This is a genomic window from Streptomyces sp. NPDC059679 (genome assembly GCF_042734105.1).
Classification (GTDB): domain Bacteria; phylum Actinomycetota; class Actinomycetes; order Streptomycetales; family Streptomycetaceae; genus Streptomyces.
The window spans coordinates 1-54,443 of sequence record NZ_JBHWES010000050.1 but is presented as its reverse complement, the minus strand read 5'-3'; the positions used below and the strand labels follow the sequence as shown (position 1 = coordinate 54,443).

The window sequence follows — 54,443 nt, the reverse complement described above, 5'->3', positions numbered from 1 at the left end:
GGGGCGGGAGACCTCACGGGCACGCCCGTCAGATGACGGCAGTGTAGCCCGGGACCGGTCCACGCAGGTAGGCGGTGTTGCCCAGATGGCCGGCTGCGGCCGGGGCGGGGGCGCGCTCGGGGCAGGGGGGCGGTGGTGTGCTGCGCCACCTGGTCCGCTCCCCCGTCCCCGGCGGCCGCCGGACCACGAAGGTCGGCGACGCCCTTCACTGTGCTCGTAGATATATGCATCCGGAAGATACCGGCGGTTACTCCACCCGAACGTGTGACGGAAAATCCCAGGCAAGTCGGGGTGAACTCTGCCGATCAGGCCGCGTGCAACGATGTGCAGCTCTTGACAAAAACGGAATACCCTGTTCCGACTCGGGGCCGGAACGGGGTACGAGTCTTCTGCCGTCTACCGGGTCCGGCTCCTCCCGGATGCCGGGAGTGGCGGTAGGAACGCGTCCAACGCCGCGTCCAGGAAGTCCGAACGGGACGGGAACCTGTAAGCCGCGGTGATGGTGTCGATGACCTCCAGCTCCTGGTACGAGGGCCGGAACGACTGCTGCACGCTGTCCTTCATACGGCCCCGCTCGGCGCGCCGGCCGGGCACCTCTCCGAAGATGCCGTCGGGGTCGTGGTCTTCATCGTCGACCGGCTGCTGTCGGTGGCGAACCTTCTCGAGCAGCTGAGAGAACAGGTCGTTCTTCCGTGCGTGCAGGACCGCCCGCCGCACGACGATGGCGTTCGTCGGCTCCCTGCCCTCCATCTTCTTGGTCAGCTGATAGTGGGCGAAGCGGTCGCGTACCGAGGTGCTGACCATGATGGTGCACTGGGTGGCTCGTTGACCGGCTTCCCCGAGGTTCTTTATTGGGACGGTGGTGACCTGGTGGTCCGCGGCAGGAGCGGGTGCCAAGTCCTGCTCGATGGCTGGGCTGGGAAGCCGTTCGCTGTTGGGTGATGGCTGGGGCACGAGCGCGGTCCGGGCCGGCTCGGGCTGGGGCTCAGGTTCAGGCCGAGGCTCGGGTTCGCCTGGTGCGTCCAGCCGCTGTTCAGTCTCCGGCTTGGCATCCGCCGCGGGCTGCTGCTCGGGGGCGATCTCAGCGGCCGACGCAGCGGCTGGTTCGGGGGTCGGGGGCTCAACCTCGGGTTCCGGGGTGGCCGCGGCGCGCCGTCTGCGCCGGGGCGCGGTGGCGGCGTTCGCCATCGCCGAGAAGGCATCCAGGGAGTCGTCTTCGGGGAGGCCGCCGCGGCGGCCCTCCTGCTCTCCGGTGTTGGCGGTCACTCGTCACCGTCCTCTTCGTTGTCGAGGGCGATCCAGGCTTCCATGACCTCCATGGCGAGGGACTGGTAGTCCCCGGCGAGGGCCTTGATGGACTTCGCGGTCCCGGGGTCGATGTCCTTCATGGACCGCATCTCCTGCGGCACTTTCCCGGCTTTGCGGCAGGCCACAGCGGCCGCTTCAACGTGCCGGATGGCCTGTTCGAAGACGGGGGCGTTGCCCTTCAGGTCCTGCTCTAGGTCCTCCTTGATGTTCTTCTGGACCTTGGTAGCGCTGGTGTTGGTGGCGAAGAGGACGACGCCCAGCAGGCGCAGCATGCCGTTGAGGGCGCGGGCCTGGCCGAAGCGGCGGGCGACGACCCGTAGACCCTTGCGGGAGGAAGGGTCGGACTTGGAGGGGATGACGACCATGTCGCCGGCTACCAGCGCTTGGGCCTGGAGGACTTCGGAGCCGGGGGCGACGTCGAGGATGATGACGTCGTAGTCGTCGCGAAGCCGGTCGATGGCGGCGGCGTACATGCCCATCCAGGCTTGCTGGTCTTCGAGGGCATCCTGGTAAGAGGCGTAGCGACGCTGTACGTACAGCTCTTCGACGACGTCCTCGAGGGCATCTCCACCGGGGATGACGTGCAGGTTGGGGCGTGCCTGTCCGGTCGGGGTGAGGGGCTTGCCATCCAGTATGGCGGTCGCCTGGGATTCACCGCCGTCATCGAGTGCGCTTCCGGTGATGCCGAGGTCTTCGCAGTTGTTGCCCTGTTCGTCCATCTCGATGAGCGCGGTCTTCTTGCCGACCTTGGCCAGGGCCACGGCGAGGGCGGCAGCGAGGCTGGACTTCCCCACACCGCCCTTGCCGTTGATGATGACGATGACCTTGCGGTCGAGGACAGCGTCTTGGATGAGGGCGATCCTGCGCTGGAGGGACTTCTTCACCTCGCTCAGGTCTACGAGATCGATCGGGACGTTGAGTGTTGCCATGATGGCCCCTTCTTGCCGTACGGCAATGGCGTGATGGGGCCTGAGGCTACACATTGATCATTCTGTTGCTTTCGTGACCTGCCGGAGTGGGGCTGATTCGGTGTCTGGTATGGCCGTAGTCCCGGCGGTCGAGACTGCGGTTGCTGTGGCGCTGTCGTGCGTGACGGATAGTGCGCTATATGAGACGCCTCATAGTGTCATTGCTAGCCCTTTACCTAGCATGGGCGGGGGCATTCACGCGGCGGTGACGTCGGGACTCTCGACGGCGTCGCGTTCGCCCTCGGCGTTGCCGTCGTCGTAGATCTCGCCGTGAGCGTAGACCGGCTGCACGAACAAGTTCTCCCACTCAGGCGCAGGGGCGGCCGGGACCTGTCGTACGGTTTCGACGGGGCGATGGAATGGACTGGCCTGCATGCTCTTCTCCTAGGCGGTGCGCTGGAACGTGGTGGGTGTTGCGGAGACGCGGCCATCCTTCTGAGCACGCGCCATTCGGATCGCAGCCTGCCGCACGGCGTCGGGGTCGTTGCCCCTGCTCGCCTCTGCGGCCTCGATGGCGACCACAGCGTCGGTGAAGCGGTCCTCGGGCTCGCGGAGCCACGAGTACTCGCCGGTGCCCCAGTCGCGTTGGAGGCGGGGTTTCTGGCCGGCGGGCGGGGTGTGGTCGATGGCGGCTAGGGTCTGGTGGTAGCCGGGGCACGCGTCGTCACGGGTCTTCACGGGCGCCTCCTCTGCCGGCTTCCGGATCTCGCTTCCGGGGGCGGCGCCCGGGGTGGGCAGTGGGCCGGGCGGCAGGACTTGGATGGTGCGGACGGAGGCGCCTTGCTGCTGGAGGTGGGTGACGAGCTGGGCGCCGATGATGCGGAGGTGGGTGGCGGCCGCAGCTGTAGCGGGGCGCAGGGTGAGCTGCTGAGTGTCGGAGTCGTAGGTGGTGGGGGCGGCCTTGTCGGTGAGGTCGGGGCACCACTGGGGCCATCGGTCGAAGATGTTGCCGCCCGCGACGCTGGTCGTCCATTCGCGGTCTTCGCTGAGTTGGGCGATGACGGAGCCGAGGCCGATGACGTCACGGCCGCTGCCGTAGTGGGTCTGGCTGCGCTTGGCGCGCTTCTTAGGCGGTGTGGTGGGGCGGTTCTTGGCGGCGGCCTTGTAGCGTGCGAGGGCCAGCCGGGCGAGGTCGCGGCCGGACGTTCCGGACTGGCTGCTGCGGATGGTCTCGTCTGCGCTCATACGGCAGCTCCTGCGCGGTCGTGGTCGGCGAGGACCTGGTCGACGAGCCGGTTGGTGTAGAGGCGTCGGGCGTCCCGCTCCCCGATGGAGTCGATGGTCGTCAGGACCATGGCGGGGTCCTTCTCGGCGGCGGCGCGCATGTCGATGACCAGCTCGCGGGAGAAGCCCTCGATGTCGACCGTCTGGGGGGCGGTGGAGTCGATCGTGAACAGCTCCTCAACGGGAGCCTCTTGCTCCTGGCGCTGCTGGAGCACCCGGCGGACCTCGGTCATGGCCTCGGAGTAGATGCGGCGGACAGCCGGGCTGTTGGCCTCCTGGCAGTTGCTCATGTCCCATCCGCCGGCCGGGCCTCGGTCGTGGCGGTCACGCTCGGCGCGCCGGGACTCCCGGATCGTCTCGACCGCGGCGGCGCGCTGGTCCTTGGTCTGCCAGCCGGGCATGCCGGTGACGCCCTTGAGCCGGTAGCCGAGGAGCCCGGACGGTCGGCGGGTGCCGTGCTCGGGTTCGGGGGTGGTGTCGAGCCAGGCGATGACCTCGTGGGCGGTCCATCCGGCGTCGGCGACGTCCTTGACGATCCAGGCGATGCGCTGGGTGGAGGCGCCGGAGAGCCAGCGGACTTGCTGGATGAGTTCGCGGGCGAGCTGGTAGCGGCGGCCGACTCGGTTGAGGGTGCGCCGGGCGCGCTTGGGCTTCTTCGGGGTGGGGGACTTCCTGCTCCCGCTTGCGAGCTTGCTCTCAGAGGGAGAGTGAGTACCAGCCGCAGAAGAAGACCCAGAGGTACCACCCTGCATTGGGGTGCAACGCGACCGCGCCGAAGATGACTTCCTCGAGCGCTTCCGGCGCACCTTCCTGGCGGCCTTCTTCGCGAGGTTCCCGATCGTCTTCCGGTGCTCCTCGGCGATTCCGACCGGCCGCCGTTGCACCCCTTCACCGACCGTCCGGATGCCCAGCGCGGTGTCGAACTCGGCAGGGATGACGCGCTCGAACTCGGAGGCCTGCCGCACGGTGCCGGTGATGCGGGAACCCTTCACGCGGTACACGAGCAGCCCGGCCTCGCGGAGCATGTCGAGGTGGTACTGGACGGTGCGCTCAGACAGGCCCAACTTCCGCGCGAGGTAGGCGACGCCGGGGCGGCACTCCTTCAGCGCGGCCATCTCCTGGGCGATGCGCACGGTGGTCTCTCCCCACTTGGGTCCGTGGGTTCGGCTGGGGGTGTAGAGGCCGGAGCCGCCGACCCAGTGGATGGCCTGCATCCAGCTGTAGGGGTCGGGGGCGATCCGGCCGGCCGTGGTGGAGACCCATTGGTGTGCTGCGTCCACCCGGATGCCACCACGGCCGTGTCCGCCACTGTATTCGAACACGGTTTCGAGTGTGGGGGTTTCGGGGCGCGTGTCGCGGGAGGTGTGGGGGCGCGGGGTGTCGTCGGCGTGGGTGGAAATCTGGGACGAATCGCCCGTGCGGGGATGCGGAAGCTGACAAGAGGCGTGCGCGTCGTGCACTATGTATCCCGTCTCGTAGAGACACGAAGACCCGCGTTCGGGACTTCGATGGGTTCTGGAGGAACCTGATTTCGCTCACCGGGTTGGCGCCCGGAGGGCCTTAGCTCGGCTTTGGCGAGTCGAGCCGTTGGAAGTGGGCCGCGTAGGCCCGGAAGGTGTTGGCGCACCAGCCGGGGAAGCGGCCAGGCGGTCGAGGAATCTCCCGCCCAGACAGGGCTATGTCATCCGATCCCCCTCAGCGGGTGGGGTCTGCGCCCGGCGCTCCACGATCTCGAAGCGAACCGGGCTCGGAAGCTCATACGCCCCTGCATGGCCTGTGTCGAAGTACAGGCAGGACAGCAGGGCGGCCAGACTTTCCTCCAACTGGTCCGGTCGGCAGCCCGGTAGATCGCCCGACACCTCCGTGCGTAGGCGCACCGTTCGTGAGGTGAGGGCGAGCGAGCTTTCAGGCGCGAAGAAGGTATGGACGCTTCCCTGGACCCTTTCAGGGGTGAGGTGCCACGCCTGCTGCCGGACGGGTACGCGTGGCTTGGGGCGTGGACAGGAGATCATCACGGACCACGTGCGGGCGCTCATCGCTCGCCCTCCGTCCAGCCGTAGCCCTCGGCGAGAAGCTGAACGGCTGGGCAGATGTCGCCGTGGTCGAACTGCTTCCACTCGTCCAGGTAGCCGGTCTCGTCCTTGGCCGGGCAGGAGTGCATCCGTCCACCGTGCAGATCCAGGAGCTTCCGGTCGGCGGCACAGCGACGCAGGACCGAGGCGGGGCCAGTACAGTCGCAGACTGCCCCAGGGACTTGGGCGCGCATGAGCATCGTGGCCGTCTCGGCGACGCTGATGGCGTGCACGTGACACTCAAGGTCATGCCAGTTGTCCGCAGCCTGCACGGCCTTGGCGATGGCAGTGTCCAACCAGGCGAGGATGTCCCCGCCCTGGGCGGTCACGTGGTGGTGTGGGTCGGAGTGACAGGGCTCGCGCTCAACGCCAGTGTGATCTTCGCGGCGGAGCTGCGGGTCCAACTGTCATACGGGGGAGCGCCCCGGGTACTCTGGGCCATGTCGGCACCTTCTTCTCGCGATGTGTGGTGTCGAACCGGCCTCGCACCCAGATCACCGCCAAGTAGTCTGGGAATCCTGCGGGGCCGATCCATTTTGCTGTTGTGGGCCGAGACCTTACCTGATGGCGTGTCTGGCCAGGCGTCCAGCCTACCTGTTGACGGCGACATTGCTCCACCTGCTCCCGGGTCGTGTCGGATCGTCAGATTCATCGGCAGATATCCAGGTCATCGCACATGTGTCCACCGGTCGCCTTGTGTCCTACAGAAACGCACAATTAATAACGAGCGATTGCGATCTTCTCTCGTGGTCAACTACGAGGCTCTGGCCAGCGAAAACGGAGTAGACGAGCTCGGCGTTCGGCCGGTGATGGGGATCGGCTGGGCCTTCTTCGGGGTCTCCTTGTGTCGGGTGTTGCGGGTGGGGCGGTTGACCCGGTCCGGGCGCCCCGCGCGCGCCTTGGATGCTTCCGTGCGGCAGATGCGGCAGCGGCAGCCGCCGTGGTTGTAGCGGTACTCGCCGTGCGCCATCTGCTCAATCCGCGCGGCCTTCCCGCGGGCCTTCGCCTCGTCGAGGGCGGCCCGGAACTCGGGGTCGGTCTTGGCGTGTTGGGCGGGCACGTTCCGCGAGACGCCCACCTTCGCGGCGGCCTCGGTCAGCTTGGCGCCCGCGGTGACAGCCTCGAGGTACGCGACCCGGGCGGCGGTGTCGAACGCGATGCCACCGACGGGGCGGCCGCGCCCTCGACGGTGCGCCGGCCCCCCGGCGGCCGGGCCGGCGCTCATGACCGTCCTCCCCGCACCGCTTCCAGCCGGGCCTCTCCGTCCGCCGGATGTGCCACTAACGGTCGCTGCGGCAGTACTCGGCCGATCCGGTCGGCCATGGCCCCGTACCCGGCCTCGGCGAGCTGGTTGCGGGCGGCGGCCAGGCGGTCGGCGTCCCAGCGGCGGGATTCGGCGGCCCGGGTGCCGCACAGGTAGCCCACGGTCAGCGCCAGGTCCCATATCGCCTGCACCTGCTGGGCGTCGACGTCGGGGAACAGCGCGGCGGGCAGCAGCGTGGGGCGGCCGACGACCTCCAGCAGGCCAGCGGTGATGCGCGCGTACAGCACGTCGGCGGAGGTGACGATGCGGTCGTCCAGAGCGTGCGCGATGCGGCTCGGGTCGACGTCGGCCGGCGGGAGGCTGGTGGGCGGGGTGTGGGGTGTGGGGTTCATGCGGCGGGCTCCAGCACAGCGAGGACGGGCAAGGGCAGGAGGAGTTGCTGCGGCGGCGGAATGACGAGCCGCAGCCTCGGGCCGCGGCGGGCCCGGCGTGTCGCGGCCAGGACGCTCGCCGGGACGAGGCTGCGGCGGCGGGTGCGCGGCAGATGCTGATACCCGGGCAGCACGGCCTGGACGGGCATGCCGGGGGCGATCCGCCGCTGCCTGGATCCGTCGCCGTTGGGGGCGGCGGCGACCGGCCACCGCCCGTCCGGGCGGATGAGCACCCGCTCCGGGAGGATGCCGAGGCGCTGCGCTGTGGTGAGCAGCTGCTCGCGGGACGCGGTGTCCTTGTCGAGGCCGAGGAGTCCGCACAGGATCGCCCGGTGCCAGTTGGCGGTCCGTACGTCCATCCCGGACCGGTACGCGACCAGTTCCTCGTCGACTTCCCGGGCCAGTGCCCGGAGTACGGCCTGCTTCTGGGCGGTGCGGGCCACCGACAGCACGGACTCCGACACTTCCGCCGCCGGGATCGTGACGCTGGCCGCCTGGCGGCGCTGAATGAGTGCGCGGTGCCGGTCCAGGGACCGGATGCCGCCCCAGATCCCGGCCTGCTCCGCCAGTCGGCCGTCCGGGGTGACGCTCATCGCGTACGCCTGGCACTCGGCCAGCACCGGGCATGAGGCACAGGCGCCGATCGCGGCCCGCTCCCGGGCCAGCCGGTCCGGCTGCGGCTCCGTCCGCCCGTCGGGCAGGTCCAGCGTGCCCCAAGCGTCCACCGACAGGGCCGGGTCTCCCAGGGACTGGCCGGGGAAGTCGGGCTCGGGAGACAGGGCGCAGCCCCGGTATCGGTACCGGCGGTGTTCCACCAGCTGCTGCCGGGCGTCTTCCGAGTCGATGCCCGGGCCGTCGAGGAGGGCGTGCACCGCCGGGACCATCCCGCCTACGAGCCCGCCGCGCACCGCGTTCGGGCCGGCGCTCTTCCCACCGGTCGACAGCAGAGCTGCGGTCCGGCACTCGGCCCTCACGGGGCACGCGCCGCACACGGCCAGGGCTGCCTGTTGTTGGGCGGCGTCCTCCGGCCGGTCCCATGCGGACACGGGTAGCGCCGGGTCTCCGAGGGACTGGCCCGGGAAGTCCGCGACATCGGCCGGCGTGGGTGCGCAGCCGCGGTATCTGTAGTGCCGGTGGTTGGTCAGTGCGCGGTGGGCCGTGAGGCTATCCATCGGCTTCCCCCTCCTTGTGGTGCGGGTTGTGCTGGTAGTGCCGGGCGAGCGCGTCGTCCAGGACCATGTCCGCGGCCTTCAGGACCGCCTCAGCGGCGAGCCGCCGGTCCATCGCCCGTCGTGCCGCTGTGCTGGTCGCGCGGTGCTCGCGGACCAGGGCGGCCTCGTTGATACGCCGCGCGGCGCGCTCCCAGGTCAGAGCGCGCCGCGTGTGCCACCAGCCGATCGTCGCGGCCAGGGCGATGACGGTGGTGAGCACCGCCGCAATGCCGTACTGCACAGCGCCCACCTCCTTCGGTGATGTGTGGGTGTGTTACGCGGCCCCCGCCATACGGGGTGCGCGAGCCGCTTCACGCCGTTCCCGCCGGTGGACGGTGACAGCGTCACGGCAGGGTTGGCAGGCGGGGGCAATCCGCATGTTGTAGTGCGCGTGATAGCCCTCTGGGGTACCGCACTTCCCTGTCCAGTCCGGGAAGGTCGCGGGATCGTCGATCGTGTCGTCGTCCCACGCACCGACCGGCGCCCAGCCGCGATCCCTGGCGTAGTTCACCGTCCGGCTGTAAGCCTGGGCATCGACACCGTTCTCGCGCGGGTCAGCCCGCCAGAGCTCGTCGTACAGGCGCATGACCGCCCGGACCGTGCGCACAGTCACCTGGGGGCGGTCGAGCACGCTGCCGAAGTTGCTGGGCAGCATCTCCAACCGTTTGGCCAGCTGGGCCTTGGGCCAGCCCGCATGGATCAGGGCTTGCAGCCTGCGGTGGGTCCCTGTGGCGTCGACGGCCACGACCGACCCCAGGTTCTCCAGGGACGGCTCCACCGCCAGCAGCGCGGCCGCGTTCTTCGACCTCATCTGCTTGGAGGGAGCCATGTTCCGCTGCGGGTGACCGTAGAGCAGTTTCGTCACCACACCAGTGGGGACACCCGCCAGCGCCGCGATCCGCTTCCAACCAATCCCGAACCCCATCAGCGACCGGACATGCACGCGAACGGGTTCCGCGTCCACGTAGGGCTGCCAGGTGCCGTAGGCGATCGCCCGCTCGCGATTCCTCCGGTACTCACTGTCGGCGAAGCAGCAGGGGTAGCAGCGGCAGCCGTCCAGCTTGTACTTCACATAGGCGCCGTGCTGACGGCGGCTCTCCTTAACCACCATCACGCGGCCACTTTCTTCAGCGCAGCCGTCTTTTTGGTCTCGCCCTGCTCCCACCGATACCGGGCGCGGGCGTGCCGACACGGCTGGCAAGCAGGCATGATCTGCATGTCGTAGTGAGCGCGGTACCCCTCAGGCGTTCCGCACTTCCCCGTCCAGTCTGGGAAGGAAGCGGGATCATCCATGGTGTCGTCGTCCCACACGCCTACCGGGGCCCACTGCCGCTCAGCGGCATACTTCCGGGCCCTGGCTGCACCTGTGGGGGTGGCTCCACCCTCGACCGGATCAGCACGCCACAACTGGTCGTACAGATCACGAATCGATCGGGCGACCGCGACAGTGACTCGCTCGGCCGTGAGGAGTCGGACGAAGTTCTGACGGAAGAGGCCCAACCTGGCAGCGAGGTGCGTTAGCGGCCAGCCAGCAACCACGAGCGCCTGGATACGGCGGCGGGTTCCGGTCGGGTCAATGAGCGAGCCGGGGCTGTAGTCCTCCAGGCGGGGCCTGTAGGAGAGCAGCACCGCTGCGGACTCCGAGCGGATCTTCTCGGCCGCAGGAGTCCCCCACAGGAGGTGGTTGAGGGTGCCTCGGCCGACGCCGGTCACCTTGGTCAGGTCATCCAGGGCAAGGCCAGCAGCACGGATCGCTTGGACGTGGGCACGTATGGGTGCTGCATTCGCCCAGGGGCGCCAGGTGCCTGCGGTGATGGCCTTCTGCCGGTGCTCGTTGTAGCGGGAGACGGCCCAGGCGCAGACGTAGCAGCGGCAGCCGTCCAGCTTGTACCGGGCGTACCCGTGAGGGCGCTCCTCGGCGGCCATCAGGCGGCGCTCCTCTCGCCGCTCCGCGCGGCCTCCATGAGTCGGTCCAGCAGTTCACGGAACGGCATCCACTGGCGTCCCGGGCCCTGAACTTCCCGGTCCAGCAGACCCTTCGCCTCCGCGTTGCCCCGTACCTGCGTGAGCACATCCCGGTCATGCCTGTGCTCGAAGACCTGGCCCATCAGCTTGTCCAGCAGCGCATCCGCAACCGGATCGCCAGCCGGGGGCTCCTCCGCCTTCGTGTTGTCCGGCACGAGACAGTCAGGGTCAATCACGGTCACACCGTGTTCGGCTGCGACCTGGGCGGCCGCACCAGGGGCCTCAGCAGCCTGCCGCTGCTCACGCTCCGCGGCCTCAGCCTTCAATGTCCGGCCTCGGGCCACGACCAGGTCTCCGAGCGTCATCTCCTCACCGCCCGGCGCGTACACGGTTGCGCCCAGCAGCCCGTCGGCCTTCGCCTCCGCGTGCATCGCCAGAAGCGCCGTCGGGTTGTTCCACACAGCGGGCTTCCGCAGCCGCTCCATATACACGTCTGCCGGGGAGCGCTGCCCCTCCGGGTGATCGCGGTCTCCATCATCCAGGGACTTCGAGTCCACGGGGATCATGAACGTGTGGATCAGCGCGTACTTCAGCGCCGCTGACATGGCCTTGTTCGCAGCCTTGTCCGCGAAGTCCGATCCTTCGCCCAAGGTGACAGCGGTGACGTGGTCGCCAGCCGGGCCGTAGAAGTGAAACGCGATCCGCATGAGGACCGCGTTCTGGCGGCCCCGTACCTCCGTCTTGAACTCCAGCACCTCCGGGGTCATGAAGACCCCGTGTTCGCGCAGCGGCTGCGCCAGCGCCCCGATGGCGTCGTCCACGCCCCGGAAGCTGTAGTTCTGCGAGTCGTTCCGCCCGTTCTTGCCCACGTTCCGGACGTCGCGCATCACGCGCGCCATCAGCTCGTAGACAGAAGGCTGGTCCTGGTTTTGGGTGTGAAAGGTCGGGCCCTCCGCCGTCGGGTTGGCGGGGGCCTCGGTGGCGTCAGCCATATGAGGTCTCCAGATATGAGGTTGTGATGTGGTGCTGAGCGAGGGAGGAGGGCCTGGTTGTCGGCGTCCAGGCCCGCCCTCTACGGGTGGCCGGCTACTGCTCGGCCGGGGCCTGGTCGGGCAGCGGGTAGACGTGCGCGAGGTACGCTGCCGCGACCTGCATGGCGTTGAGCGCGTAGCCCCTAGCGGCTGGCCAGCCCTGCTCGCGGGTGTACTCCGCCGCCCGCTCCTGTACGCGCTCGATCAGCTCGGCCGACACCCGCACGCTGAAGTTCACCTTGTCGAGGGTGGCTCCATGTGTGGCGCGCTTCGGCTGAGGCGGGTCCCAGGCGCCGGCCAGGAAGGCTTCGAATCCTTCCCGCACGGTGGTGGCGGCGTCTACGCCGGTCGCCTTGGCCTGGGCCTTCACGTGGTCGCGGAAGGCCCGGTCGAGGTACAGGGAGATGGGCGAGTCTCCATAAGCCGGGGTGGGCGCGGTGGCGTAGTCGAGCACGGTCTGAACGGCGTTGGCCATATCGGCCTCGCCCTGGTCGCGCAGGTACGCGACGGCGCGCTGTGCGGTGGGGGCGACAGCGCGCACGTCGCGCTTCCCGGTCTTCTGGCTCGGGGCCAAGGTGGCGTGTCCTTCCGGTCGCCGGCGCGTGTCCCGGCGGCCGGGCGGGCGCCTGCTGTGGGTGATGGGCACGCCTAGTCTCCTCCCTTATTCACTACACACGCAATCGACTGCGTGACCGGGTGGGTCCCGGTGGTGTCCTACATCGTAGCCGTAATTCACTACACGTGCAATGAAATCTCTGCTACGGTGAACACACCACACCGGAAGAGGGGGCACCGATGAAGCACACCAACCGCCAGACCCAGCACCGCACCCTCACCGACCTGACCCGCGCCCTCGACCACCGGCACGCCGTCACCCTCACCTACCGCGACCGCGACAACGAGATCACCGTCCGCACCGTTGAGATCCACGAACTGCACGCCAAGACGGGCGACGTCGAGATCACCGCCATGTGCCGCCTCCGGAAAGCGGAGCGGAAGTTCGACGTCAGCCGCATCATCAGCTACACCGTCCACCGCATGGCCTACGTCCTGGAGCGGCCCGCCCCCACCAAGTACGAGCGCCCCGCGCCTGTGGTCGCGTACAGCGTGCAGGACCTGGTGGACGCCGAACTCGCCCTCGACCCCGACGACGCCGACCACACCCCCCGCAAGAAGCTCACCCAGACCGACACCCACCTCGCCGCCTGACGAAAGGACCATCGTGGACGACTGCCGCACCTGCAAGGGAGACGGAGCGCACCCCGAGTGCGATGGCGCTGGGTGCTCCGACTGCAACCCCGACGGGAACTGCCCGACCTGCGCGGGCACCGGAAACGACCCCAAGCACTGGCACCCTGCGTACCAGCAGCAGACCTGACCCGGGTAACACCGACCGCCGGGCGCGTCATCATCGTCCGTAGCGCCGCGCAGCTCATCGCACGCGAACTCGGACGCGACTATCTCCCCCGAACCGTCGTTACCCGCACCAACACCGCACTGACCGCCTGACGGAAGGAAAACCATGAACAGCGCCAATCAGATCCGCGCCGGCCTCGACGACCTCGCCGCCGAGGAAGCCGCCAACCCGTCGCCCGTCTGGGCACCCGTCGAGGCTGACGTCGAGCCCGACGAGTGTCCCGAATGCGGGTCCATCACGTTCAACCGTGTCGAGGACTACACCGACTATCACGGGTGCCGCCTCAGCCTCGGCCCCATCTGGCGGTGCACCGGATGCAAATGGGCCGTGCGCGCCGCCTGACCGACTGCCCCGAGTACTAAGGAGCCGACGTGTTCGACCAGTTCACCGCCGACGAGATCAGCCGCTGCCACGAGGCGACGGAGTTCGACCACGAGTGCCCCGTGTGCACCGCCGTGGACGACCGCCCGGACGAGGCGATCCCCGGCACCGACTTCTGACCGGGATCATTGCCCGCCTCGTAGCTTGCGGGAGACGGGGCGCTGATCCGCGGCATGACGAAGGCCACCGCCCCAGTTGGGTGGTGGCCCGAGTCTGATCACACGCCGCTTACAACGCGGCCAGCGTACCGAAACACCTGACCAACCCACAAGGAGCACATCATGCCCAGTGCCCTCGACCGTCTCAACGCCTACGTCAGCCACTTCACCGACGACGATGCGGCCGAGTTCGCCCGACGGGTCGCCGCCTACCGCGCCGAGGTCCTGAACGAGGCCGCCGACGTGCTGGCACGCCCCATCCCCGAAGGCGCACCGTGCGCGGACTGGGAAGACCTGATCGAGGGCATCGAGGAGATTCGCGGCATGGCCGAGGCAGCGCAGCGGCAGGCCGAACCTGGGATGAACCCGAAGGACTTCCTGCGCATGTTCATCAACATCATCGACGAACCCACGACCGCGCCGTGACCTCCCGTCCCGCACGGCAGACGCCCCTCCTCGGCCTCCCCGAGCAGGGGCGCCGCCCCGTCCACTGCCTCCGCTGTCGCCGCGAACTCACCGACCCTGACAGCCGCCTCCGTCGCTACGGGGCCGAGTGCGACCCCGAAAACCACCCCGGCCGGGCACGCCAGCACCATGTCGACCAGGACCCGCTCCCCGGGACCTGAACCGGACGGACGCCTGACTACTCCGTCAAAGGCTCCGTCTGTACCGCCCGGCGCAGTCGCTCCAGCGTCGTCGGCATCGGCGACCACCCATACCGGCCCGCCATCAGCCCGTTCAACGCCACCATCCCCCGCGAGTAGGCGACCCGCACCCCATATGCCTGCAACGGCACACCCTCCGGCCACGACCGCACCACACCCCCGGCCACCACCGCGCCCCGCGGCCGCAGCGACACCCACAACGCGGTCTTCGCGCCCTCTGGATGCGCCACCAGGCCCTCCCGCACCTTCAGCCAGCGGCGCACCGCGACCCGCGCACCCTCCCGCAACTGGTACGTCTCCACCGGCGCCGCCGGCCCCACCACCTCCGCGGCCTCCAACACCGCCTGCTGCGTCGCCACCGAAATCCGACGCGGCCGCCCCGACAGCACTTCCGACACCGTCACCGGCGACACCCCCACCATCGCGGCGATCTCCTCCACCCGCGGCCCCCGCCCCCTCTGTGGCCGGCGTCGCACCCCGAGCGTCGCCTCGCCCTCGCCCAGGTCGTCCACGCGCATCGCGGCCAACTCGCCCGACCTGGCCCCGGTATCGAGCACGATCGCGACCATCGCCAGCAGGCGCGTCCGGTCCTCGAACGACAGGCCCGACCCGTCGCGCTCCAGCGGCCCTTCCGCGGCCATGTCCGCCAGTCGCCGATACAGCGTCGCCTGCTCGGCCGAGGTGACCGTCGGCTTCAGCTCGGCACTCCCCAGCACAGGCAGCCACACGTCCCGGCCCGGCGCCGCAGCCTCGGCCAGGATGCTCAGGCAGTTCCGAACCGTCCGTAGGGTCGACAGCGGCAGCGGCTTCCCCTGATCTTCCGCCCGATGCCGCAACTCCCCGGCCGCGGCCAGCTCCCAGAATGCCTTCAGCGCCGGGCCGGTGAACAACTGGCTCATCGACCGGCCGGCGCGCACCGGCATCTCCTCCCGGCCCACCGCCCGCCCGTACATTCCGGCGACCATCCGAAGCTGCCGCACCCGCTGAGTCGACGGCATGGCGGGCGCCAGCTGGTCGACGAGCGCATCCAACTGGCGGATCGACGCAGGCTTCCGCTCGCTCACTGCTACCCCTTCCGCGGCACGAACCGGTCCACCAGATGGTCGTACACCGCGACCGCGGCCGCAGCGTGTTTCGCCTTCCGCGCGGCGCTCTCCCGGCGCCGGATGTACCGCAGCGTGGTCTCGATCGCGGCGTGGTCGGCGTACTCCTGGATCTCCTCCACGGGGACGCCAGCATCGTGCATGTGGGTCAGCTTCGACGCGCGCAGCACGTGCGGAGTGAGGTCCCGATCGGGCAGGACATCGGCCGCGCGTCCAAGGCGAGTGAGGAGGCGGTCGACAGCGTGTCGGTCCATGGGGACGTCGTTGTCGTCCAGAAGGATCGGGCCCTCGGCTCGCCCCTCGGTGCAGACGTCGATAAGGAGGCCGAGGCGGTCGGGGATGGTCCAGATGCGCCCCTTGCCACCCTTACGTCGCAGATCCAGCTTGCGTTCCCCGCCGACGGCCTTGATGTGGTGCAGGTGGGCGGTGCAGCACTCAGTGACGCGGCCGGCCAGGGTGTAGATGAAGGTGGGGACGAGGGCCTGGCGGGGAGTCTGGGCGGCGTTGACGACGGCCTGGAATTCCGGCACTTCCAGGATCGGCGTCGCGGTGGTCTCGTCCCGGGGGTCGACCTTGGGCCGGTCGTGCTTGGTGACCGGGGAGGCGATGCTCTGGTCCTTGGTCTTCCACTTGGCGTACTGGGAGAGAGCGGTGAGGACGGACAGGCGCCGGTTGATCGTGCGCGGCGCCTTCCCCTGCGCCTTCTGGACCTTCGTCCACGTCTCAATGATGTCCGGGGTGATCGCGCCGATGAAGAACCGCTCGTGCCCACCCAACTCCCGTGCCACAGTGGCCCACAGACGGATGTCGTCGGCGTAGGCCTGCTTCGACTTCACCGCGGGCACGGCTTCGGAGCCCAGCCAGGAGGTGACCAGTTGGAAGGTGTCGCGGTCCAGGCACTCGGCCAGCAGCTCCAGCCGGTACCGGCGCTCACCGAGCCGCCGGTTGCGCGGATTGCGGGGGGCGACGGTCCCGAGGACATCGCGTAGCCAGAACAGGGCCTCCTGTGCGGCCCCCGGGCGTTCCAGCTCCGAGGTGGGTCTCGGGGCGACGATGTGCTCGCTCATGATCCGAGACTACCTCGATCATGCTTAACACACGTTATGCGCTTCCCCCAGAACGATCCTCCGGACCGAGGCGTGTCCGATACTGGGGCCATGAGCGACGCTGAGCAGCGCGAGCCGAAGGTCACCTACACCGCCCCGGTCGGCTCCATCGACCTCCCGGCCTTCGACGAGGAAGGCGCTGCGTACGAGATCGTCGCCTGCGACGAATGCCTACCCTGGTACGCCGAGGTGGTCGTGACCGATGGCGACATCCTGGTGCGGGAGTGGCATGCCGTTGACTGCCCAGCGTTCCAGGGCCTGCTGACTGACGGCTGATCACCAGACACATGTGAGAGCTTATCGTGGCTCAGCGCGGGGCTAACTCCCCCGCCTTCTTACTGACGCTATGTCAGATTCTTCGCCTGGATCGATTCTCTGCTCAGACCCTTCTGGTGCGTCATCGACGTGCCTGAACCCATTGCAACCTTGCCTCACGTGAGGCATAGTTAGGTGTGTCAGCAGGGGGCAGCCCCGATCGACCCACAGGGGGGAACCGTGAACTACGTCTTCGGCGGCCAGGCATTCGGCACGCTCACCATGGAGGACAAGCCCGCCATCGCCGCAGTCCTTGAAGAGGCAGGCATCGACGGCGTCGAAGCATCACTCAGCAGGTCCGGCACTGTCTTCTTCGTCTTCACCAAGCCGACCCCCAGGGGCAACGACCCCATGCAGAACCCGGAACTCCGCCAGCGCATCGTGACCGCCTTCAAGGACGCCGGATGGACGTGGCTGAACGATTTGAGCCTCGCCGCCGCCCCGGCCCCGGAAGACGGCGCGCCGCCGGAAGAACTGTGGACCGTCCAGCAGGTAGCCGACTACTTGGGCGTCACTCGTGACGCGGCACGCAAGCAGCTTTCCCGCTGGAGCATCGAAGCCGCGTACCGGTACCGGGAGCGCAATCTCCTGTGTTCCCTCTTCCTAGCCTCAACGGTTCGCGCAGCGCATGCCAAGCGGCCTGGCAAGGGAGCTCGCACCGACCTACGCACCGAGAAGTGAGGACAACCAGGCGTGAACAACGCACGCGCAGCGCTCGCCAAGGAAGCCAAAGAGGCCCGCATGAGGCGCGCGCAGGCAACCGCCGACCTGAAGAGGATCGCGGTTGAATTATGGCGCAACGACCTTCGCGATATAGAGCAGATCGCCGCAATCACCGAACTTGACCACGAGGTTGTGGCCAGGGAGATCGAAGTAGATTCGCATCGATCTGCGGGGAGACCTAGGGTTGAAGTCGATCTCCTGGAATTAATTTTGCTCTACGAATCCGGCATGACTCTCGATGACGTTGCCGCTCAGGTGGGGGTCGGCGCGCACATCGTTGCCAGCAGGATGGAGGAAGCCGGTGTCCCACGCCGACCCGCAGGGGGATCCAGGAGGCAGAGGGTAACCCTGTCGGAGGCAGACCTTCGCTCGATCAAGACCCGCAATCTTGCCGGTGAGAAACTGAAGGACTTGGCCGACGAATATGGCATGTCACCTTCGGGTCTTTCTAACAGGCTGAAGAATGCCGGATATTCGGCCATGAAAGTCAGGGCGGCAACTGCTCTGACCGACGCTCAGGCAAAGGATGCTTCTGAGCGACAAGCCACAGGTGAAACGTATGCCGAACTCGCTGCGCGCTTCGGAACGAGCGAGCACCAGGTGAAGAAAGCCGTTTGGCAGCACAGAAGCAGCCTGGGCGACAGCGACTGACCACCGCTGAACCTCGACCCGCCTACCGCACCACCGAGCAGTGAGGAGAACGACCATGTCGACTGCCGTCCTTGCGTCGCCCACCCTGCTGGTTCCGACCGGAGACGCCAGGCCCGTCGAGAAGGCAGCTGTTGACGGCATCGTGGATGGGTTCGAGCCCGAGACGTTCCTGTGGATCGTCTTCCACCGGCCCGACGGTGGAGCCCGCGTCTGGTACGCGTGGACCGCTGGCGGCGCCGCGCTCGGCAACCGTGTCGACCAACTGGCGATCGCCGCGGGGCTGGACTGCGCCGACTGGCTCCACATCGGAGACCGCAACTGTCAGCGCTCCACTCGGGGCCGCATCGCTATCGAGGCATACGCGCTCCGTCCGATCCTCGCTGACGTCCAAACCGGGGTACGCGCACCAGACGACCGCCGCGACAAAGTGCTCCGTTTCATCACCTGTGCGGCCGAGGAGACCGGGCAGACCCCGCGGCCCGACGTACCGCGCTGGCTTGGCGTCGGCCCGACCCTGCTGAACCGCAAGTAGCGCGACCCGCAGCAGCACGGTGTCCCGCCTGAGAGAAGCAGGCGGGACACCGTCGTGTCAGCGTAGCTGCTGCATCAGTTCGTGCCGGCGCCTGGTTCGGCGTCGGGTACCAGCCATTCTGGGTTCGGACCTAGTCAGACCTGGTCGGACACTAGCCGTCGGAAACCGCGTCAACACGGCTCAACGCGTAGGGAACGCGGGCGAACGCGGATGACGCATTCATCGCCCCGAACAGCTGGTTCGCGACGTCCGCACCCACACCCTCTCGTATGCTCCCTGTACAGCGCAGAAGGAGCCCAACTCCGACCCGCCTTGGCCTGAGAAACCGAGGGTCGGAAGGGCTCCCTGCACGGTGCTCCACCAGTCCACTCAACGCGAGACAACGGGAGGCAACACCAGGCATGCAATACAAGCACCCATACCTGCGCGCACGCAAGCACAGCGCCCACTGGTTCAGCCAGCACGCCGAACGCATCCACCGGTACCGCCGCCTCGGACTCGCCGAGTTCTACCGGGGAGCCGCGTACACCACGGGCGCCGGCGCCGTGACCCTCATCGGCGTCTGGATCCAGCACCACATGTGACACCCCGCGGGCCCGGCACACAGCACCGGGCCCGCACCGCGCCCGATACGCAGACTCCCGAACCGGGGATGTGACCCAGATACGCGCCAAAGGGGCAATGAGTTGAGATCTTGAAGCCCCTGAGCGTCCGGCCCAACCGTGGGGCGCCCGCCGACGGATAGCATGCCCGCAGCCGCCGACCAGAAGGACCCCACCATGCCCCAGACCGAGACCACCCAGGCGGAAGCCACGCAGCCGCACGCCACAGGCCCCGGTCTCCAGACGGTCGTGGCCGTCTTCGGGATGTCCATCGTCGCAATGGTGGTCGGCACCGCCCTGTACGGGCCCCCGGAGAACAGCGAACGGGCGTTCCGGCTGTTGCACTGGTGGAAGCGAGACCCAGAGCCTGACTCCGAGGCGCTTACGCCTTCTGGCCAGCGCCGTTCCCAGCAGACGAAGCGTTGACGAACTCCACGGCTTGGTAACAACCAATAGCTACGGTCAGGTGGCGTGTAGCACTGCATGATGCTCAGGTCTGCGGTCGGAGCGAGGGCGGCGGTGCCCGAGCCCTTCAGGGCTTCAAGGTCAACTCATTGCCCCTTTGGCGCGTATCTCGGCGATACCCCTAGAGGGCCCAGGGCTGGGTCATTTGCGGGCCGGTGACCTGGGGTTTCGTGAAGCGAACAAGGTCGCATTCGTTCGTTATTAATTGTGCGTTTCTGTAGGACACAAGGGCCGATCAGTCCCGGCGCCGATCAGCCGGAAGCCCCAACAGACCCGTACCACCGTCCCCGTTCCCCGGCGACTTGTCAGAAGGCTCCGGATCCGGCGCACCATCCCTACGGCAGACCAGCGCGTCCGGATCCCAGCTCGGCGTCTGCAAGGAGTACCCGTCCGGGCAGGACGGGCCAGCCGGGCCACGCTCCCCCGTCTCCCCCTTCTCTCCTTGCGGGCCTTGGGGTCCTGCCGGCCCGGTGGGACCCGCTGCCCCGGCTGGTCCAGGCGGGCCAGCCGCGCCGTCAGCTCCGTTGCTGCCATCCGCGCCGCTCGCCCCGTCCGAGCCGTCCTTCCCCGGCGAGCCGGAAGGTCCCGGACTTCCCGGCTTACCGCTCGCCCCGTCCCGGCCGGCCTGCCCGTCTTCCCCAGGAGGCCCGGTCGGCCCAGTTGGCCCTGGAGGGCCGGACGGGCCAGCATCACCAGGCGAGCCCCGCGACCCGGGCGGCCCGGCAACCGGCGTCGCACCCAGCCCCTGTACCTGCGCGGCCAGTTGGTCTCGAGCGCGGTTCGCGTCGGCCAGTTCCCGGGAGAGGCTGAGGAACGCCCACAGGCCAGCGGCCAGCAGCGCGGCGAACATCAGAGCCCCGGCGGCCGCAATGTAGTCGCCGCGCCGCCGCCGCTTACGGGCCTCCACCCGGGTCATGCCCCAGCTCCTCTCATCACCATCACCAGCGGCAGCACGATCCCGACCAGCGGGATGATGACCGATGCGACCATCCACCGGCGGGTCTGGGTGACCCGCTCGGCATCCTGCTGCCGCTGCGCCTGCAGTCCTTCCACGGCTTTCGCCAGGTCGGCGAGCTCTCGGGCGACGCTGGCCTTCTCGACCACATACACGTCCTGAGACACCATGCGATCAAGTCGGGCGTTCAGCCCCGCCAAGTCATCGCGGATGTCACTTCGCATGAGCTCGATGAGCCGCCCCAACTCGCCGAGAGACGGATCATCGGCCATGTTGTGCTCCGAGGGTGGATAAGGCGCTCAGGACACCGAGCGGACAGGCCGCTTGACCGCTCCTGCCGGTACGGGCGCGGTCACCTGTGTGCGGTCGAACATCGCCACGACAGCGGCGGCCACGGAGAGCACGACGGCCTGCCGCTCGGCCGACCAGTCGAGACCGAAGCCGACGGCGAGCGCGATGGCCGCCTGGACGAAGCCGAGGACCGCCGCGCCGACGCCGTCGTTCGCCATCACCGCGAGGATGAGGCCGACCAGAGCGGCGGCGAGCGCGTTGACGACGGCCTGCTGCTCGCCGCTGACGTCAAGGCCGAATGCGGTGGCCATCTTCACGAGGACGGCGACCAAGCCGAGCCAGAGAGACGGCTCGCGTCCGAGGAGGGTTCTCACAGGGGACTCCTTGAGGAGAGAGGGTTGAGGAGAGGTCAGACGTTCGGGACGCGGAGCTTGTCCCAACTGGCTTTTCCGGGGATGCCGTCCGCATCGGCGCCGGTGTAGCCCAGCTTTCGCTGCCAGGCGGCGTAGTTTCGACGATCGGCCTCGGTCCAGTCAGGGCCAGGGCCCTGGTTGTACTTGCCGCACCCCTCGGCAACCAGGCGGCGGCCCATTGCGGCGATGATCGGGCTGTGTCGGCCGCCGTGGAAGAACGCAGAGCCCGGGAACGGCTCGTACAGAACGGCTGGCGCCTTCCCGGGGACCTTCAGCTTCTGGCCCACGGACAGCCTGTCCGGGTTCTTCAGGCTGTTCAGCTTCACCAGGGCGGCGATGGTCGTCTTGTGCTCGGTGGCGATCGAGGAGAGCGTGTCGCCCTTCTTCACCGTGTACGTCGTCGTGCTGCCCGAGGTGGAGCCGCTGTCCGACGAGCCGCCGCTGTCACCACTGGTCGGCTTGCCCGGGACGATGCTCGTGTCGATCGCCCCCGGATCCCAATGGTCGTTCCCAGGGACTTGGGCGTGTGCGTAGTGCCCGCCCTTTGTCTGCCACGTCGTACGAGACCGGGCCCCCTTCGCTGCGGCCGCAGCGGTCGCCGGGGGCTTCCCGGCCGGCCACACGTCCGGGACGCCGTGCGCGCGCATCGCGGCCAGGATCTTCCGGAAGTTCGGCTTCTTCGCCGGATCGAACTCCTTCGTCCACGGCGACGAGGCGCGGCCCAGCACCTCAACCTGAATGTTGACCTTGCCCTCGCGGTTCGTGCGCCGCGGCCCGTCGTTCTTCAGCGCGCGGGCGGACTTGTTCAGCGGCCCGTACTGGCCGACCTTGTCTGAGACCGGGTCGTAGATGACCTGCGGCTCCGACGCGACGCGGATCAGGTACGCGCCGACCGACGCGAAGTAGGAGGCGCCGGCCGGGGACTCGGTGGTGTGCCAAGTGGCGCGCGGCGGGTTGCCCGGGGTGTCCATGGCGCCGCCGATGACCTGGCTGCCGAGCCGGACGGCGCCGGAGATGTACGCCGGGCCGGACGCGCCGCGCGGCACGTCTGCGCCATCGTCCTCGCCCGGATCCGACTGCTGGACCTCGAACGGCTCGGCGTCGGTCGGCACGTACACGTCCAGGTCGCCGTCATCGCGGAGCACACAGAACGCGCCCGCCTGGCGGCGATGGTCCTTCACCCAGCGCTCGGTGTCCGGCAGTTCGGCGATCGCACGGACCTCATCGACGTGGGCCTGGTCGACCTCGCCGAGGTAGGTGGTGGTGACCTCGCCGGTCTCGAGGTCGAGGTGGTCGACGGCTACGTGGAAGCTGCGGGTCATGAGCGGGTCCTGTCGAGGCGGGGCTGGCAGAGGTCGATCTCGTGCCTGAGCGCGAGGTAGGTGGTGAGGTAGAGGCGGCCGCTGCCGTGGTCGCCCCAGGAGGGGCCCCAGGAGTTCACGAACCGCAGCACGGTGTGCTCGGGCATCAGGTGGCAGTGTTCGTCGAGGGCGACGTCCTCGAGGGCGGTGATGCACACCTCGTGCCCGCCGGCGTCGCCCGAGGCGGCCCAGTTGGGGTCGTGATCGATGAACCCGTCCTGGTCGGGTTCGAAGAACGCGTCGCGCCAGGGCATGCCCATCAGAACGGGCCCGGTCTGCAGGTCGCGGCACAGCTCGTGCGCGGTGGTGGCGTGCCCGTACTGGTCGATGAGGCCCCGGTGATGGAGAACTTTGGCGACGCCGAGGCCGGAGGAGCCGCAGTCCTGGCTGGGCCAGGTGTAGTCCATCCACGCGTCCGCCACGGTCGCCTCGGCGTACAGGCGGATCGCGAACTCCTCCGCCTCCCGGGCGCTCGAGGTGTCGAGACCGGCCGCCTCGGCCTGCTTCTTGTCGAGCAGGACCGAGAGCAGCGCGGTGCCGGCGTTCCCGGTGCAGGAGCCGAGGGCGTCCACGTCATCGACGCCGTCGAACATGCGGCTGGTGTGGATGCCCTGGGCGAGGAGCCGCTGTTGGTCGAGTACGGGGATGCGGGGCTCCCACGCGGTGGCCCGGATCGGCTCGCCGGTGTAGGGGCGCCGGTAGGCAAGGCTGCGCGGGTCGAGTACCTGGTGTCGGCCGAGGTCCGGCCGCACAGGGTATTCGCGCACCTGAAGATCGGGCACTCGCCCGGCTCCGTAACTCCCCGCGCCCGAAGCTGATGGTGGTGTCGGCGCACCACGACGGGTGCGGTCCCTCGGGGGTGTGGGGCGGAGGGTCGCCCGGTGATCTCAGACTACGGCCGGAGGGGGCTGGTGTTGCCCCTGCTCATTCCTCCGGCGGCTGCGGCGAGAGGAGGGCCGCGGAGAGGATGGTGCACCGCTTGCTGCACAGGCCGCAGTAGATGACGACGTTGGTGCCGTTGTTGGAGTACATCATCGGCACCTCCTGGATCACGTTGTAGTTGGTGCAGGTGTTCGTGGCGCAGGCGCAAGTGGCCGAGTACCACATGTACGGCTGGAACGTGAACGGCTCGCTCGGCTGCACGGGAGGTTCGGTGCTGGGCTGCGGGGCGGGGGTGCCGGATTCCGGGTCGTCCTCGGTAGTCGGCTCGTCGGTGCTGGGCTGCTCGGTGTCGCTGATGTCGCTCATGATCCGATGACCATCCAGTTCACTGTGGTAGCGGTTGTGTTTTCGCGGTTGACCCACACAGTCAGGCCCGTGCTGGTCACGTTGGAGACGCTGACGCCGGTGACGCCAGCGCCGGGCGGTGTGGCTGAGGCCCGGTATCCGGGCACAGTGGAATTCGCAGTGGCGTAGCCGCGGAACGTGGTGCCGGCGATGTTGAGTCCGGTCACGATCGTGTTCGTGGGCGTGTACGCGGCTGAGGGGGTGATGGTGACCGTGCCGGTGGCGATGTTGGGTGCGTTGAGGACTCCGCCAACCGTGGTGTTGCCTGCCAGGTCGACGGAGAAGCGGTACGCGGCCGCGTCCCCGTTGTAGAGGCGCATCAGATAGCCGGTGTGGCCGGCGGCGCTCTGGAGTAGGAAACCGGAATTGGAGCTGGCCGGGGGGAAGTGGTTCAACCTGCCGTACAGCTGCACCAGGCCCGGGGTGAAGGAGGCGTTTGACGGTGCGGTCGAGCCGCTGTTGTCGACGTAACCGAACGTTGCGGTGGCTCCGCCCAGGAAGATCCTGCCGCCGATGGTGAAGGTGTCGTTGCTGGTACGGAAGCGTTCCGCGACCCAGAAGTCGTTGCCGAGGAACGTGCGCCATCGTAGGTCGGTGTAACCGCTGCCCGAGAAAATTCCGGAGTTGATGCCGATGTCGGCGTCTCCGGGTGTGCCTTCAATGATGTTGATGAACGCCTCGTTGGCCCCGGTCGCGTTGGTGAAACGCAGGTTCGGGTAGGTGCTGTTGGGGTCCATCTGCATGACGGCGCCGCTGCTGCCCTCGAGGATGAGGCCGTCGCCGGAGAGTTCCCCGATGGCGCGCCCGGTGGCGTCGTAGACCAGGACGGCGTTCGAACTCGCTTCGTTGATGGTGATGCGCTGTCCGCTCGTAGCGGTCTGAAACAGGGATCCGGTGATCGTGCCGCCGGTGATGGTCTTGCCGGTGATGGCATCCGCTTTGAGGGCGGTGGCGTCCACAGATCCGGCGGCGAGCTTGCTGGTGGTGATCGCGTTGGCGTCGATCTTGTCGGTCGTGATGGCCAGCGCGGCTATCTTCGCTGCGGTGACGGCCTCGGCGGCGAGCTTGTCGGTGACAACCGCCCCGGCGGCGATCTGCCCAGCCAGGATCGCCCCGGCGATGATTTTCGGGGTGGTGACGGCGTCGTCGGCGATCTCGGTGGTGCCGACCGCAGCGGCGGCGATTTTCGCCGCGGTGACTGCGTCGTTCGCGAGCTTCACCTCAGTGACGATGCCGTCGAGGATGTCGCTCGCGACCACCGGTGCGGGCCCGTACGGGCCGACCTCGACCGAGGACGGCGACGCGGCGCCGGAGGTGTTGCGTGCCAGTAGACGGACGTACACCGGCACGTCGGTGGGGACGACCACGGTGGCGCCCTGCGCCGTCTCGATCGTCGTCTGAAGCGTGGCCGGGAGCGGATCGAACCCGGACGTCGCGGAGGCGTGGACTTCTACGCGGGCCCAGTCGAGCGGGATGACCTCGCCGTCGGCGAATTGCCCGTCCCAGGAGACGGTGACGCCGCCGAGGACCGATGCGACGATCGGCGCCGAGGGGGCCGGGGGCGGCGGGCCGTTGACGACCTGAATGCCGGACGTGCCGTCGGTTTGCTGGCCGACGATCGCCCGCAAGCTGCCGAAGTCGTCCTTCACCTCGAGGGCGGCGTTCTCAATGGACGCGCCGTGGGCGACGCGCTGCCCCTTCTTGATCTGGTCGACCTCGCGGCGCAGCCGGGCCACCTCGAGAGCGAGAGCGTTGTACGACGAAGGCATGTCAGGGCACCTCCGGGGCGCCGTAGTGGAAGGAGTCGGCGCGGCTGAGGGTGAGGGTGATCTGGTCTTCCCCGCCGTCACCGGCGCCGGGCCGGATCGACTCTGCGGTGATCCGTGACCAGCCCGCCCACGAGATCCATTCGTTGTTGACCTGCACTTGGACGTCGTCGCCGATCTGCCATGATCCGACTGGCGCGGCCGGATGGTCGCGGACCTGGATCGATTCGACGTCGCCCATGATCTGGCGGTGTTTGCGTTCGGCGGTCACCCGCCGGCCAAGGGTGTCCGTGCCGTTCACTGTGGGCAGGGCGAGCACCGACTCAAGGCGCAGCCGGCCGTCGCGCACCGAGTTGACGGCGAAGCGTGTCGCTGTGCCCTCACCGCTGCCGGTGCCGATGACCGTGTTGGCGTAGTCGTCGCCGGAGTAGGAGACGGGCGGGGCGGACACGATGTTCACGCCGGACCGGAAGCCGATGTCGGTGCGGCGGGCGCCGAGCCGCGGGTAGCCGAGGAGGATGCGGCGCTTGACGGTGCCGTTGGTCTGGTACTCGGTGTGGCACGCGTACTGCGGCGCGCCCTCCTCGCTGACGAGGTCGTCGACCTGGTCGCCGAGCACAGGCGTCTCGTACCAGTGGCTAGCCCACGGCTCTTCCGGGGTGCCGGCCTTCGCACTCGAGGTGGTTGCGTCGACCACGACGCCGAGGTTTCCGTCGGGCTGTTCCTGGGCGTAGGCCCAGATGTCGCGGATGATTTTGCACGGGTCGCCGTAGGTGTACGGGCCGCGGCCATTCAGGTTGCCGTGGGAGTCGTGCCGGTGCGCCAGGTAGGAGGACCAGCCAGCAGCTTCGATGGCGTACTTCCCGCCCTCGGGGGTCGCCGACCAGATGAGGCCGCCCCAGCGGAGGAACCCGTCGGCCTCCACGTAGATGAGTGCCTGGCCGGGCTGGAGCAGGTCTGCGTTGGCGCGCAGGAACTTGGGCGCCAGGGTGCCGGTGAGCGAACCGGGCCCGTTGAGTTCCCGGCCGAACTCGACCTCGCTCAACGGCAGGGCTGGGTGCAGCATCTCCCCGGTGAGGGCGTGCTGTGTCCAGTACCGCCAGCGGCCCATCAGATGGGGCCCTCGGTGAACTCAACGTCGATGTTGAAAGTGGTCGTCGCGTCCACGCCGATCGTGCCGGCGTTGCTAACGCGGGTGCGCATGCGGGAGTAGAACGGCTGGTTCGTGCCCCGCATCGCGGCCCCGGCGGTGGTGGTCAGGTCGATCGTCTCCACCATCTGCACCGTGTTTCGGCGCGCAGCGCTGCCCTGGTTGTCGTCGATGCCGACGTACTGGGCCGCCTCGATGGAGCCGAGCATGAAGCGGAAGTTGCCCCAGACGTTCCCGTCAGCGAGGCGGATCCCGCTGACCGTGAACACGATCTTCGCGGTCGTGGCCCAGGAGGGGACGGCGATCGTCGCCATCGTCAGATTGGGGTGGGTCTTCCATGTCTCGCTGGTTCCGCTGATCGTGACCAGCGGGTCCTGCGCGTAGTAGGGGTAAAGGATCCGGTCCCGGCGGGGGTTCGCGACCTTCCGAAGGTCCTTGATCATGCTGTTGGTGATGGTTGCGGTGGACGCGGGTATGTCGATCCGGGCGAGCGGGATCGCCGAGTAGCCGGACGGCACGGTCGTCGCGCTGCTGGAGACGTTGGAGACGACCTCGAAGTAGGCGATCGGGTCGGTCGCGGGGTCGCGGGTGCCCTCGTACTCGGGGTCCTCCACCCGAAGGATCACCATGTCCGACCGGCCACTGCCGCCCGTTGGGGCGATCGTCACCGACGTGTCGACGCCGATGTTGTACGCCGAGTAAGAGCCCTGCACCGAGCTCACCCGGCCGATGATGACCGCCGAGCCGTCAGCGATCTGCACCCCGCCCCCAGGCGTCGCCAAGGCGGTGACCTTGAGGTGGTCGCCCTCGGTGATGCCCTGGTTCGCTCGGGACAGGTCGCGGATCATCATGCGGAACTGCTGGGCGGTGTGCATCGCCCCCGTGGTGGCGATCGGCGTTGGGTTCAGTGCCATAGGGGTCTCCTCAGATGGCCTTGTAGGTCGGCCACCAGGTGACGGCCAGAGTGCTGGTCAGGGTCGGGTCCGTGGCGGTCCACTGGATCTCGTTCAGCCCCGGCATGAGGACGAACTCGTCGATGCGGGACTTCGGCGCGAGGGGCGCGGAGCCGCCGTTCTCCCTTAGCACCGTCCGCCACCCGGGCCGGGTGTCCACCTCCACCCACTCCCCCTCGGCGAGCGTCGTCTGCACCGTGAGCGTCCGACCGGAGGCGACGTGGGTGATGGTCGGGTTGGCGCAGGGCCCGTTGACGCGCAGCACGGGCCAGGCCGGGGCGGTGCCGTCGACCTCGAGCCAGCCGGGCCGGCCGACAGCGAGCGGGTCACCGGCGATCGTGAACGGGAACGCCAGCGGGAACGTGAGCCCGCCGGAGGTGAGCAGGCCGAGGGGGATGCTGGTGGTGTCGGTCGTGTCGGCGTAGAACAGGTGGTCCTGGGCCTGGAACTCGATGTCCACTGGGGCGTAGCCGTGGATCATCTGGGTGAGGTCGGGCTCCAACTTCCGGATCCTGCCGCGGACGGTCCGGGGCGGTCGGCCAGGGAACTTCAGCCGCAGGTCCATGGTGGTGCCACCGGCGCCGCGCACTGCGGGGGTATCGGCGGTGTCCTGGAGTGCGGCCAGTCGGTCCAGCACGGTGCCGGGCTGCCCGACGACCCGGATGGCGGCGTCGATGCGGATCGTTCGGCCGCCGTAGTAGTCTCGGCCGATCCACAGCCCGTCCTCGGATGGCGGTTCCACGTCGCTGGCGCGGACGGGCGGCTGCCCCAGGCCCTCGAGCGCGCGGATCTGCACGTCGGTGCCGGCGCCGATGAGGACTCCGCCGAGCTCGTGCTGCCAGTCGTCCAACTCCACCGGCGTGCTCACCGCGCCCCCACTCCGCCGCGCGCAAGGCGACGCAGCTGGTAACTGTTGTCGGCGTCGATCCGGCGGGCGGTCTCGGACGCGCTGCCGCCGGAGGTGACGTGCCATGTCTGGGTGCCGACCAGCGGGCCCTGCTCGCGGATGACGACGACGCGGCCGCCGTCGCCCGCGGGGGTGATGCCGAGGCCGAAGCGGTGCGCCACGTCGGACAGCACGTTGGTCGCGGCGCCGCGCTTGCTGGCGCCGAGGGGGATGTACGCCTCGCCTCCGGTCTCCGGCTCCGCGAACCGCACCAGGCCGGCGCGGGTGGCGTACAGGCCGGCCCGGATGCCGCCGTTCGCGTAGGCCATGCCCTTCTGGGCGCGGGCCAGGTCGGCGAAGAACTGCGCGCCGCGGGAGCCGAGGGACTTCGACATCTGCCCTTTGGCCTTGGTCGCCACGGTGATGATTTCGTCCTCGCCGAGCCCGGTCTTGTCCGCCACGGCGTGGATGCCGACCTTGCTGGAGGTGACGGCGGCGATGATCTGCACCATCTCCGCCACCTGGTCCTGGGTGAGTGCGGAGTTGGCCTTCTTCGCGGCGTCGTTGGCCCTCTTTGCCTTGCCCTTGTCCTTCACCGCCGAGGCGGCGATGTCGATGGCGGCCTGGTCGCCCTGCGCGGCGAGCTGGGCGGCGAGGTCGCCGTATCCGGCTGCGGCGAGCTGGGCGAGGTTCGCCTGGAACGCGGAGTTCGAGGCGTTGGCCCTGTCGAGCTGCCGCGTGTAGTCCGTCAGCGACGCCTTCGCGGTCTTGCCCAGGTCCCGGAGCTGCTTGGCCATCATCTCGATGTACCGCTTGCTGCCGTGCGCCATCTTCTTCGTCAAGGCGACGCCGTCCTCGCCCATGTTGGCCAGGGCCTCGGCGACGTCGGATCCGACGCGGTCGGAGACCGTGGACAAGTCCTTGTTCCAGGCGCGCGCCGCCTTCGCCGTGGACATTAGCTTCTTCTCGACCGCGGCCAAGCTGAAGTAGTCGACCTCTTTCGTGCCGTGCTTGGTTTTGACCTTGCGGGTCTTGTGTCCGGCCTGCCCGGCGTCGGAAGCCGAGTACAGGGAGCCGGTCTGCGGGTCGTAGCGCCAGTCAGTGATGGAGCCGTCGGCGTTCCACTGGATGCCGCGGGGGTCGCCGCCGAGGCGCCGCACGATCTCCTCGGTGATCCGGCGGGATCGGGGCCGCTTGGATGGGGCGAACGGCACGTACCCCTCGCCCTGTGTCTCCGGCTCTCCCCACACCCGCCACGACCCGGCTGGGGCGATCTGCGCGACGTGGTCCTCAGACCCGCCAGCGAAATGCCGGACGCCGCCGCGCTGGATGCCGCCGTTGGCGTAGTAGTCGACGATCCCGCCGTCTGCTTTCCCAAACCCTCCGAACCCACCCAGGGCGGAGATGGCGGCCCGTGCCGCCCCGATCCCCGTGGCGACCACGTTGATCGACACCGTCTTGCCGCTCAGCCTGTTGATGGCGGACTGGATCGCGGCGGCCTGCGCGCTCGGCGTTCCGGTGGGGATGGTGATGGTGACGTTCTTGCTGCCGGGAACGGCGTGGATTTTGAACCCTAGGGCTTCCAACTGCTGGCGGGCCTCAGCAGTCGGCGCCCGCATGGTGATGGTCTTGCCCTTGGTGTCCCGGACCTTGGCCTGGACACTCTGCAGGTCCTTGATTGCCGCTTTGGTCTCGGCGGTGAGCGTGACCTTCTTGTCCTTGACCGCTCCTTCCTGGCGGAGGAAGTCGGCGAGGGCCTGCTTCGCGGCGTCGGTCTTCGCGGTCAGCTTGTACTCGCGGGTGCCCGGGATCAGCTTCGCGGTGATCCCGATCTCCTCGAGCTTCTTCTTCGCGTCCGCGGACAGCGTGTCGACCTTCACGGTCTTCTTGTCCGGGAACCGCTCGAACTCGGCCTGGACCGCCAGCAGCTCCGCCAGGGTGGAGTCGAGGCCCTTGGCCTGGAGGAGGATGCTGACCTGGTCTGGGATCAGGCCCAGCGAGTCTGCGACGCGCTTGGCCTGCGGGGCAGTGAGCCCGTAGCCCTCAGCCAGCTTGATCGCGGCGTCCCGGGACTTCTGCATCTCCGCGCGGGCCGCTTCCAGCCTGGCGGGCAGGTCCTTGCCCTGGGACTCGGCGAAGTCGTAGGCCGCGATCGCGGCGGTGCCGGAGGCGTCAGTCAGGTTGTTCAGGGTACTGAAGAGGGCCTGACCGTTCTTCGTGGTGGTGTCCAGGGCCCCGTTGGACTTGATCAGGGCCTTCCCGTAGCCCTGGGACCTGTCGATGCCCTCCTTCATCGAGTCGTTGGCCTGGGTGATCGCCTCGTTCACGCGGGCCTCGGCCGCCTGGAGACTGACGGAGCCGCCCGACAGCAGGTCCAGGGACTGGCGCAGCGCCCGGGTGCGGGAGTCGGCATCCGCGGTCTTGTCGGCCAGTGCGCCTACGGCGTCTTTGAGCTGGTCGTATGCGCTGACGCCCTTGTTCTTGTCGATGGCGTCGGTGAGGTCCTTGGCGTTCTTCTTCGCCGTGCTGGCGTCCTCGCCCAGCTGCTTGAGAGCGATGGAGGCATACAGGTACTTGATGCCCTTGCTCTTGGCCAGCTTTCCCATCTTGGTGCTCAGGTCGTCGATCGACGCTCCCTGGCCCAGGTAGGCGTCTGTGACTTCGTTGAGGCTGTACCCCTCCCTGTTCAGGAGCTTGATCAGGGATTCCTTGTTGCCTCCTAGGCTGGTGTTGAACTTGGCCTGCTGCAGTGTCTGGGCTGCGGTTTGCCGCACCGATTCGTTGACCTGCCCGTTGGACTGCTGGAGTGCCCCGGTGAGCGCGTCGACCTGGGCTTTGTGCTCGGCTGCCGCTTGGGCGGCCTTCTGCTGCTGGTTGGCGTACATGCCGAGGCCCACGGACGCGGCGGCGATGGCCACCCCCCAGGGCCCGCCGAGGGCGTTCACGAGCCCGCCGCCCAGACTCCGGGCCCCGGCGCCGGCGGCGGCGGTGACGCCGCGCAGGGTGGAGACGAAGCCCGTGCCGGAGGCGGTCGCGCTGCGGAAAGCGGCGCCCATCGCCCCGATCGTGGTGGACCGGGCCTGAAGTACGGCCATCGCGGCCCCGTACCGGGTCAGGGAAACGCCGGAGGCGGCAGCGAGGGACCGCTGGACGGCCATCTGCTGGTTGAGGGACTGGAACGCGCCAGTGACCGAGCCCCGCACGGTGGTGGCGATGTTGGTGAGCGCGGGCTGGACACGGCGGAACAGCAGCATCGCGAACACCGCGGACTGGACCGGGCCGGGGAGGGCGCCGAACACGGAGACCAATCCGCCGACCAGGTGCCCGATCGGGCCCAGCACGGTGGACAGGGCGCCCACGGCGGTGGCGGCGGCGTCCAGGATCATCACCATCATGTCCATCGCCGTCGCGGCGCCATCCGATCCGGAAGCGACGTCGGCGAGCGCTGAGACGACTGGTTCGACGCCGTCGGCGAGGTTGGACAGCACCTGTGCGGCGAGCCTGCCCGCGGTGATGATGAGGTGCAGCGCGGTGGCGGCCGCGTCCGCGCCGAAGTCCTTGAACCCGCCAGCCATGTCGCGTGCGGCGTCGGCGATGCCCCCGAACTGTCGGCGGGCTGCGGCGGCGATGTCGGGCCCGAAGAGGGTCGCGGCGGCGTTGAAGTAGTTGAAGAACGCGGTGATCTTCGGGGTGGCCTTCGACATCGCCGAGGTGACGCCACGGGTCAGGAACTCCAGGCCCGGCGCCATCCCGTCGTAGATCGCCAGGCCGGTCTGCCTCGACTGGGTCCTCAACTGGGTCATGGCACCGGCGAGGCCCTTGCCCTTGGCAGCGGCGATGTCGGCCGCCGCGCCGGTACCGGACACGGCCTGCATGAGCGCGTCGAAGGAGTCGACGCCCTGGTGGGCGAGAGCAATGGCACCGGACATGGCCGGCTTGCCCATGGCCTTCTTGACCGCGGCGGCGAAGTCCTGCTGGGACATGCGGTGCTGGGCCTTGGACAGGCCGTCGATGACTGTGCGGAGGCCCAGGAAGCGTCCTTGGGCGTCCCACGCCTCGATCCCCATGGCCTTCAGGCCCTCGATCATCTGCGGGGTGGGGGCGGCCAGGTTGGCCATCATGCCGCGCAGCGTGGTGCCCGCGGTTTGGCCGAGGATGCCGCTCTTGCCGAGCATGCCGATTGCGGCCGCGGTCTCCTGCATGGTCGCGCCGAGCCCGTGGGCGACCGGCCCGGCGTACTTCATGGCGTAGTAGATGTCGATGATGTCGCCGCTCGCGGCGTTGGCGGTGGCGGCGAGAGTGTCGGCGGCGACGGATGCCTGGTCAGCACCCATGCCGAACTGGTCCATCATGTCGCCGAGGTACTTCGCGGAGTCAGCGGCGGACACCTGGGCGGCCGAGGCGAGCTGAAGGGACGCGCGGGTCGCGCTGATGGCCTGGTCGGTACGGAATCCCGCCTTCGCGAGCTCGACCATGGCGTCGGCTGCTTCGGTCGCAGAGGCGTTCGGCAAGCTGAGGTCGTTGCCGAGTTGGGCGGCGGTCAGCGCGGCCCGCTGCATCTGAATCTGCGTGGCCCCGGTGACCGCGCCGAAGGTGTTCATGGCCTGCTGGTACTCGTTGCCGTTCCTGACCAGTTCGCCCATGCCCAGCACCAGGCCGCCGCCGGACAGCAGCGCGGCCATGCGGGCCAGCTCGCCGCGGGCGGTGCGCGTGTCCCGTGCGATGCCGCGCAGGGCCCTCGTGTTCCCGACCCGGTTCATGTGGGTGGAGGCGGTGCGGGCGGCGGCCGCGAGTCGGGTGAGGTCGCGGATGGCGGCGTTGATCTGGGAGTTCATGCCGCGTAGGTGCGCGCTGGCCTGGCGGGAGTTCGTGCCGAGGCTGTTGAGGTGCCGGTTGGCGACGCGAGCGGCGTCTCCGTAGCGGCCGAGTTGCCGGGCGGAGGTGCGGGCGTGGTCGCCGAGCTGGTTCAGGTGGCGGGCGGCCTGCCGGGCCTCCCGGCCGAGGGTGCGGATGCCGTTCGCCGCGGTGCGGGAGGCGGCGCCGAGTTCGCGGACCTCCCGCCTCGCGGACCTCGTGGCGCGTTCGAGAGAGCGGGCGTGCTGGGCCGACTCACGCAGCACCCGGGCCAGGCTGTTGCCCTGCGCCCGCAGGTCCACGGACAGGTTCCAGTTGGCCACGGCCCGCTCCTCCTTCCTCAGCTACTCGTCGTCTTCGTCGCGCCGTCGGCCGGTCAGCTCCCGCTGCGCCTGGAGCGCGGCGTGCACGGCGGCGGGCAGTAGGTAGACCTTCATGCCGCGGGCGGCCTGCCCCTCAGTGGGGAGTTCGGCCTGCTTGTCGGCGATGACCTCGCAGCCAGCGCACTTGTGGGTCGCCGCCACGTACGCGTTCTCGTCGCCCCCGGATGCTTCGTCCCATTCGGCATCCCGGGTGCCGCACTGGGGGCACACGGTGCGCTGGTACTCGCGGTAGGCGAGAGCCTTGGCCCGGTCGCGCGCCGTCCAGGTGCCGTCCCCGATGCCACGGAACTGGGAGTGCGGGATGCCCCACCGGTCACACAGCTCAAGCTCGGTGCGCAGCCGGACATCGGAGATCAGCCTTTTCCCACGTCGAGCCGTGTCACCTGCTGCACGTCCCACGCCGTCTGGAAAAGCTGAGCGGCCTCACCCTCGGCCCAGGTGTTCAGGTAGTGAGCAGCGTCCTCTTCGGTGATGCCGTCCAGGGACGACTGGGCGATGAGCTTCGGCCCCATCGTCTCGACGTCGTACTCGAGACCGTCGTCTGACTGCTCCTCGCTCGCCGGGTGCGCCTTCTTCAGCGCCTCGAACACGGGGCGCTCCAGCGCCTGGAACCGGAGGACGATGGCCTCTTCATCGAATGCTGCCTGCGCCTTGGACACGGCGCGGGTAGCGGCGGCGACCCGCTTCTTCAGGTTCGCGTCGCTCGGATCGACTTCGAGGAGCCGCTTCGCCTGCCGCTCCTCGTACTGGGCTTCACCGAGGGCTTCCTTGACGGTCTCGTCGTCGCAGATGGTGAGCTTGGCGACGGGCCGGTTGCGGTTCCGTAGGCGTTCCAGCTTGGCGGCCCAGTGCGCATCCTTCGCGACGGCGTTCGCTGGGGGCTCGATGGTGGTGGTCATGATGGTGGTCCTCCATCAGGGGAAGGGGGCCCGGCCGGGCGCCGCACGGGCGCCCCTTCCCGAACGTCGTGTCGGGCCCGGCCGGGAGCTGGGAGAGGGGCCGGTGCGGCGCGTCAGGGGCCGGTGGGGACGGTGGCGTTCAGCAGTGGCCGGTCGGTGACGGAGAACTTCACCATCAGCTTGGCGGCTTCGTTGTCCGCGGTGATCTGCGGGGAGTTGCTGGCCACGCGTACCGGGTAGACGTCCATGCCCTTGGAGGCGGCGGTCTTGCCTTTGCGGCAGATGATGACGAAGCCGGTGGTTCCCTTGGCGAGGTCGGTTTCGATGGTGTCGGTGGTGGAGTCCTCGTAGAACGTGAGCGAGCTGTCACCCACCGAGTCGTCGCCGGGGATCTTCGACACGAACGTGGAGTCCATGTCGGGGGTCTCAATCTCCTGGTTCTCCAGGGTGAAGCCCTCCACGGCGGCGATCTGCTTGGTGTAGTCCGTGGCACCGGTCATCTCGGTGGCGGTCGGCAGGTAGGTAGTGGACGCGATCGTGTCCGTCCAAAGGATCTTGGTTACGCCCTTGCGGTTGAACCTGGGCATGGGTTGGGCCCCTTTTTTCACGCGGTGTGTCAGTGGCGGCCACTACAAGGGGTGGCGTCCGCGTGGGGTCCCGCCGCGGTGCGGTGAAGCGCCTGACCGGGGTCAGGCGGTGGTCAGGCCGAGCCTGAACCGCTGCACGTAGCTGATGATCCCATCTGCTGGGTCGTTCGTTGCCCCGGGTTCGGTCTCGAGCTCACGGCAAGTGCAGGAGGTGCTGGGGATGTCGAGGTTGTGCAGCCACTGGCTGGTCGCCGGGTCGCGGCCGATGAGCGCCTGGCGGGCTTTGTCGGCCAGGCCCTCCGCTTGCTCGAGGGTGCCGTAACTCGCGGACTGGCCCGGCGTCGGCCCGGACACGGAGGTGACCTGGTAGACGATCTCCATGTCCTCGTTCTGGTCCGCGTACGGTGCGCCCGCCGCGGCCACATCGACGACCTGGACGACGTAGTACGGCGGCGCCTTGAATCCCGTCGTGGTACGCGGGATGGAGCCCTTGCCGACTGGCAACGCCGTCGCCGTGCCGAGGAGCGCGACGAGCGCGTTGGTGACGAGCCGTTTCTCGATCACCTCAGCACCTCCTCGACCGCCGAGCGCATCGCCATGCGCAGCGCCGCAGTGATGGTCGGCAGGGATGGCTGGACGTGCGGGAAGGGTGGCTGGTTGTAGGAGCGGCCGAGGGAATCAGTGCCGACGAAGCCGAACTCGAGGCGCCGGCCCTGTGGCCGGTCGGTGCCGATCGTGCACTGCGCCCCGTACGGCAACCTGCGGTTCACCACTTGCCACGAGTTCCGGTAGTCGCCGGTGATGACGTTCGGGCCGGGCCGACCGGAGGCGTGGCCGCGGATCTGTGCGCGGCCGAGCTCGCCGACGTGCTGCATGTGCCGGTGGATCGCCGGGCCGATCCGGTGTGCGGCGGCCTCGAGACGGTCTGCGAGCTGTTCGGGTGTCACGGCGTCTCCCGCGGGGCCTGGTTCTGGTCGAGGGGGGTGATACGGACGGCCTCGAGAGTTGCGGCACGGGCGGGGTCCTGCGCGATCCACGTCCGGCCGATCAGCGCCGTGTTGCCAGGGTTGTGCACGCCAACGACGGTGATGATGTCGTCCTTCGCTGCCATCGGCGCAGTGAGGGGGGTGAAAAGCCGGTAGCGGGAGCGGGTCTCCTGGACCCACATCTGCCCAGCATCCGGCACGGCGGACATCTCCGACTGCGCGGTGCCGCCCTGAACCGCCCCAGGGCCCTCGTACACCGTCTCTCCCGGCGGGTATTCGTTCTGGCCGGTGTCGGGGTTGTAGACGGGATCACCACCGCCCGGCCGGCTGATACGGACGGTGTCGACCAGGAGGTTCGTGTCGAGCCAGCGGCCGACGGCGGCGAGGACGTTGTCGAGACCGGGCATCAGGGCCTCCCCATTGCCCAGTCGGCCAGCTGGGCGAGCATGGCCCGGGTGAGGTCGTACTTCACGTTCTCGAGGTCGTCGCGGTTCAGCGCGGCGTTCTCCAGCGCGCTGGGCTCGATGCCAGCCAGGAACTGAGCGATGGCCTCGCCAGGCTCCTGCGGGGCGGCGACGGCGACACGGGCCAGCCCGTCGAAGATGGCCCCGGCCGGGTGCCGGACATGCAGGATCAGGAGCGGCAGCGCGTTGGGCACGTCGTGCTCAAGGGTGTAGCCGACCACGTAGTTGCCGACCTCTGCGTCGTCGATGCTGATGTTGGCGTGGCCGGGCTGCGCGTCGATGACGATGTTGTGCGCGGACGGCTTCAGGGGCTCAGCCACCGCCGCTCACCTGCTGCACGCGTGCTTCATGCTCCGCTATCGCTGCAGACAGGTGCGGATCAGGGTCGATCTCCACCTTCTGCTCCACGTGACGCAGGAACTTCGCGGCCTCATGCGCCTTTATGTCGAAGATCTTGTGTCCGTCGGAGTCTAGGTAGTACTCGGTGAAGCAGATGATGCCCGGCGACGTGCTGCGGGGCCTCACGTTGTACTCCACCGTGATCGTGTCCAGTGCGACGCGCGCGGGCTCGATCTCGTTCGCTTGCAACCAGTGGCGGATTCGCTGTTGTTGCTCGTCAGTGATGTTCTTGCCCGTCTCGAAGATGGTAATGATCCTCTTCTCAACCGGACTGGGTACCAGACTCGGGTGGCCGGACTGTTCGCTGGTCATGCGGGGTCTCCTGATTCGAGGCCGGTCCGTCCGGTGAGGTCGGGGCGGGGGATGAGCTCGCGTATGCACCCATGGTGAGCACTGGGGAACGTGGCGCAGTCTTCGATGGAGCGGATGGTGCCATCAGCGTGATCGGTGTCCTCATGGCTGACGAATCCGCACTCGGGCCCGTCCCGGACTTCCATCCATTCGGCGGCGAGCTCGAGGCGGGCGATGTTGATGGCGCCGCGGTTGGCGGTGACGACGCCCTGCCAGGACAGCGCGGAGGAGGCCCAGGAGCGGACGGGGTGCCGGGCTTGGTTGGCGTAGATGACGGTATCGAGCGGATGCTCCTCGAGGAGCGCGGCCGCATCGACGGCGGAGGTGGCCCGTACGGCGTCCTGGGCGGCGCGGGCGAATGCCTGGGCGCGGCGTACGGCCTCGGTGATGCGGCGGATCAGGTCGGCCCAGAACGGGGCGGTCAGGCCGGTGATGGCCGCCTGGTGCTCCGTGGTCCAGGTGAAGAGATGCACGTCCCGCTCGGCCGCGCGGAGGGCCCTGACGGCGCCGTCCCGGTAGGCGATGGGCAGGTCCTGGGCGGCCCATCGTTCGGCGAGGGCGCGGGCCCGGCGGTCGTACTCGGCCACCGCGGCGTTGAAGTCGGTCAGGGCTTCGCGGATGCGGCGCGTCCGTCCGACCGCGCGCCCGCCCTCGATCTGCTCGAGCCGCTGGAGAAGGCTGGTCTGGCTGGTGTGGAGGATGGCCCACGTGCGGGTCAGCTGCGCGACGGCGGCCGCGATGAGCGCGGTGAGCTCCTGCCGGTCGTCTTGAGTACGAGCGTCGCGGACGGGCGTGGTCATCGGCGGGGCCGTTCGCGGAGCTGGATGACCGCGAATCCGACGCTGCTGTCGCCGTCGACCGGGTCGTCGGGCGCCGGGGGCTGCCCGGTCTCGAGGAGGGCGATCTGCCGCTCGAGGGCCTTGATGTTCTCGGCGTAGGAGACGGAGACGACGGAGCTGACGCCGACGGACGCGGGCTGGCCCATGACCAGGGCGGCCTTGCGCTCGCGCAGGATCTCGAGGGCGACAGCACGCGCTGAGCCGAGCCGGGCGTAGCGCTGGTCGAGGTCGGCGAGGTCAGTGTCGGTGCCGAGCTGGCTGATTAGCCATGCGCGGGTGGCGTCGTCCACCTGGTCACCTCCAGGGTCAGGGTCGGGAAGGGGGTGGGGTACGGTGCGGGCTCGTTGGCGCCCCAGCCCGTACGGGCCCGCACCGCGCGCGTCAGCTGGTGCCCTCGTCAGCTGACTTCCGGCCCCGGGCCGGTCGAGCGGCCGCCTTCTTGACGGCCGGCTTGGTGGCCTCGGCGTCATCAGCGCCGGAAGCCGAGGCGCCGCCAGAGTCGCCGCCCTGGCCGTTTCCCTGCTCTCCGTCGCCCGCCTGGGCCTTCTTCGCAGCGGCCGGCAGCTTCCCGTCCACCCACGCGGCCGGGTTCGTCACCAGGGCTGCCAGCCGGGCCGGGGGATTCGTCCCCGCGGCCAGCTCGACGGTCTGGCGGGTCTCCGGGTCCTGGACGTACACGGTGCTCTTCAGCTGGGCCATGGCTCACCACACCGTCGCGGCGATGTGGATGTCCGGCACGTACATGACGGGCAGGGCGGCGGCGGAGCCCTTCGTCCACACTTGCGGCGGGTCGTCCTGGTAGCCGCGGGTGACGACGATGCCGGGGGCGTCTTCTCGCACGATGGCCGGGTTGCCGCCGCGGGAGAGGATCAGGCCGTCGGCGGTGAGCCCGTACTGGGTCTCGGCCCACTGCTTGGGGTTGGGCGGCAGCAGGAAGAACATGTTCTCCGGCAGCGCGCGGACGTCCGTGCCGTCATCCTTCTCGATCTTGACGTCGTAGCGCTCGATCGGGGGGAGGCCGTAGCGGGCGCGGACGACGTTGACCTCGTTGGGAGCCAGGACCGCGGTGGGGATCGTCGACGCCGAGTTCACGCTGCCGTAGTAGGCGGCGCGGTAGGAGTCGTTGGCCATCATCTGTGCCCACCCCTTGTAGGAGGTGAGGGCGCGGGACGGTTCCGGAGCACCGGAGGAGCGCAGGACCTCCATCCAGCGCATCTCGTCGCCGAGGATGTCCGCGGTGGGGTCGGTCCACGGTGTAGGGGCGGTCGGCATGTTCGCGGCCGGCACCTTGTAGTCGGCCTCCAGGGTGAGACCGTTCTCACCGACCAGGGAGAACTTGCCGTCGACCAGAAGGTCGCCGACGGCCAGTTCGAGACGCTTCTTGATGGACAGGACATGTGCGGCGACATCGTCGTAGACGGCCTGGACGAGTTCGCGGCTGTCCATGCCGCGGTCGAGGTTTTCCAGGATCGTCTCGAACTCGCCGACGATGTACTTCTGCCCCAGCGGCAGGAGCTTCCCGGAGGTCGCGAACTGCGTGATCTCACGCGTGGCGACCTTGGTCTGGGCGTCCCACGCGCGGTAGGAGGCGGCGGCGACGCGTCGGCGGGTGCCGCGGGTCTCCCACTTCACGGAGTCGATGGTGCGCTCGGGCATGACCGACAGAGTCAGCGCGTAGTCGGCCGGGGTCTGGATTTCACGGACGAACGCCTGGATCTCGGTCGGGCTGATGTCGCGGAGCAGGAGCTCCAGCATGTCGTTCGGCATGTCTGGTTCTCCTGATCAGACCTTGTAGACGAACTGGGTGTTGGAGCCGGCCGGGGCGTCGGCCGGGTCGAAGGCCACGGGCAGCTTCGAGGTGTCGATCTGGCCGTGGACCATGAGCGGCGCGGCGACCTTCGTGGAGCCGGGGAAGAAGGACACCTCGGTGAAGAGGAACCCGCGGAAGGTCTGGGTGCCGTCCGAGGCGGTGGCGGTGCCGCCGGCGGTGGTGGTGGCTACGGCGACGGCGGGGCTGGTGCCGCCGGTGAAGGAGCCGGTGGCGGTCATCTGAGCCACGTTGTCGCCGAGGTACTGGCCGCCGAAGGTGACCGTGTAGGGTCCGCCCGCGTTCCCGGTGACGGTCATGTCGCCGGGGTTGACGTTCGACAGCCCTTCCAGGGCGGTCTGCACGGCGGCGGCGGTGGCGTTGTAGGCGATCGCCGCAGTGGTCTGACCGGAGAAGGTCAGCGTGAACGTGCCGCCGGTCGGGCCGCCGGTGATGGTGACGGTCTGGACCTCGTTGGTGACTGCGGCGTACGGCTCGTACAGGCCCGTCGTGCTGTTCTTGCCGAGGGGGATGCCGGACTTCAGCTTCCGCTCGGGCTGGTAGGCGGATGCCTCGGTCCAGTGCAGGGTTTCGCTGAACTGGGTGAGGTCGAGGGTGACGGAGACGTTGGCCTCGATGCCGAGCATGCTCATCAGCCACGGCCGGCCAACGGCAAGGGTTTCCGTGGTGGTGTACGGCTGGATGTCCACGCCGTAGCCCCTTTCGCGAGGTGCGAGGTTGTGGTGAGGGCACCACTAGGGGTGCCGTCCACGTGGGGGTGAGGGCGTGGTCCCTGGTCTGTCGGCCGCGGGTTAGGCGGCGTCGTCTGCGGCGCGTAGGCCCATGTCGATGGCGCGTCGGCGGGCTTCCTGTCGAACGGCGTCCTTGGCCGGGGCGGGGGTGCGGGGCTGCTGCCCGCCGGCGGGGGCACCGCCCGGCGCGGGAGGAGGCCCTGCGGCCGCGGCCAACGCGCCGAAGTCGGCGGGTCGGCGTTCCTTCAGTGCCTCGGCGGTCTGCTGAAGCTGCTCGGGTGTGGGGTCGGTGATCCCGGCGGCGGTGAGGTCGTTGCGCAGGAGGGCGCCGACGTCGGCAAGGTTGGTGGGGGCGACGCCCATGCCGATGAGGAGGATGCGCTGGTCGGCTTCCTGGCGGATCCGGGCGGCCTCGGTGGCCTTGGCCTCGGCTGCGGCGAGTACCTGCTCGGCTTGCGCGCGCGCTTCCGCTGCGTCGGCTTCGCGACGCTCCAGCTCGGTCATGCGCTGCCGGGCGGTCTCGCGGGCGTCCTTCAGCATGCTGCCGACCTTGGACAGGTCGATCTGGTCGGGGTCGAGCCCGGCGGCTTCGGCGACCGCGCGGAGGGCTTCGCGGCGGCCCTTGTCGTGCTCGCGGGTCATGACCATGGAGAAGCGGCCCTGTGTCATGGGCTTCCCAGTCTGGAAGTCCATCAGGGGCCGGTCGTCGGCGTCTGCACGCTGGTCGGCCGGCTTGATGCGCGGCTGGCCGCCTCCATCGCCTTGGTCACCGTGCTGCTGGGCGCGGGCGGCGACATCGGCAGGGGTGGGGGCGGGTGTTCCCCCGGCCGGCGGGTCGCCGCCGTCGTTGTAGAAGACGGGGCTGAAGGGGCTCGGGGCGTAGGGGTGCGACCAGCCCGGTATGGCCTGGCTGGTGTGCGGGTGGTGCAGCGCGGGGCGGCGCATGAGGGCTGGTCCTCCCACAGGAGTAGTCGTCGGCCCCGCGCCTGAGATCAACGATCGCACGATTGTCATCCGGTGTTGCCCCCGCTCTGCCCTGGCGGGGTGTTTCCGCTGGTCGGATCGGTGCCGTCGCCGGGTTGGCCGCTCTGCTGGCCGGGCACCGGGGGCAGTTGGGGTGTGGGCGGCACGGGGTCGGGCTCGATCTTGATGCCGAGGAAGTCACCGACCGCCGCAGTGTCGCCGGTGGCGTCCGCGAGCGCCTTCGCCTGCTCGAACTGCCGGGACTCGATCCGCTTGATCTCCTCAGCCACATCATCGATCGGGAACCCCGCCTCGGCGAGCATTCGGACCGCGGTCTCGCGGCTGAAGACCTTGTCGACGCCAGCGGTGACCTGCTCGAGGATCGACTGCTTGTCGGTCGGGGCGTAGGGACCCCAGGTGATGTGCGCGGGCTGGACGGTGACCCCGGCCCAGTCGGGGTGTTGCCCGGCCAGGTAGAGGCGCTGCACGAACCGCAGGAGCAACCCGTACTTGTGGTCGCGGGCGAGCCGCATTCCGCCGACGAGTGAGTCCAACGGGCCAAGGGACAACTGAAGCGCGTAGCCGGACGGCACCTTGGAAGGGTCGAGCGTGCCGAGCGCCACGGCGGGGAGCCGGGCCACGTTCGCGGCACGGTCCTTGAGGTCGTGGACGTGCTCACGGAGCCCGGCCAACTGGGGGGCCGTGTCGATGCTGGTGAGGCGTCCGTTCTCGCCGAGGTTCCAGGCTGTGCCGGGGGCGACGTCGAGTTGGGAGCCGTCGCGGCCGGTCTGGACTCCGGAGATGCCGATGATGGGCGCGCCGGTGGTCGCCGAGGCACGGCTGGAATCGGTGTCGGCGCCGGCCAGTTCGTCGAAGACCTGGAGCACCTTGGCGAGGGACGACTGCCCCCAGTGCTCCTCGGCCGGCGGCACGGTGTTGGGGACGTGGATGACCGGGATGAAGTCGATGAGCAGATCGAGACGGTCCAGGACTTCGCCGTCGGAGCGGGTCGCGAAAGTCGCCACGCTCAGGGGCAGGGAGTCGACGTCGACCGGGCCTTTGATGTCGCCGAGTTCCCAGGTTGCGTCGGTGAGGTAGCAGGTGACGAATGATGGCTCGTCATTCCAGAGGTACTGGCGAGAGATCGCCCCGGTATCGGGGTTGAGGGTGTCGCCGGGGGTGAGCGGCGGTGGGGGCAGCTCGATGCCGTCCGGAGAATCGATCGGCTCGGGAGCCGGGAGGGGTGCTCGTACGGCTCGGCCGGACTCGTCGACACCGGAGGCGGTGGCGGGGCGTATCCAATCCAGCTCGTAGGTGATCCTGCGCAGCCGCGCCTTCAGGCCGCGCTTCGGGTCCTCGGGCAGTTCCCAGGCGAAGTGGACGCGGGTCGGGTACTCCCCGCCATCGTCGTCCTCGCCGATGACCGGGAAGTAGAAGCCCGGGTCGGAGACGCGCAGGGTGGGCCGCTTCTTTCCGGGGTCCCATGCCAGCCGGTACACGCCGTCGCCGAGGGAGACGGCCTTGCGTTCGCACTGCTGCGTCCGCATCGGCAGCTGCTCGGCCTCCGCCCACTTCTCCAGGAGTTCCTGCACGCGGGCGGCGGCGGCTGCCTCGGGGGTGGGCTGGCCGTCGGTGGTGTCGTCCTCGGCGCCGGGCACGGTGATGTGCTGCTCGCGGCCCAGGACGTGCGCCATGAGGGTGTCGACGAACATCGACGGGTCGCCGAACTCGCGCCGGTCCCGGGCGTGGATGTCGCCGCCGACCTCGGCCAGCTCGGCGGCCTGGTTCTGGTCGTAGGCGGCGAGGAGCTTGTAGGCGGCGAGGCGCTTCTCGTCCTCGGCTGGCACCCACATGGCCTGGGCTTCGGGGAACGCGCGCCGGTTGGGCATGCCGAGGTCGTTGCTGTAGATCGGCTTGTAATTCAGCCACGACCAGGCGTGGATGACGACGCTGCGCAGGCCCACCGGTGTCCCTCCGAGTCAGGCCCCGCGCCTGATCACAGAGTACGGGTGGCGTCGAGGAAGGTTCCCCTGGCTGTGACCCGCGGGAGACCAGAAGTCGTTTGCCCGCAATTCGCGTGAATGCCTGATCTGAGGGACCACCCAAATGGGCTATCTCGGTGCCGGGACCCCCTCAAGGGTACGAATTTCCCAGCTACTGCTCTGAGTTGCCCACCGCACCGCATAGAGTGATCCCATGGCTCGCACGCTCGGAGCCTGTCGTCAATCGCCGACCTCTTTGCCGGTCATGGAGGGGGGTGAGGTAGATGGCGAAGCACAGAAAACGGCAAGGTCGGGACTTCGGTCTGTTGCGCTTGATGATCAACGTTTTGCGCCTGGCAGTGGCACTGATCATCTGGCGCGGAGGTGACCACTAGTCCCGCCCTTGCCATCCGGTCTGGGGCCGCCTCCTGCACGAGGCGGCTCCAGCTGGTTGTTAACGCACCGTTTTGTGTGCGCAACCACTATTGCGGTTCCACTGTAGGCCAACATTTAGATCACGTGTGGTGATTCCACATTGGAGATCACATATTGCAGCCCACTTTTGCTGCCACATTTACTAGCGCTCCGCTTGTAATCGCGCACCAATAGGTCTATAAATCTGGCGCTTTGTCCGGGTTCACCGGCGCCCGGACAGCCGATGATCGGCGTACGGCGTGCTTCCCGTGACCGCCGCAGCCGGGTTGGCCAGTTCAGTGAGCAGATGTACGGCTGAGTCCATACGGTCTGGTGAATCCATGCCGGGCATCCAGGTCGCCATCTGTCCCTCGAGACGAGGGAACTCCCCCACGTGGTGGACGAGGCCCTGTTCGTAGATCTGAGCGATGGGCTCGGCGCGGAGGCGTTTGCCCTGCTTGGCGTTGACCGTGATGATGCGGGGCATCACCCGGCCGTTCGTGAGTCCGTCGCGCTGAAGCTGCTGCCACGCCTGGATAACGTTCTGACGAGCCATGTCCCCGCCATAGTTGGTCTCCACGATGATGGCGTCCGCGTCCAGCTCGAGCGCGAGAAGGCACGTTGCCCGGCCGCGCTCATCGGCGGACAGCTTCGCGGACCGGTCGGCGAGCAGGTAGCAGTGCCCGTCGGCGGTGCGGCCGCCACCGGTGATGCCGGATTCGTCGTTGGTGTCGTCGCCGCCCCCAGCGGGATCGAGGCAGACGGCGGTCCGTACGAGGTCGACGCCGCGGAACTGCATGGGTGTGACCCTGTGGTCGGTGATCCAGGACCACTTCCACACTCCGCCCTCGAGCGGGCGGGGTTTCTGCATGTACAGCGACCACCACACGCGTTCACCGACGGCGCGCCGGATCTTCTCGAGAGCCTTCGTCCCGTACCGCAGCGGCCACAGGGGTTCGCCAATGGGCCGGCCGAGGGGGTCGTCTTCGGAGTCGGCGAGTGCCGGGAGGTCAAGGACGGTCCAGTCCTCGGCGTCTTCTCCCTCGAGGATCCGGCCGGCCAGGTCGTGCTCGTGCCAGCGGGTCTGGATGACGATGATGGAGCCGCCGGGCTCGATGCGGGTGTTGAGGACGGACGTCCACCATTCCCACAGGCGTTTCCGCATGGTCGGGGACTGGGCTTCGGCGTCGTCCTTGATCGGGTCGTCCACGATCGCGAGGTGCGCGCCCTTACCGGTGAGTCCGCCGCCGACACCAGCGGTGACGAGACCGCCCTCGAGACGGTCGCCCGTCACCGGGTCGGCGAGGTCGAACCGGTTGGCTGCTTTCGACCCGGCGTGGAGGGCGATGCCGAGCTGGTCGCCGTAGGCGTGGATGGCGTCGCGGATCCACCGGCCGTGGTCGTCGGCGAGGTCGGCCGAGTAGGAGGCGATCATCACGCGGCGCTCGGGGTGCCGGGCGAGGAACCACAGGGGTGCCCACCTCGCGGCCCGGCGCGATTTTCCGTGCCGTGGAGGAGTGGTGATGAGGACCTTGCGGGGGTGGCCGCGGGCGATGTCCCGGAAGACGTCATCGATCAGGTTCAGGTGCCGGGCCTGCTTCTCCCGCCCGTCGGTGAGGACGGCGGCCATCGCGCCCGGGGAGCGCTTGAGGGCCATGTCCCGCTCGACTGCCGCCAGTGCTGTGCGGAGTTCGGGTGATGCGGCTCGGGTGACACGGCGGCGTTGGGTCCGGTTGAGACGTCGGTACTGGGCGAGGATGTCCGCGTGGGGCTCGGCTGTGTCAGTCCTCGTCGGAGTCGCCGTCGTCATCCTGGTCCTCGTCCAGGTCTTCCTCAGCCTCGTCTTCGTCGTCGGCGTCGTCTGGGTGATCGTCTCCATCCGGCTCGTCGTCTCCGGCGATACCGATGAGCCGGTGCAGCTCGGCTGCCGTAGCGTCACGGATGGGGATGGCGCCGCCGCCGGGGCCGGACAGCTCCGTCTTCTCCGGCTCGTCTACGCCGTCGAGCTTGCGTAGATCCGCGATGATCTTGCGTACGGCTTCTGTGGCCTGGAGGTCCTGCCCGCCGATCGCCTTGTCCCACAGTCCGGCGAGCATCTTGGTGAGCCGGGCGCGATGCAGCATCCGGTACTGATCAGCGGCCAAAGCCTCTCTGCGCTGCGCCTTCTCCAGGATCCGGCACAGTTCCTTTGATGCCGCTCCTCGGGATGCCATGCCCAACTCGGCGGCGATCTCGTCGTTGCTCAGTCCGGCCATGGCGAGTTCGAGGTGCCGGGTACGGCGGAGGGCGACTTGTGCCTGCTTGGCTTTGGAGGCGGTCATGGCGGTGGGGCTCCCGCATGTGTGATTGTCGGTCAGGCCCCGCGCCTATGGCCCATGATCGGGCATTTCGGCCGATCCGTTCCCCTGGCCGGGTTGTGGTGGGACGCTGCACGGCATGAGGAGCATGCGCAGGGTGGGGATGATGACGGCGGCCGCCGCGGCGATCGTCGTGGTGCTGGCGGGGTGTGGTGGGGGTGACGACGGCGGGCCTGGGAAGGACAAACCGTCGAAGCCAGCCGCCTCGAAGTCGGCGCCGGCGTCGTCGGCGAAACAGGTGACCGTGGACGAGGCACTGGCCGCGTACCAGAAGGCCGCGGCGGCTGGCTGTACGGATGCGCCGTCCTGCCAGGACCAGATGACGGCCAAGCTCGCCGCAGCGAAGGATCTGCGGGTCGCGCTGACGGCGGAGGATCGGGCGGCGTATGCGGAGCCGATCCGGCTGATCCGGCGAGCGGAGTCGCTGGCGGACCACTACGGGCCGGAGGCGCTGGGCTCGAAGGGTGGGTACGCGGCGGTGAATCAGCCGTTGCAGCAGGCGGTCTCGTGGCTCGCGGTGAACCGGTGATGGCGTGACTCGGCCCCGCGACCTGGGGGCAGATCGCGGGGCCGTGGGCCCGGTGCGGAGGGGAGTGCGCCGGGCGTCTGAGGGGTGTGCGGCCGCTGGCTCGGCGCGGGGACACTAAGCCCGCGGCCGCACTGTTTGATGGTGGGGCATGTTCGGGGATTCATTGCCCCGGGTCCGCCCCCGCTCGGGCTGGGGCGCTGGAGGACGGTCACGCCCAGGGCGGCGGGCCGCCAGCGGTCCACGCCATCAGAGCCTGTCCGTCGACCAGGAGCAGGGGGCGGGCGAGCATGGTGTTGGTCTGGAAGGCGGACCGGGTATAGCCGCTGGTGGTGACGATGACGGCGAGGTCGCAGCCGTGGATGTCGCGGTAGGTGCCGTTCGTCTTCTGCACGTCCTCGGAGGTGACGCGGTTGCGGGGCCCGTACCGCTTGCACTGGATGAGGATGCGGCGGCCACCGTGGAGACGGACGAGGACGTCGAGGCCGCGGTCGTCGGAGCCGCCCTGGGGTGTGGCGCTGCGGACGTGGGGGTCGCGGAGGGCGAGCCGGGCGATGGCGTGCTCGAAGTCGGCGGGGTCGAGGGCGAGGTAGTCGGCGAGGTCGGTGGCCCGGGGCGCGCGGGTACGCGGGATCCGGCGGACGAGGCGGGCTGGCAGCGCGATGGGGAAGCGTCCGCGACCGCGGATGCGACGGGCCCGGGAGCTGCGGCGCACCGTGACGGTCCCGGCCAGGGCGAGCGCGATGGCGGTGCTGGCAGTCTGGATGGGCCAGGTGCGGGCGCAGACGTAGATGGCGAAGAGAGTGAGGGTCCAGCCAGTCAGGCTGAGGTGTAAGCGTGTGGCGCGACGTCGGGCGGTGCGAGACATGGTTCCCCCTGTGGTCGGGATGGTGGGTGGGCTGGTCAGCGGGGCAGTTCGTTGCGGGTCTTGGCCCAGACGCCGCGGGTCTGGGTGTTGATGCTGCGGTGGTCCTGGTGGACGGGCCCGCTGTAGTGGTGGTGGTGCACCGGCGGGGCGGCCTCCACCGTCTCCTTGGCGCGCTTGACGAGGCGGGACAGGGCGAGGATGGGGAGGGCCAGGGCGGCGGGGGCGGCGCAGATCATGCCGACGACCGCAGGGTCGGCGTGTCCGGAGACCCAGAGGATGCCGGTGGCAGCTGTGCCGAGGGCGAGGATGGGGACGCTGCTGGCGACCATCACGCCGCTGATGTTGGTGGCGGTCTCACTCATGGGGGGCCGGCCGGGCTGGGGTACGGGCGGGGTGGGGCCGATGGCGGGGATTGGGGACGGGTCGCGGTACGAGGTGGGGACGTTCTTCCACTGCTCGGTCTGGCCTTGAGTGAAGGCGCTTTCGAGGTCGTTCAGGAAGTTGGTCGCGGCGGTGTTGACGTCGGACTGCCCGGCCTGTGGGGAGGTGGGCTGCTGAGGGTTGGACAGGTTGACGTTCATGGAGGGCTCTTCCTGGGCGCGGCGGGCGGTGGGGTGGATATAGAAAGCCCCCGGGTACGACCCGGGGGCTTTCTGGTCGCGTGGTGGAATCAGTCGGTGTCCGGGTCGTTGACGTTGCCCGACTGTTCGTTGAAGTAGATGGCGGCGAAGCGCACGGCCGAGTTCTCGCTGAGTCCGGCCTTCATCAGGCCGGAGATCAGCTCACTGATGTGCAACATCGCCTCTTCCATCGGGGTCATCTTCATGTCCGGGAACTCGTCCGGCTGCATGGGGAACCTCACCGCTCTCGATTGCCGCGTAGGTTCCATCATCGCCCTTGACCAGCTTGTCCTGAAGGGCGAGTTTCGCGCACAGGTCACGGAAGGTGCGGTTCGACTTTTCGTAACCCGCCTTCACCATCAGCGGGAACACCTCGCTCGGCTTGACCGGCCGGCCGAGCGACGCGAACAGCTCGACCGCGAGCTCGTCGTTCGACTTCGGCGCGACGTTGGTCTTCGCGAGCTCGATCGCCGCGTCCTGCGCTGCGGCCCGCTCGAGCGCGTCCTCGTCGAGCAGGGCCTCGGACAGACGCGGGATCGTCGCGGCGTCGCCGCTGTAGGACACCTCGCTTCCGTCTTCGTCGAGCTCGGGGTGCAGCAGCGAGTGCGCGGGGACCGGCGTCGGCCACGTTTGGTACAGCTCCCACACCGACTCGTGGACCCGGTCGGCGGTCATCTGCCCTGAGGGGCCCGCGCGCAGGTTCGGGATGACGCGGGCCCACCGCTGTCCGTAGGCGAGGCCGGCCGCATTCGCGGATACCTCGTCGAGCATCGGGCGCAGCGGGGAGAGTTGCCGGGCTGCGTCCATGAACAGGTCGACCATGCGCTGCCACTCGGGTGATCCCTCGGGGAACGGGTCGGGCATCGTGGCGTACGCCTTCGCCGGGGTGGGCTGGAAGGGGCCCTTGGTGGTGGACATGTAGACGACGGTTCCGGGGTCGGTGAAGACGGCCATGTCGGGGGCGCCGTGGTCGGGGAACAGCATCTGGAGTTCGCTGGCGTTGTTGGTGCGCAGGCCGATCCTGCCGGGCATCAGCTCGTCCATCGACGCGGTGACGAAGTCGCGGGTGGCGCGCAGGCCGGTGTTCATGACGCGGACGTTCACCGACCGGCCCTCTTCGATGATCCAGTCGAGTCCTTCGGCTGCCGCGTCCGACATGGACTTCGTCTCGTCGACGCGGATGAGGATCGCGGGGAGGTCGGGGCGGGCGGGCAGGTTGTCGACGTTCTCGTCCTCGAGGAGGTCGGCGTAGTACGTCTTGCGCGCGGAGATGATCGAGCGGGCGGCGAGCACCATCAGTTCGCACTCGTCGGCGGTGGTCGCGGGCCAGTCGACGAGGGGTACGCCGATGCCGTGCCGCAGGTAGGGGTTGATGAAGGGGGCGGACATCTTCGCGGAGGTGTCCATGTCCCACAGGATGCCGTCGTCGCAGCGGATGTAGCCGAGGCCGATGGTCTTCATCAGTGCGGTCTTGCCGGAGCCCTGGGCGCCGACGGCGAGGGCGCCTTCGTCCTTGAGGTTCAGGGAGGCTTCGGAGCCGTTGCCGATCCGACCGAACGGGATCGGCTTGTTCACTGTGGACGGGGACAGGCTCGGGTAGGGGATCGCGCCCGCCATCAGGTTCTTCTGTGTGACGGCGATGAACACGACGTTGCGGGGGATGTCGGCGCCTCCGTCGGAAAAGGCGACGCCGCCTCCCTTGGGCAGGTGCAGGGCACCGGCGAGTTCGGCCTCGTACCCCTTCAGGGCGTCGATGTTCATGTGGGATGGGAGAGCAACCTTGACGGTGTATCCGGCGCCGGACGGCCACCGGTCGACGATCGGATCGGCGACGGCGCCTTCGATCCCGCAGATGTCGTACAAGAGCTTCGCCCAACCCTCTTGGGCCTTCGCGATCTCTTCGCCCTGCGCGAGGCGGCGGTCGAGTTCCTTCTCGGCCTCGCGCGTCGTCTCTCCCCACTTGTCCATACCGATGTTCACCGCGGCGCCGGCGGCCCACGTCGATACGCCGATCGCCATCGTCAGCAGCGTCGGGCGGGTGGCGAGAGCGTACGAAAGCCATCCGGTGGTTGCGAGCCACGATGATGCGCGCGCCACCATCACGCGTCGCCATGACCCCTTGGCCTTCTCGTACACGATGGCCGCGCCCGTGCAGACGACGCCCGCGGCGGCGCCGGCCTCCCACGGAATGTCGGCGAGCGGTGCGACGAGCGCGCTTGCGCAGGCGAGTTCGGCGCCCCACGCCGTGAGGCGCCCGGGGGTGACGGCGTCGCGGCTGAAGTCCCAACGCTTCGGCTTGTCCGACGGCGTCTCGAGCCCTGCAGGAATCTGTGCTGTGGTCACGGCCTTGATCTCCTTCCGGTCCTTAGCCTCGACGGCCCTTGACGACGTCCCATGCCTTCTCGGCCTGCGCTCCCTTGCGCGGCTTCGCGTTCAGGCGCAGATCGCGCTCATGGGCACGCTGCGCCGCCTTGATCGCCTTCTGCAGCTCGGCCGCGACGGTCTTGACCTTCGAGGCGGTGGCCCGGACGGTGTCGTCGACGACATCCTCGGTCGGCCACGACTTCGCCATCCGCCGGTACAGGCGCATCACCGAGTCAGCGACGACCTCAACGCCGCGGGCCGAGCCGGCGACCTCGGACAGGCACACGACCATGTGGCCCCGGTCGAAGCCCTTCATCAGGCTGATCAGCTTCTTCGTGCTGCCGTGCGAGGCCGGTACGAGCTTGCCCGAGCCGCTGGTCGTCGCGCCGGTCGGTGAGCTTCCCGCGGGAAGGGCGAGGCGCTGCTGTCCGGCCGACAGGATCGCGGCCCGCAGCTTCGCGCCGTCGAGGGTGCCCGCGGCGTTGCGGATGTTCCACCGTTCCTCGCCAACGCGGGGTTGCATCACGCGGTAGATGTCCTCGCGGTGTGCCTGCACGAAAACGGCGATGATCGTGTCTGCCATCCGTGCGGCGGTCAGGGCCGCAACCGCCGCGTTGTTCATGTGCTTGACGACCGAGGGGTGAAGCGGCGCCGTTTTCTGAAGTGCGGCGGCAGCCTCGCGGACGGCGGTCGCCAGGCTTCGGCACATGGCGGGGATGCCGACGAGCTCGACGACGTGATCCGCCATGTCGGCGTCATCGTCGTTGTGCAGGCCGTTTGCGAGCTGTTCGGCCATGGCGACGAGGATGCGGTAGGCGGACGATCCGCGCACGTCGATCTGGCGGGCGACCGCGACGCCGGCCGTGCTGGTACCCGTCGGCTGTGTCGTGGCTACGGGGTAGGACACGGGGTTGCTCCTTCGCTTTTCGGTCCCCGCCGCGAGGGCGATCAGTTGGTCTTCGCGGTGCAGTTCGAGATCGATTCGCTGGTTCTCTTCGCGGATCCGCTCGAGCTTCACCTTCAGGGGGTCGCCCATGGTGCCGTCCCGGGCGGCGTCCTTCTCTGCCTGCTTGCCAGCGGCGATCGCCTGGCGGCGGCGCTCCTTTTCGCGCTTCGCTTTGACGAGGGCGATACGGTCCTCGTCGATCACGTCGACGTCGATGACGTCGTCGGGGTCGACGCCCGGCTTCGGGGGCAGGTCGTCGTCGACGAGTTCGGCGTCGACGTACTCGTCCGGGTCGTAATCGGGCTTCGGCGGGGCGTCGTCGCCGACGCCGCCCTTCGGCCCCTTCGGGTCTTTCAGGTCGAGGCCGTCGCGGGCCGTCGTCGACGCGGCGTCGTCGTCGCTGCCCTTCTTCTTCCGGTCCTTCTTCGGCTTCTCGGGCTTGTCGCCCCGGTCGCGCCACGGCTTCGGGCTGTCGGGCTGCGGGCCCCGGTCCTTGAGCCACTTGCGGCCCTTGCTGTCCTTCGGGTCCTTCCCGGTCGTGCCCTTCGGGTCGGTGCCGGCGCCCTTGCCCGAGCCGCCGCTGGCGCCGTCGTGCTTCCCGTGCTTCGGCGCCTTGTCGGTCTTGTTCCGGTTCCTCAACTTGTCCGTCAGGCCCTTGCCGGCCTTCCCAAGCTTGTCGGCGACCGGGTCCTTCACCTTCGGCTTCCGGTTCGTGCCGCCGCTGGCGCCGTTCCCGTTGCCGTTTCCGGGGCCCTTCGGCGTCTTGTGTCGACCGCCGCCCGAGCCGTTCGGCGAGCGGTGACGGCCGCCGGGGGTGTTGTTCCTGCCCCCGCCGCCGTTGTTCCGGCCGCCATTTCCGCGCTCGTTCCCGAATGGATCGCGGCCCGAATTCCCCGCGCCCGTGCTGTTCCGGTTCGTGTTCTCGTCGTGCTCACGGCGCCTGCTGCGCCACATCGTGGCGGCGAGAACAGCTGGCGCGGCTATGCCGCCGACGATGGCGCCGACAGGGCCCGCGATCAGGAATCCGGCCCCGATCGCGGCCGTTTCGCCGCTCACGCTGTGTGAGATCGCGGCGTATCCGTTTCGCAACGAGTTGTCTGTGTTGTTCCGGTTTTGGCGCGGGGCGGGGCGGGGCGGGGCGGCGCCGCGGGGCTGCTGAACGACCACGAGGGGGCTTCCTGAGCCGTTCTGGCTTCCGCCCCGCCCCGCCCCGCCGCCGTTGATGTCACTCGGCGTAGCGGCTGAGGGCGTCGGCGAAAGGTCAAACCCGCCCGGGGTAATCGTCTCTGCGCTCATCAGGTCTCCTGGTCGAAAAGGGCCAGGTCAGATCCTGATCGGGCCCAGGCGGATAGGGCGTTGGCGCGGTCAGTGGAGCAGGTTCCGCCAATGGACCGGATGGCCTGGCCGACCGTGCGGCGGGTGATCGGGGCGTTGGTGATGCGCAGCGCCGTGATGGCGGCTCGCTCCCGCTCGGTCGGTTCCACGGTCTCGACGTCCGCCGGTGCGGTGGTGGTCTCGCGTGCGTCGGTGAGCGCGTTTGCCAGGGCGAGGGGGAGGACTCCGAGCGCGGTCTCGATGGCGCAGGGCGTGCAGAGCGAGACCGGGGTGTGAACGGTCGCGTTCTCGGTGCAGGTCTCGTTGATGCAGCGGGTCATGGTCTCTGGTCTCCTGGTCTCGGTCTCAGGCGGTCTCGGTCTCGCCGGTCTTGGGAGACCGAGAGACCTGGGTCTCGGAGGTCTCCTTGAGGTACAGGTCTCGCGCGGTCTTCAGTCGCTTGGCAGCGGTCGCCTTGGGACGTCCGGTCTCGGCGATGGCGTCGTTGAGGGAGACCTTCATGGCGTCTCCGCGAGACCTCATGAGGTCGAGGAGCTTGTTGGTCTCGGTCTCGCGGTCTCCGATAGCGGTGACCTTGCCGGTATCGGGGGAGACCTGGGGGCGGGAGACCGGGAGACTGGTCTCGGTCTTGGTGGTCTCTGTGCTGGTCTTGGTCTCGGGAGACCGGTCTCGCGCCTGGTTGCGGGTCTCGGTCTCAGCGGTCTCGCGGGTCTCGGAGACCGTGGTCTCGGCGGTCTCCAGTCGAGTGGTCTCGCTGCTGTTGGTCTCCAGGGCGCTGGTCTCCAGTCGTTCCAGGGAGACCGATGCCGGGTCGAAACCGGCGGGGGAGACCTCGGGGGTGGCGATGGGGAGACTGACTGTCAGGCGGGCGCGGAGACCGGAGACTTCCTCGCGGCGCTCGGCGACAGCCTCGTGCTCGGTGAGCGCGGCCTTGATGTGAGCGTCGATGGTCTTGCGGGACCGGTTCGGGTGGAAGAGCCATGCCCACTTGCCGAGGACGGGGAGGGTCTGGGCGACGCGGCCGAGGCGGCGCAGGGTCTCGCGGTGGGCGTAGCGGTGGAACATCTCGAACGCGAGCTCGGCGATGACGGGG

Annotated in this window: 61 protein-coding genes and 2 pseudogenes; 12 read left to right on the top strand and 51 right to left on the bottom strand. The window is 68.9% G+C overall.

Features of this window, described 5'->3' with window-relative positions; translation table 11 throughout:
* Nucleotides 1-396 precede the first annotated feature (396 nt).
* The 14 genes from ACFV2X_RS38155 to ACFV2X_RS38090 form a co-directional block, all read right to left on the bottom strand.
* Nucleotides 397-1,266, bottom strand: a complete 870-nt coding sequence (locus tag ACFV2X_RS38155; protein WP_385625742.1) for a hypothetical protein — start codon at nucleotides 1,264-1,266, stop codon at nucleotides 397-399.
* Complete coding sequence (locus ACFV2X_RS38150; protein ID WP_385625741.1) at nucleotides 1,263-2,237, bottom strand: ParA family protein; 975 nt, start codon at nucleotides 2,235-2,237, stop codon at nucleotides 1,263-1,265. Before ACFV2X_RS38150 ends, ACFV2X_RS38155 begins: the two co-directional genes overlap by 4 nt.
* Before the next feature lie 234 nt (nucleotides 2,238-2,471).
* A complete protein-coding gene (locus ACFV2X_RS38145; protein WP_385625740.1) occupies nucleotides 2,472-2,651 on the bottom strand; it encodes a hypothetical protein in 180 nt (59 codons plus the stop codon).
* A gap of 9 nt (nucleotides 2,652-2,660) precedes the next feature.
* Nucleotides 2,661-3,461: a DciA family protein gene (locus tag ACFV2X_RS38140; RefSeq protein WP_385625738.1), complete on the bottom strand. Its 801-nt coding sequence runs from the start codon at nucleotides 3,459-3,461 to the stop codon at nucleotides 2,661-2,663.
* The gene (locus ACFV2X_RS38135) at nucleotides 3,458-4,822 is read right to left on the bottom strand and encodes a transcriptional regulator (RefSeq protein ID WP_385625737.1); all 1,365 of its coding nucleotides are present in this window, start codon (nucleotides 4,820-4,822) and stop codon (nucleotides 3,458-3,460) included. Before ACFV2X_RS38135 ends, ACFV2X_RS38140 begins: the two co-directional genes overlap by 4 nt.
* A 710-nt stretch (nucleotides 4,823-5,532) precedes the next feature.
* Nucleotides 5,533-5,868, bottom strand: coding sequence for a hypothetical protein (locus ACFV2X_RS38130; protein ID WP_385625735.1), 336 nt, complete (start codon nucleotides 5,866-5,868; stop codon nucleotides 5,533-5,535).
* Between the two features lie 458 nt (nucleotides 5,869-6,326).
* Nucleotides 6,327-6,797 carry a hypothetical protein gene (locus ACFV2X_RS38125; RefSeq protein ID WP_385625734.1) on the bottom strand — a complete coding sequence of 157 codons (471 nt, stop codon included), beginning with the start codon at nucleotides 6,795-6,797 and terminating at the stop codon, nucleotides 6,327-6,329.
* The gene (locus ACFV2X_RS38120) at nucleotides 6,794-7,228 is read right to left on the bottom strand and encodes a hypothetical protein (protein WP_385625732.1); all 435 of its coding nucleotides are present in this window, start codon (nucleotides 7,226-7,228) and stop codon (nucleotides 6,794-6,796) included. Before ACFV2X_RS38120 ends, ACFV2X_RS38125 begins: the two co-directional genes overlap by 4 nt.
* Nucleotides 7,225-8,439 carry a WhiB family transcriptional regulator gene (locus ACFV2X_RS38115; protein ID WP_385625731.1) on the bottom strand — a complete coding sequence of 405 codons (1,215 nt, stop codon included), beginning with the start codon at nucleotides 8,437-8,439 and terminating at the stop codon, nucleotides 7,225-7,227. Before ACFV2X_RS38115 ends, ACFV2X_RS38120 begins: the two co-directional genes overlap by 4 nt.
* Nucleotides 8,432-8,719, bottom strand: coding sequence for a hypothetical protein (locus tag ACFV2X_RS38110; RefSeq protein WP_385625729.1), 288 nt, complete (start codon nucleotides 8,717-8,719; stop codon nucleotides 8,432-8,434). The genes ACFV2X_RS38115 and ACFV2X_RS38110 overlap by 8 nt, the downstream gene beginning before the upstream one ends.
* 33 nt (nucleotides 8,720-8,752) lie before the next feature.
* The gene (locus tag ACFV2X_RS38105) at nucleotides 8,753-9,589 is read right to left on the bottom strand and encodes a hypothetical protein (protein ID WP_385625728.1); all 837 of its coding nucleotides are present in this window, start codon (nucleotides 9,587-9,589) and stop codon (nucleotides 8,753-8,755) included.
* Entirely contained in the window at nucleotides 9,589-10,404 is an 816-nt protein-coding gene (locus ACFV2X_RS38100; RefSeq protein WP_385625727.1) for a hypothetical protein, read from the bottom strand. Before ACFV2X_RS38100 ends, ACFV2X_RS38105 begins: the two co-directional genes overlap by 1 nt.
* Complete coding sequence (locus ACFV2X_RS38095) at nucleotides 10,404-11,435, bottom strand: ERF family protein (RefSeq protein ID WP_385625725.1); 1,032 nt, start codon at nucleotides 11,433-11,435, stop codon at nucleotides 10,404-10,406. The genes ACFV2X_RS38100 and ACFV2X_RS38095 overlap by 1 nt, the downstream gene beginning before the upstream one ends.
* Nucleotides 11,436-11,529: 94 nt before the next feature.
* Nucleotides 11,530-12,120, bottom strand: coding sequence for a hypothetical protein (locus tag ACFV2X_RS38090; RefSeq protein ID WP_385625723.1), 591 nt, complete (start codon nucleotides 12,118-12,120; stop codon nucleotides 11,530-11,532).
* A gap of 149 nt (nucleotides 12,121-12,269) precedes the next feature.
* On the opposite strand from ACFV2X_RS38090, the gene ACFV2X_RS38085 reads away from it, so the two are divergent.
* From ACFV2X_RS38085 to ACFV2X_RS38065, 5 genes are all read left to right on the top strand, one after another.
* Nucleotides 12,270-12,683 carry a WYL domain-containing protein gene (locus tag ACFV2X_RS38085; protein ID WP_385625722.1) on the top strand — a complete coding sequence of 138 codons (414 nt, stop codon included), beginning with the start codon at nucleotides 12,270-12,272 and terminating at the stop codon, nucleotides 12,681-12,683.
* A gap of 313 nt (nucleotides 12,684-12,996) precedes the next feature.
* Complete coding sequence (locus ACFV2X_RS38080) at nucleotides 12,997-13,233, top strand: hypothetical protein (protein WP_385625720.1); 237 nt, start codon at nucleotides 12,997-12,999, stop codon at nucleotides 13,231-13,233.
* Nucleotides 13,234-13,262: 29 nt separating this feature from the next.
* The gene (locus ACFV2X_RS38075; protein ID WP_385625718.1) at nucleotides 13,263-13,391 is read left to right on the top strand and encodes a hypothetical protein; all 129 of its coding nucleotides are present in this window, start codon (nucleotides 13,263-13,265) and stop codon (nucleotides 13,389-13,391) included.
* A gap of 162 nt (nucleotides 13,392-13,553) precedes the next feature.
* Nucleotides 13,554-13,856, top strand: coding sequence for a hypothetical protein (locus tag ACFV2X_RS38070; protein WP_385625716.1), 303 nt, complete (start codon nucleotides 13,554-13,556; stop codon nucleotides 13,854-13,856).
* Nucleotides 13,853-14,056, top strand: a complete 204-nt coding sequence (locus ACFV2X_RS38065; RefSeq protein ID WP_385625714.1) for a DUF6011 domain-containing protein — start codon at nucleotides 13,853-13,855, stop codon at nucleotides 14,054-14,056. Before ACFV2X_RS38070 ends, ACFV2X_RS38065 begins: the two co-directional genes overlap by 4 nt.
* Nucleotides 14,057-14,073: 17 nt before the next feature.
* On the opposite strand, the gene ACFV2X_RS38060 is transcribed toward ACFV2X_RS38065, so the two are convergent.
* Entirely contained in the window at nucleotides 14,074-15,159 is a 1,086-nt protein-coding gene (locus tag ACFV2X_RS38060) for a helix-turn-helix domain-containing protein (protein ID WP_385625712.1), read from the bottom strand.
* Between the two features lie 2 nt (nucleotides 15,160-15,161).
* Nucleotides 15,162-16,265 carry a tyrosine-type recombinase/integrase gene (locus tag ACFV2X_RS38055; protein ID WP_385625711.1) on the bottom strand — a complete coding sequence of 368 codons (1,104 nt, stop codon included), beginning with the start codon at nucleotides 16,263-16,265 and terminating at the stop codon, nucleotides 15,162-15,164.
* A gap of 90 nt (nucleotides 16,266-16,355) precedes the next feature.
* Here ACFV2X_RS38055 and ACFV2X_RS38050 point away from each other — a divergent pair, with 90 nt between their 5' ends.
* The 6 genes from ACFV2X_RS38050 (at nucleotide 16,356) to ACFV2X_RS38025 (ending at nucleotide 19,553) form a co-directional block, all read left to right on the top strand.
* On the top strand, nucleotides 16,356-16,580 hold the full coding sequence (locus tag ACFV2X_RS38050) for a hypothetical protein (protein WP_385625710.1): 225 nt from the start codon (nucleotides 16,356-16,358) through the stop codon (nucleotides 16,578-16,580).
* A gap of 219 nt (nucleotides 16,581-16,799) precedes the next feature.
* Entirely contained in the window at nucleotides 16,800-17,300 is a 501-nt protein-coding gene (locus ACFV2X_RS38045) for a hypothetical protein (RefSeq protein ID WP_385625709.1), read from the top strand.
* A 12-nt stretch (nucleotides 17,301-17,312) separates the two neighbouring features.
* The gene (locus ACFV2X_RS38040) at nucleotides 17,313-17,993 is read left to right on the top strand and encodes a hypothetical protein (RefSeq protein WP_385625708.1); all 681 of its coding nucleotides are present in this window, start codon (nucleotides 17,313-17,315) and stop codon (nucleotides 17,991-17,993) included.
* A gap of 55 nt (nucleotides 17,994-18,048) precedes the next feature.
* Nucleotides 18,049-18,525 (top strand): hypothetical protein, encoded by a 477-nt coding sequence (locus tag ACFV2X_RS38035; RefSeq protein ID WP_385625706.1) that lies wholly within the window; start codon nucleotides 18,049-18,051, stop codon nucleotides 18,523-18,525.
* A 401-nt stretch (nucleotides 18,526-18,926) separates the two neighbouring features.
* Nucleotides 18,927-19,109, top strand: coding sequence for a hypothetical protein (locus ACFV2X_RS38030; protein WP_385625704.1), 183 nt, complete (start codon nucleotides 18,927-18,929; stop codon nucleotides 19,107-19,109).
* Nucleotides 19,110-19,304: 195 nt separating this feature from the next.
* Nucleotides 19,305-19,553, top strand: coding sequence for a hypothetical protein (locus ACFV2X_RS38025; RefSeq protein WP_385625703.1), 249 nt, complete (start codon nucleotides 19,305-19,307; stop codon nucleotides 19,551-19,553).
* 951 nt (nucleotides 19,554-20,504) lie between these two features.
* Here ACFV2X_RS38025 and ACFV2X_RS38020 read toward each other — a convergent pair.
* The 28 genes and pseudogenes from ACFV2X_RS38020 to ACFV2X_RS37885 form a co-directional block, all read right to left on the bottom strand.
* On the bottom strand, nucleotides 20,505-20,819 hold the full coding sequence (locus ACFV2X_RS38020; protein ID WP_385625702.1) for a hypothetical protein: 315 nt from the start codon (nucleotides 20,817-20,819) through the stop codon (nucleotides 20,505-20,507).
* A 27-nt stretch (nucleotides 20,820-20,846) separates the two neighbouring features.
* Entirely contained in the window at nucleotides 20,847-21,212 is a 366-nt protein-coding gene (locus ACFV2X_RS38015) for a hypothetical protein (protein ID WP_385625700.1), read from the bottom strand.
* Nucleotides 21,213-21,247: 35 nt separating this feature from the next.
* Nucleotides 21,248-21,499 (bottom strand): annotated as a pseudogene (locus tag ACFV2X_RS38010) (peptidoglycan-binding protein); the annotation flags it as partial.
* Nucleotides 21,500-21,526: 27 nt separating this feature from the next.
* Nucleotides 21,527-21,898: pseudogene (locus ACFV2X_RS38005) on the bottom strand (LysM peptidoglycan-binding domain-containing protein); the annotation flags it as partial.
* A 671-nt stretch (nucleotides 21,899-22,569) separates the two neighbouring features.
* Nucleotides 22,570-23,394 carry a hypothetical protein gene (locus ACFV2X_RS38000; RefSeq protein ID WP_385625699.1) on the bottom strand — a complete coding sequence of 275 codons (825 nt, stop codon included), beginning with the start codon at nucleotides 23,392-23,394 and terminating at the stop codon, nucleotides 22,570-22,572.
* A gap of 142 nt (nucleotides 23,395-23,536) precedes the next feature.
* Nucleotides 23,537-23,860, bottom strand: a complete 324-nt coding sequence (locus tag ACFV2X_RS37995; RefSeq protein WP_385625698.1) for a hypothetical protein — start codon at nucleotides 23,858-23,860, stop codon at nucleotides 23,537-23,539.
* A complete protein-coding gene (locus ACFV2X_RS37990) occupies nucleotides 23,857-25,668 on the bottom strand; it encodes a hypothetical protein (RefSeq protein ID WP_385625697.1) in 1,812 nt (603 codons plus the stop codon). The genes ACFV2X_RS37995 and ACFV2X_RS37990 overlap by 4 nt, the downstream gene beginning before the upstream one ends.
* A 1-nt stretch (nucleotide 25,669) precedes the next feature.
* Nucleotides 25,670-26,776: a hypothetical protein gene (locus tag ACFV2X_RS37985; RefSeq protein ID WP_385625695.1), complete on the bottom strand. Its 1,107-nt coding sequence runs from the start codon at nucleotides 26,774-26,776 to the stop codon at nucleotides 25,670-25,672.
* On the bottom strand, nucleotides 26,776-27,729 hold the full coding sequence (locus ACFV2X_RS37980; RefSeq protein WP_385625693.1) for a hypothetical protein: 954 nt from the start codon (nucleotides 27,727-27,729) through the stop codon (nucleotides 26,776-26,778). Before ACFV2X_RS37980 ends, ACFV2X_RS37985 begins: the two co-directional genes overlap by 1 nt.
* A gap of 10 nt (nucleotides 27,730-27,739) precedes the next feature.
* Complete coding sequence (locus ACFV2X_RS37975) at nucleotides 27,740-28,636, bottom strand: phage distal tail protein (protein ID WP_385625692.1); 897 nt, start codon at nucleotides 28,634-28,636, stop codon at nucleotides 27,740-27,742.
* A complete protein-coding gene (locus ACFV2X_RS37970) occupies nucleotides 28,633-33,831 on the bottom strand; it encodes a phage tail tape measure protein (protein ID WP_385625690.1) in 5,199 nt (1,732 codons plus the stop codon). The genes ACFV2X_RS37975 and ACFV2X_RS37970 overlap by 4 nt, the downstream gene beginning before the upstream one ends.
* 21 nt (nucleotides 33,832-33,852) lie before the next feature.
* Nucleotides 33,853-34,290: a hypothetical protein gene (locus ACFV2X_RS37965; RefSeq protein ID WP_385625689.1), complete on the bottom strand. Its 438-nt coding sequence runs from the start codon at nucleotides 34,288-34,290 to the stop codon at nucleotides 33,853-33,855.
* A complete protein-coding gene (locus ACFV2X_RS37960) occupies nucleotides 34,245-34,790 on the bottom strand; it encodes a hypothetical protein (protein WP_385625687.1) in 546 nt (181 codons plus the stop codon). The genes ACFV2X_RS37965 and ACFV2X_RS37960 overlap by 46 nt, the downstream gene beginning before the upstream one ends.
* Nucleotides 34,791-34,903: 113 nt before the next feature.
* Nucleotides 34,904-35,377: a hypothetical protein gene (locus ACFV2X_RS37955; protein WP_385625686.1), complete on the bottom strand. Its 474-nt coding sequence runs from the start codon at nucleotides 35,375-35,377 to the stop codon at nucleotides 34,904-34,906.
* A gap of 102 nt (nucleotides 35,378-35,479) precedes the next feature.
* Nucleotides 35,480-35,941 (bottom strand): hypothetical protein, encoded by a 462-nt coding sequence (locus tag ACFV2X_RS37950; protein ID WP_385625684.1) that lies wholly within the window; start codon nucleotides 35,939-35,941, stop codon nucleotides 35,480-35,482.
* Nucleotides 35,938-36,324 (bottom strand): hypothetical protein, encoded by a 387-nt coding sequence (locus ACFV2X_RS37945; RefSeq protein WP_385625682.1) that lies wholly within the window; start codon nucleotides 36,322-36,324, stop codon nucleotides 35,938-35,940. The genes ACFV2X_RS37950 and ACFV2X_RS37945 overlap by 4 nt, the downstream gene beginning before the upstream one ends.
* Complete coding sequence (locus tag ACFV2X_RS37940) at nucleotides 36,321-36,770, bottom strand: DUF6093 family protein (protein WP_385625681.1); 450 nt, start codon at nucleotides 36,768-36,770, stop codon at nucleotides 36,321-36,323. The genes ACFV2X_RS37945 and ACFV2X_RS37940 overlap by 4 nt, the downstream gene beginning before the upstream one ends.
* The gene (locus ACFV2X_RS37935) at nucleotides 36,770-37,147 is read right to left on the bottom strand and encodes a hypothetical protein (protein WP_385625680.1); all 378 of its coding nucleotides are present in this window, start codon (nucleotides 37,145-37,147) and stop codon (nucleotides 36,770-36,772) included. The genes ACFV2X_RS37940 and ACFV2X_RS37935 overlap by 1 nt, the downstream gene beginning before the upstream one ends.
* Nucleotides 37,140-37,538, bottom strand: a complete 399-nt coding sequence (locus tag ACFV2X_RS37930) for a hypothetical protein (protein WP_385625679.1) — start codon at nucleotides 37,536-37,538, stop codon at nucleotides 37,140-37,142. Before ACFV2X_RS37930 ends, ACFV2X_RS37935 begins: the two co-directional genes overlap by 8 nt.
* Nucleotides 37,535-38,377 (bottom strand): hypothetical protein, encoded by an 843-nt coding sequence (locus ACFV2X_RS37925; RefSeq protein ID WP_385625677.1) that lies wholly within the window; start codon nucleotides 38,375-38,377, stop codon nucleotides 37,535-37,537. The genes ACFV2X_RS37930 and ACFV2X_RS37925 overlap by 4 nt, the downstream gene beginning before the upstream one ends.
* The gene (locus tag ACFV2X_RS37920) at nucleotides 38,374-38,706 is read right to left on the bottom strand and encodes a hypothetical protein (RefSeq protein ID WP_385625675.1); all 333 of its coding nucleotides are present in this window, start codon (nucleotides 38,704-38,706) and stop codon (nucleotides 38,374-38,376) included. Before ACFV2X_RS37920 ends, ACFV2X_RS37925 begins: the two co-directional genes overlap by 4 nt.
* A 91-nt stretch (nucleotides 38,707-38,797) precedes the next feature.
* Nucleotides 38,798-39,115, bottom strand: coding sequence for a hypothetical protein (locus tag ACFV2X_RS37915; protein WP_385625674.1), 318 nt, complete (start codon nucleotides 39,113-39,115; stop codon nucleotides 38,798-38,800).
* Between the two features lie 3 nt (nucleotides 39,116-39,118).
* The gene (locus ACFV2X_RS37910; protein ID WP_385625672.1) at nucleotides 39,119-40,183 is read right to left on the bottom strand and encodes a major capsid protein; all 1,065 of its coding nucleotides are present in this window, start codon (nucleotides 40,181-40,183) and stop codon (nucleotides 39,119-39,121) included.
* 15 nt (nucleotides 40,184-40,198) lie between these two features.
* On the bottom strand, nucleotides 40,199-40,933 hold the full coding sequence (locus ACFV2X_RS37905; RefSeq protein WP_385625670.1) for a hypothetical protein: 735 nt from the start codon (nucleotides 40,931-40,933) through the stop codon (nucleotides 40,199-40,201).
* A 102-nt stretch (nucleotides 40,934-41,035) separates the two neighbouring features.
* Nucleotides 41,036-41,920, bottom strand: coding sequence for a hypothetical protein (locus tag ACFV2X_RS37900; protein WP_385625668.1), 885 nt, complete (start codon nucleotides 41,918-41,920; stop codon nucleotides 41,036-41,038).
* Nucleotides 41,921-41,985: 65 nt separating this feature from the next.
* Nucleotides 41,986-43,902 carry a hypothetical protein gene (locus ACFV2X_RS37895; RefSeq protein ID WP_385625667.1) on the bottom strand — a complete coding sequence of 639 codons (1,917 nt, stop codon included), beginning with the start codon at nucleotides 43,900-43,902 and terminating at the stop codon, nucleotides 41,986-41,988.
* Nucleotides 43,903-44,557: 655 nt separating this feature from the next.
* Complete coding sequence (locus ACFV2X_RS37890; RefSeq protein WP_385625665.1) at nucleotides 44,558-46,144, bottom strand: terminase large subunit domain-containing protein; 1,587 nt, start codon at nucleotides 46,142-46,144, stop codon at nucleotides 44,558-44,560.
* Complete coding sequence (locus ACFV2X_RS37885) at nucleotides 46,116-46,655, bottom strand: hypothetical protein (RefSeq protein ID WP_385625664.1); 540 nt, start codon at nucleotides 46,653-46,655, stop codon at nucleotides 46,116-46,118. Before ACFV2X_RS37885 ends, ACFV2X_RS37890 begins: the two co-directional genes overlap by 29 nt.
* 115 nt (nucleotides 46,656-46,770) lie before the next feature.
* On the opposite strand from ACFV2X_RS37885, the gene ACFV2X_RS37880 reads away from it, so the two are divergent.
* Entirely contained in the window at nucleotides 46,771-47,220 is a 450-nt protein-coding gene (locus ACFV2X_RS37880) for a hypothetical protein (protein ID WP_385625663.1), read from the top strand.
* 208 nt (nucleotides 47,221-47,428) lie between these two features.
* On the opposite strand, the gene ACFV2X_RS37875 is transcribed toward ACFV2X_RS37880, so the two are convergent.
* From ACFV2X_RS37875 to ACFV2X_RS37845, 7 genes are all read right to left on the bottom strand, one after another.
* Nucleotides 47,429-48,085: a restriction endonuclease gene (locus ACFV2X_RS37875; RefSeq protein WP_385625661.1), complete on the bottom strand. Its 657-nt coding sequence runs from the start codon at nucleotides 48,083-48,085 to the stop codon at nucleotides 47,429-47,431.
* 35 nt (nucleotides 48,086-48,120) lie between these two features.
* The gene (locus tag ACFV2X_RS37870) at nucleotides 48,121-48,666 is read right to left on the bottom strand and encodes a hypothetical protein (protein ID WP_385625659.1); all 546 of its coding nucleotides are present in this window, start codon (nucleotides 48,664-48,666) and stop codon (nucleotides 48,121-48,123) included.
* Nucleotides 48,667-48,755: 89 nt separating this feature from the next.
* Nucleotides 48,756-48,884 carry a hypothetical protein gene (locus tag ACFV2X_RS37865; RefSeq protein ID WP_267882255.1) on the bottom strand — a complete coding sequence of 43 codons (129 nt, stop codon included), beginning with the start codon at nucleotides 48,882-48,884 and terminating at the stop codon, nucleotides 48,756-48,758.
* Nucleotides 48,868-51,048 (bottom strand): hypothetical protein, encoded by a 2,181-nt coding sequence (locus ACFV2X_RS37860; protein WP_385625658.1) that lies wholly within the window; start codon nucleotides 51,046-51,048, stop codon nucleotides 48,868-48,870. The genes ACFV2X_RS37865 and ACFV2X_RS37860 overlap by 17 nt, the downstream gene beginning before the upstream one ends.
* Nucleotides 51,049-51,070: 22 nt before the next feature.
* The gene (locus ACFV2X_RS37855) at nucleotides 51,071-52,711 is read right to left on the bottom strand and encodes a hypothetical protein (RefSeq protein WP_385625657.1); all 1,641 of its coding nucleotides are present in this window, start codon (nucleotides 52,709-52,711) and stop codon (nucleotides 51,071-51,073) included.
* A 599-nt stretch (nucleotides 52,712-53,310) separates the two neighbouring features.
* Entirely contained in the window at nucleotides 53,311-53,670 is a 360-nt protein-coding gene (locus ACFV2X_RS37850; RefSeq protein WP_385625656.1) for a hypothetical protein, read from the bottom strand.
* 25 nt (nucleotides 53,671-53,695) lie between these two features.
* Nucleotides 53,696-54,443 (bottom strand): hypothetical protein (locus ACFV2X_RS37845; RefSeq protein ID WP_385625655.1); only part of this gene is annotated, 748 nt, incomplete at its 5' end.

Coding starts and splice junctions, on each gene's coding strand:
- ACFV2X_RS38150 (WP_385625741.1), bottom strand. CDS start 2,237: ATGGCAACACTCAACGTCCCGATCGATCTCGTAGACCTGAGCGAGGTG.
- ACFV2X_RS37890 (WP_385625665.1), bottom strand. CDS start 46,144: ATGACGACGGCGACTCCGACGAGGACTGACACAGCCGAGCCCCACGCG.
- ACFV2X_RS38050 (WP_385625710.1), top strand. CDS start 16,356: ATGAGCGACGCTGAGCAGCGCGAGCCGAAGGTCACCTACACCGCCCCG.
- ACFV2X_RS38035 (WP_385625706.1), top strand. CDS start 18,049: ATGTCGACTGCCGTCCTTGCGTCGCCCACCCTGCTGGTTCCGACCGGA.
- ACFV2X_RS37880 (WP_385625663.1), top strand. CDS start 46,771: ATGAGGAGCATGCGCAGGGTGGGGATGATGACGGCGGCCGCCGCGGCG.
- ACFV2X_RS37910 (WP_385625672.1), bottom strand. CDS start 40,183: ATGCCGAACGACATGCTGGAGCTCCTGCTCCGCGACATCAGCCCGACC.
- ACFV2X_RS38055 (WP_385625711.1), bottom strand. CDS start 16,265: ATGAGCGAGCACATCGTCGCCCCGAGACCCACCTCGGAGCTGGAACGC.
- ACFV2X_RS38020 (WP_385625702.1), bottom strand. CDS start 20,819: ATGGCCGATGATCCGTCTCTCGGCGAGTTGGGGCGGCTCATCGAGCTC.
- ACFV2X_RS38095 (WP_385625725.1), bottom strand. CDS start 11,435: ATGGCTGACGCCACCGAGGCCCCCGCCAACCCGACGGCGGAGGGCCCG.
- ACFV2X_RS37850 (WP_385625656.1), bottom strand. CDS start 53,670: ATGACCCGCTGCATCAACGAGACCTGCACCGAGAACGCGACCGTTCAC.
- ACFV2X_RS38140 (WP_385625738.1), bottom strand. CDS start 3,461: ATGAGCGCAGACGAGACCATCCGCAGCAGCCAGTCCGGAACGTCCGGC.
- ACFV2X_RS37925 (WP_385625677.1), bottom strand. CDS start 38,377: ATGACCACGCCCGTCCGCGACGCTCGTACTCAAGACGACCGGCAGGAG.
- ACFV2X_RS37865 (WP_267882255.1), bottom strand. CDS start 48,884: ATGTTGCACATCAGTGAGCTGATCTCCGGCCTGATGAAGGCCGGACTC.
- ACFV2X_RS38080 (WP_385625720.1), top strand. CDS start 12,997: ATGAACAGCGCCAATCAGATCCGCGCCGGCCTCGACGACCTCGCCGCC.
- ACFV2X_RS38115 (WP_385625731.1), bottom strand. CDS start 8,439: ATGGATAGCCTCACGGCCCACCGCGCACTGACCAACCACCGGCACTAC.
- ACFV2X_RS37995 (WP_385625698.1), bottom strand. CDS start 23,860: ATGAGCGACATCAGCGACACCGAGCAGCCCAGCACCGACGAGCCGACT.
- ACFV2X_RS38145 (WP_385625740.1), bottom strand. CDS start 2,651: ATGCAGGCCAGTCCATTCCATCGCCCCGTCGAAACCGTACGACAGGTC.
- ACFV2X_RS37960 (WP_385625687.1), bottom strand. CDS start 34,790: ATGACCACCACCATCGAGCCCCCAGCGAACGCCGTCGCGAAGGATGCG.
- ACFV2X_RS38030 (WP_385625704.1), top strand. CDS start 18,927: ATGCAATACAAGCACCCATACCTGCGCGCACGCAAGCACAGCGCCCAC.
- ACFV2X_RS38025 (WP_385625703.1), top strand. CDS start 19,305: ATGCCCCAGACCGAGACCACCCAGGCGGAAGCCACGCAGCCGCACGCC.
- ACFV2X_RS37985 (WP_385625695.1), bottom strand. CDS start 26,776: ATGGGCCGCTGGCGGTACTGGACACAGCACGCCCTCACCGGGGAGATG.
- ACFV2X_RS38120 (WP_385625732.1), bottom strand. CDS start 7,228: ATGAACCCCACACCCCACACCCCGCCCACCAGCCTCCCGCCGGCCGAC.
- ACFV2X_RS38125 (WP_385625734.1), bottom strand. CDS start 6,797: ATGAGCGCCGGCCCGGCCGCCGGGGGGCCGGCGCACCGTCGAGGGCGC.
- ACFV2X_RS38105 (WP_385625728.1), bottom strand. CDS start 9,589: ATGGTGGTTAAGGAGAGCCGCCGTCAGCACGGCGCCTATGTGAAGTAC.
- ACFV2X_RS37930 (WP_385625679.1), bottom strand. CDS start 37,538: ATGACCAGCGAACAGTCCGGCCACCCGAGTCTGGTACCCAGTCCGGTT.
- ACFV2X_RS37875 (WP_385625661.1), bottom strand. CDS start 48,085: ATGTCTCGCACCGCCCGACGTCGCGCCACACGCTTACACCTCAGCCTG.
- ACFV2X_RS37955 (WP_385625686.1), bottom strand. CDS start 35,377: ATGCCCAGGTTCAACCGCAAGGGCGTAACCAAGATCCTTTGGACGGAC.
- ACFV2X_RS38100 (WP_385625727.1), bottom strand. CDS start 10,404: ATGGCCGCCGAGGAGCGCCCTCACGGGTACGCCCGGTACAAGCTGGAC.
- ACFV2X_RS37980 (WP_385625693.1), bottom strand. CDS start 27,729: ATGGCACTGAACCCAACGCCGATCGCCACCACGGGGGCGATGCACACC.
- ACFV2X_RS37885 (WP_385625664.1), bottom strand. CDS start 46,655: ATGACCGCCTCCAAAGCCAAGCAGGCACAAGTCGCCCTCCGCCGTACC.
- ACFV2X_RS38070 (WP_385625716.1), top strand. CDS start 13,554: ATGCCCAGTGCCCTCGACCGTCTCAACGCCTACGTCAGCCACTTCACC.
- ACFV2X_RS37870 (WP_385625659.1), bottom strand. CDS start 48,666: ATGAACGTCAACCTGTCCAACCCTCAGCAGCCCACCTCCCCACAGGCC.
- ACFV2X_RS38085 (WP_385625722.1), top strand. CDS start 12,270: ATGAAGCACACCAACCGCCAGACCCAGCACCGCACCCTCACCGACCTG.
- ACFV2X_RS37915 (WP_385625674.1), bottom strand. CDS start 39,115: ATGGCCCAGCTGAAGAGCACCGTGTACGTCCAGGACCCGGAGACCCGC.
- ACFV2X_RS37900 (WP_385625668.1), bottom strand. CDS start 41,920: ATGCGCCGCCCCGCGCTGCACCACCCGCACACCAGCCAGGCCATACCG.
- ACFV2X_RS37940 (WP_385625681.1), bottom strand. CDS start 36,770: ATGCCCGGTCTCGACAACGTCCTCGCCGCCGTCGGCCGCTGGCTCGAC.
- ACFV2X_RS37990 (WP_385625697.1), bottom strand. CDS start 25,668: ATGCCTTCGTCGTACAACGCTCTCGCTCTCGAGGTGGCCCGGCTGCGC.